General features: G+C 71.8%; 49 protein-coding genes and 2 pseudogenes. 24 read left to right on the top strand and 27 right to left on the bottom strand.

Going from position 1 to position 52,730, the window contains the following annotated elements; all coding sequences use genetic code 11:
* A pseudogene (locus AB0C19_RS26090) lies at positions 1-201 on the top strand (hypothetical protein); the annotation flags it as partial.
* 510 nt (positions 202-711) lie between these two features.
* Here AB0C19_RS26090 and AB0C19_RS26085 read toward each other — a convergent pair.
* The 3 genes from AB0C19_RS26085 to groES form a co-directional block, all read right to left on the bottom strand.
* Positions 712-2,433 (bottom strand): molybdopterin-dependent oxidoreductase, encoded by a 1,722-nt coding sequence (locus AB0C19_RS26085; protein WP_357189472.1) that lies wholly within the window; start codon positions 2,431-2,433, stop codon positions 712-714.
* A gap of 134 nt (positions 2,434-2,567) precedes the next feature.
* Positions 2,568-4,208: a chaperonin GroEL gene (gene groL, locus AB0C19_RS26080; RefSeq protein ID WP_210783328.1), complete on the bottom strand. Its 1,641-nt coding sequence runs from the start codon at positions 4,206-4,208 to the stop codon at positions 2,568-2,570.
* 70 nt (positions 4,209-4,278) lie between these two features.
* On the bottom strand, positions 4,279-4,593 hold the full coding sequence (gene groES / locus AB0C19_RS26075; RefSeq protein WP_030330046.1) for a co-chaperone GroES: 315 nt from the start codon (positions 4,591-4,593) through the stop codon (positions 4,279-4,281).
* A gap of 259 nt (positions 4,594-4,852) precedes the next feature.
* Between groES and AB0C19_RS26070 the strand changes: the two genes are divergently transcribed.
* From AB0C19_RS26070 to AB0C19_RS26035, 8 genes are all read left to right on the top strand, one after another.
* Entirely contained in the window at positions 4,853-6,049 is a 1,197-nt protein-coding gene (locus AB0C19_RS26070; RefSeq protein ID WP_357189470.1) for a methyltransferase domain-containing protein, read from the top strand.
* Positions 6,050-6,086: 37 nt separating this feature from the next.
* Complete coding sequence (gene ybaK, locus AB0C19_RS26065; RefSeq protein WP_357189468.1) at positions 6,087-6,566, top strand: Cys-tRNA(Pro) deacylase; 480 nt, start codon at positions 6,087-6,089, stop codon at positions 6,564-6,566.
* A gap of 179 nt (positions 6,567-6,745) precedes the next feature.
* Complete coding sequence (locus tag AB0C19_RS26060; RefSeq protein ID WP_357189466.1) at positions 6,746-7,831, top strand: substrate-binding domain-containing protein; 1,086 nt, start codon at positions 6,746-6,748, stop codon at positions 7,829-7,831.
* 114 nt (positions 7,832-7,945) lie between these two features.
* On the top strand, positions 7,946-8,764 hold the full coding sequence (locus AB0C19_RS26055; RefSeq protein ID WP_238679445.1) for an ATP-binding cassette domain-containing protein: 819 nt from the start codon (positions 7,946-7,948) through the stop codon (positions 8,762-8,764).
* Positions 8,761-10,023, top strand: a complete 1,263-nt coding sequence (locus AB0C19_RS26050; RefSeq protein ID WP_266304429.1) for an ABC transporter permease — start codon at positions 8,761-8,763, stop codon at positions 10,021-10,023. The genes AB0C19_RS26055 and AB0C19_RS26050 overlap by 4 nt, the downstream gene beginning before the upstream one ends.
* A gap of 22 nt (positions 10,024-10,045) precedes the next feature.
* On the top strand, positions 10,046-11,227 hold the full coding sequence (locus AB0C19_RS26045; protein WP_238687785.1) for an ROK family protein: 1,182 nt from the start codon (positions 10,046-10,048) through the stop codon (positions 11,225-11,227).
* A 19-nt stretch (positions 11,228-11,246) separates the two neighbouring features.
* Entirely contained in the window at positions 11,247-11,543 is a 297-nt protein-coding gene (locus AB0C19_RS26040; protein ID WP_357189463.1) for a DUF1707 domain-containing protein, read from the top strand.
* 125 nt (positions 11,544-11,668) lie between these two features.
* A complete protein-coding gene (locus tag AB0C19_RS26035; protein WP_357189461.1) occupies positions 11,669-12,409 on the top strand; it encodes a DUF4142 domain-containing protein in 741 nt (246 codons plus the stop codon).
* A 33-nt stretch (positions 12,410-12,442) separates the two neighbouring features.
* Here the strand turns inward: AB0C19_RS26035 and AB0C19_RS26030 are convergent, their stop codons facing one another.
* The 4 genes from AB0C19_RS26030 to tsaB are packed head-to-tail and all read right to left on the bottom strand — an operon-like array spanning position 12,443 to position 14,907.
* Positions 12,443-12,697, bottom strand: coding sequence for a hypothetical protein (locus AB0C19_RS26030; protein WP_124821702.1), 255 nt, complete (start codon positions 12,695-12,697; stop codon positions 12,443-12,445).
* A 14-nt stretch (positions 12,698-12,711) separates the two neighbouring features.
* Positions 12,712-13,758 (bottom strand): tRNA (adenosine(37)-N6)-threonylcarbamoyltransferase complex transferase subunit TsaD, encoded by a 1,047-nt coding sequence (gene tsaD / locus AB0C19_RS26025; protein ID WP_091402289.1) that lies wholly within the window; start codon positions 13,756-13,758, stop codon positions 12,712-12,714.
* Positions 13,751-14,233, bottom strand: a complete 483-nt coding sequence (gene rimI / locus AB0C19_RS26020) for a ribosomal protein S18-alanine N-acetyltransferase (protein ID WP_357189459.1) — start codon at positions 14,231-14,233, stop codon at positions 13,751-13,753. The genes tsaD and rimI overlap by 8 nt, the downstream gene beginning before the upstream one ends.
* On the bottom strand, positions 14,230-14,907 hold the full coding sequence (gene tsaB, locus AB0C19_RS26015; protein ID WP_357189457.1) for a tRNA (adenosine(37)-N6)-threonylcarbamoyltransferase complex dimerization subunit type 1 TsaB: 678 nt from the start codon (positions 14,905-14,907) through the stop codon (positions 14,230-14,232). Before tsaB ends, rimI begins: the two co-directional genes overlap by 4 nt.
* A 413-nt stretch (positions 14,908-15,320) precedes the next feature.
* Between tsaB and AB0C19_RS26010 the strand changes: the two are divergent.
* Both AB0C19_RS26010 and AB0C19_RS26005 read left to right on the top strand, forming a co-directional pair.
* Positions 15,321-15,455, top strand: a pseudogene (locus tag AB0C19_RS26010) (helix-turn-helix domain-containing protein); the annotation flags it as partial.
* A gap of 233 nt (positions 15,456-15,688) precedes the next feature.
* A complete protein-coding gene (locus tag AB0C19_RS26005; protein WP_357189480.1) occupies positions 15,689-16,024 on the top strand; it encodes a hypothetical protein in 336 nt (111 codons plus the stop codon).
* A gap of 43 nt (positions 16,025-16,067) precedes the next feature.
* On the opposite strand, the gene ung is transcribed toward AB0C19_RS26005, so the two are convergent.
* The 7 genes from ung to AB0C19_RS25970 form a co-directional block, all read right to left on the bottom strand.
* Entirely contained in the window at positions 16,068-16,769 is a 702-nt protein-coding gene (gene ung, locus AB0C19_RS26000) for a uracil-DNA glycosylase (RefSeq protein WP_357189455.1), read from the bottom strand.
* A 65-nt stretch (positions 16,770-16,834) separates the two neighbouring features.
* Complete coding sequence (gene tsaE / locus AB0C19_RS25995; RefSeq protein ID WP_238687793.1) at positions 16,835-17,317, bottom strand: tRNA (adenosine(37)-N6)-threonylcarbamoyltransferase complex ATPase subunit type 1 TsaE; 483 nt, start codon at positions 17,315-17,317, stop codon at positions 16,835-16,837.
* On the bottom strand, positions 17,314-18,417 hold the full coding sequence (locus tag AB0C19_RS25990; protein WP_357189452.1) for an alpha/beta hydrolase: 1,104 nt from the start codon (positions 18,415-18,417) through the stop codon (positions 17,314-17,316). Before AB0C19_RS25990 ends, tsaE begins: the two co-directional genes overlap by 4 nt.
* A gap of 55 nt (positions 18,418-18,472) precedes the next feature.
* Positions 18,473-19,591 carry an alanine racemase gene (gene alr, locus AB0C19_RS25985; RefSeq protein WP_357189450.1) on the bottom strand — a complete coding sequence of 373 codons (1,119 nt, stop codon included), beginning with the start codon at positions 19,589-19,591 and terminating at the stop codon, positions 18,473-18,475.
* A gap of 90 nt (positions 19,592-19,681) precedes the next feature.
* Complete coding sequence (locus AB0C19_RS25980; protein WP_357189448.1) at positions 19,682-21,151, bottom strand: NAD(P)H-hydrate dehydratase; 1,470 nt, start codon at positions 21,149-21,151, stop codon at positions 19,682-19,684.
* A 55-nt stretch (positions 21,152-21,206) separates the two neighbouring features.
* Positions 21,207-21,575, bottom strand: a complete 369-nt coding sequence (locus AB0C19_RS25975) for a holo-ACP synthase (RefSeq protein ID WP_357189446.1) — start codon at positions 21,573-21,575, stop codon at positions 21,207-21,209.
* A 32-nt stretch (positions 21,576-21,607) separates the two neighbouring features.
* Positions 21,608-21,751, bottom strand: coding sequence for a hypothetical protein (locus AB0C19_RS25970; RefSeq protein WP_357189444.1), 144 nt, complete (start codon positions 21,749-21,751; stop codon positions 21,608-21,610).
* On the opposite strand from AB0C19_RS25970, the gene AB0C19_RS25965 reads away from it, so the two are divergent.
* Together AB0C19_RS25965 and AB0C19_RS25960 are read left to right on the top strand one after the other, a co-directional pair.
* Positions 21,750-22,046, top strand: a complete 297-nt coding sequence (locus tag AB0C19_RS25965; protein WP_357189442.1) for a hypothetical protein — start codon at positions 21,750-21,752, stop codon at positions 22,044-22,046. The two genes, AB0C19_RS25970 and AB0C19_RS25965, sit on opposite strands and share 2 nt — an antisense overlap.
* Entirely contained in the window at positions 22,043-23,635 is a 1,593-nt protein-coding gene (locus AB0C19_RS25960; protein ID WP_357189440.1) for an alpha/beta hydrolase, read from the top strand. The genes AB0C19_RS25965 and AB0C19_RS25960 overlap by 4 nt, the downstream gene beginning before the upstream one ends.
* A 3-nt stretch (positions 23,636-23,638) precedes the next feature.
* Here AB0C19_RS25960 and glmS read toward each other — a convergent pair whose 3' ends face one another.
* Positions 23,639-25,552 carry a glutamine--fructose-6-phosphate transaminase (isomerizing) gene (gene glmS / locus AB0C19_RS25955; RefSeq protein ID WP_357189438.1) on the bottom strand — a complete coding sequence of 638 codons (1,914 nt, stop codon included), beginning with the start codon at positions 25,550-25,552 and terminating at the stop codon, positions 23,639-23,641.
* Positions 25,553-26,112: 560 nt separating this feature from the next.
* Between glmS and AB0C19_RS25950 the strand changes: the two genes are divergently transcribed.
* Both AB0C19_RS25950 and AB0C19_RS25945 read left to right on the top strand, forming a co-directional pair.
* Positions 26,113-26,757, top strand: coding sequence for an MmpS family transport accessory protein (locus AB0C19_RS25950; protein ID WP_357189436.1), 645 nt, complete (start codon positions 26,113-26,115; stop codon positions 26,755-26,757).
* A 79-nt stretch (positions 26,758-26,836) separates the two neighbouring features.
* Entirely contained in the window at positions 26,837-27,994 is a 1,158-nt protein-coding gene (locus AB0C19_RS25945; RefSeq protein WP_357189477.1) for a pyridoxal phosphate-dependent aminotransferase, read from the top strand.
* On the opposite strand, the gene AB0C19_RS25940 is transcribed toward AB0C19_RS25945, so the two are convergent.
* Positions 27,960-28,592: a PadR family transcriptional regulator gene (locus AB0C19_RS25940; RefSeq protein WP_357189434.1), complete on the bottom strand. Its 633-nt coding sequence runs from the start codon at positions 28,590-28,592 to the stop codon at positions 27,960-27,962. The two genes, AB0C19_RS25945 and AB0C19_RS25940, sit on opposite strands and share 35 nt — an antisense overlap.
* A 73-nt stretch (positions 28,593-28,665) precedes the next feature.
* On the opposite strand from AB0C19_RS25940, the gene AB0C19_RS25935 reads away from it, so the two are divergent.
* Together AB0C19_RS25935 and AB0C19_RS25930 are read left to right on the top strand one after the other, a co-directional pair.
* Complete coding sequence (locus AB0C19_RS25935; RefSeq protein ID WP_357189432.1) at positions 28,666-31,491, top strand: ABC transporter permease; 2,826 nt, start codon at positions 28,666-28,668, stop codon at positions 31,489-31,491.
* Between the two features lie 5 nt (positions 31,492-31,496).
* A complete protein-coding gene (locus AB0C19_RS25930; RefSeq protein WP_357189430.1) occupies positions 31,497-32,243 on the top strand; it encodes an ABC transporter ATP-binding protein in 747 nt (248 codons plus the stop codon).
* Between the two features lie 18 nt (positions 32,244-32,261).
* Here the strand turns inward: AB0C19_RS25930 and glmM are convergent, their stop codons facing one another.
* From glmM to AB0C19_RS25895, 7 genes are all read right to left on the bottom strand, one after another.
* Positions 32,262-33,617, bottom strand: a complete 1,356-nt coding sequence (gene glmM, locus AB0C19_RS25925; RefSeq protein ID WP_091402319.1) for a phosphoglucosamine mutase — start codon at positions 33,615-33,617, stop codon at positions 32,262-32,264.
* A 115-nt stretch (positions 33,618-33,732) separates the two neighbouring features.
* The gene (rpsI, locus tag AB0C19_RS25920; RefSeq protein WP_238687804.1) at positions 33,733-34,215 is read right to left on the bottom strand and encodes a 30S ribosomal protein S9; all 483 of its coding nucleotides are present in this window, start codon (positions 34,213-34,215) and stop codon (positions 33,733-33,735) included.
* Between the two features lie 20 nt (positions 34,216-34,235).
* On the bottom strand, positions 34,236-34,679 hold the full coding sequence (rplM, locus tag AB0C19_RS25915; RefSeq protein WP_053653864.1) for a 50S ribosomal protein L13: 444 nt from the start codon (positions 34,677-34,679) through the stop codon (positions 34,236-34,238).
* Between the two features lie 209 nt (positions 34,680-34,888).
* Positions 34,889-36,271 (bottom strand): nitrate/nitrite transporter, encoded by a 1,383-nt coding sequence (locus AB0C19_RS25910; protein ID WP_357189427.1) that lies wholly within the window; start codon positions 36,269-36,271, stop codon positions 34,889-34,891.
* Between the two features lie 164 nt (positions 36,272-36,435).
* Positions 36,436-36,729, bottom strand: a complete 294-nt coding sequence (locus tag AB0C19_RS25905; protein WP_091402325.1) for a hypothetical protein — start codon at positions 36,727-36,729, stop codon at positions 36,436-36,438.
* Entirely contained in the window at positions 36,719-36,976 is a 258-nt protein-coding gene (locus AB0C19_RS25900) for a DUF6364 family protein (protein ID WP_091403518.1), read from the bottom strand. The genes AB0C19_RS25905 and AB0C19_RS25900 overlap by 11 nt, the downstream gene beginning before the upstream one ends.
* A gap of 89 nt (positions 36,977-37,065) precedes the next feature.
* The gene (locus AB0C19_RS25895) at positions 37,066-37,761 is read right to left on the bottom strand and encodes a methyltransferase domain-containing protein (protein ID WP_357189425.1); all 696 of its coding nucleotides are present in this window, start codon (positions 37,759-37,761) and stop codon (positions 37,066-37,068) included.
* A gap of 469 nt (positions 37,762-38,230) precedes the next feature.
* Here AB0C19_RS25895 and AB0C19_RS25890 point away from each other — a divergent pair, with 469 nt between their 5' ends.
* The 6 genes from AB0C19_RS25890 to AB0C19_RS25865 all read left to right on the top strand — a co-directional run bounded on the left by AB0C19_RS25890 (position 38,231) and on the right by AB0C19_RS25865 (position 46,282).
* The gene (locus tag AB0C19_RS25890; RefSeq protein ID WP_357189423.1) at positions 38,231-38,476 is read left to right on the top strand and encodes a hypothetical protein; all 246 of its coding nucleotides are present in this window, start codon (positions 38,231-38,233) and stop codon (positions 38,474-38,476) included.
* A 229-nt stretch (positions 38,477-38,705) separates the two neighbouring features.
* Entirely contained in the window at positions 38,706-40,880 is a 2,175-nt protein-coding gene (locus AB0C19_RS25885; protein WP_357189421.1) for a molybdopterin oxidoreductase family protein, read from the top strand.
* The gene (locus AB0C19_RS25880; RefSeq protein WP_357189420.1) at positions 40,877-42,316 is read left to right on the top strand and encodes an FAD-dependent oxidoreductase; all 1,440 of its coding nucleotides are present in this window, start codon (positions 40,877-40,879) and stop codon (positions 42,314-42,316) included. Before AB0C19_RS25885 ends, AB0C19_RS25880 begins: the two co-directional genes overlap by 4 nt.
* Positions 42,313-44,850 carry a nitrite reductase large subunit NirB gene (gene nirB, locus AB0C19_RS25875; protein WP_357189418.1) on the top strand — a complete coding sequence of 846 codons (2,538 nt, stop codon included), beginning with the start codon at positions 42,313-42,315 and terminating at the stop codon, positions 44,848-44,850. The genes AB0C19_RS25880 and nirB overlap by 4 nt, the downstream gene beginning before the upstream one ends.
* Positions 44,847-45,194, top strand: a complete 348-nt coding sequence (nirD, locus tag AB0C19_RS25870; protein ID WP_357189416.1) for a nitrite reductase small subunit NirD — start codon at positions 44,847-44,849, stop codon at positions 45,192-45,194. The genes nirB and nirD overlap by 4 nt, the downstream gene beginning before the upstream one ends.
* Positions 45,194-46,282 carry a uroporphyrinogen-III synthase gene (locus AB0C19_RS25865; RefSeq protein WP_238667554.1) on the top strand — a complete coding sequence of 363 codons (1,089 nt, stop codon included), beginning with the start codon at positions 45,194-45,196 and terminating at the stop codon, positions 46,280-46,282. Before nirD ends, AB0C19_RS25865 begins: the two co-directional genes overlap by 1 nt.
* Before the next feature lie 44 nt (positions 46,283-46,326).
* On the opposite strand, the gene AB0C19_RS25860 is transcribed toward AB0C19_RS25865, so the two are convergent.
* From AB0C19_RS25860 to AB0C19_RS25845, 4 genes are all read right to left on the bottom strand, one after another.
* A complete protein-coding gene (locus AB0C19_RS25860; RefSeq protein ID WP_030329978.1) occupies positions 46,327-46,950 on the bottom strand; it encodes an ATP/GTP-binding protein in 624 nt (207 codons plus the stop codon).
* Positions 46,931-47,296, bottom strand: a complete 366-nt coding sequence (locus AB0C19_RS25855) for a DUF742 domain-containing protein (protein ID WP_007465174.1) — start codon at positions 47,294-47,296, stop codon at positions 46,931-46,933. Before AB0C19_RS25855 ends, AB0C19_RS25860 begins: the two co-directional genes overlap by 20 nt.
* A gap of 89 nt (positions 47,297-47,385) precedes the next feature.
* Positions 47,386-47,793, bottom strand: a complete 408-nt coding sequence (locus AB0C19_RS25850; protein WP_007465177.1) for a roadblock/LC7 domain-containing protein — start codon at positions 47,791-47,793, stop codon at positions 47,386-47,388.
* On the bottom strand, positions 47,790-50,933 hold the full coding sequence (locus AB0C19_RS25845; RefSeq protein WP_357189413.1) for a sensor histidine kinase: 3,144 nt from the start codon (positions 50,931-50,933) through the stop codon (positions 47,790-47,792). The genes AB0C19_RS25850 and AB0C19_RS25845 overlap by 4 nt, the downstream gene beginning before the upstream one ends.
* Positions 50,934-51,377: 444 nt before the next feature.
* On the opposite strand from AB0C19_RS25845, the gene AB0C19_RS25840 reads away from it, so the two are divergent.
* The gene (locus tag AB0C19_RS25840; RefSeq protein ID WP_357189411.1) at positions 51,378-52,556 is read left to right on the top strand and encodes an ABC transporter substrate-binding protein; all 1,179 of its coding nucleotides are present in this window, start codon (positions 51,378-51,380) and stop codon (positions 52,554-52,556) included.
* Positions 52,557-52,730 lie beyond the last annotated feature (174 nt).

Genomic DNA, 52,730 nt, shown 5'->3' with positions numbered 1-52,730 from the left:
GGTTGGGGTACCCCGGAGCAGATCACCGACCCCGCCTACTCCACCACCGCGTTCCTCAAGGGCCTCAAGCAGGTCGACGGGTGGCAGGACATGCCGCTGACCGACGCCGCGCAGACCGTACAGGTGTCGGCCTACCCGGACGCCTACGCCCAGTGGGAGCAGCAGGCCGCTGACCTCGTCGGCCAGCACTGGAACAGCTGACCCGCACCACAGCACCACAGCACCACCGCAAGGACCGCAGGACCGCAGGACCGCAGGACCGCAGGACCGCAGGACCGCAGGACCGCAGGACCGCAGGACCGACCGGTGGCCGGCACCCGCTACCCGGGGTGCCGGCCAGCGGCGTTTCCGGGCCCTGAGTCCGCAGATCTTGGACACTTTCCGTTCGGCGCGAACGGAAAGTGTCCAAGATCTGCATGCACGTCCTGGGGTACCACCGGTCAACCAGCCGACCCGCCGGCCCGCCGACCCGAAGGAGAGTCGCGGGAACCAGCACCGCAGGCGCGAACCAGCCCGCCGATCCGCTGAGCAGGTCGCGGACACAGCCCTACCGAACCGGCCGCTGAGCAGGCCGCGGACACAGCCCACCAGCACGCACGGCAGGCCGCACGGCAGGCCGCACGGCAGGCCGCCAGCACAGCACACGAACCCGCAGAGCACGTCGCGGACACACATCGCGGACCCAGCCGGGCGGCCACGCCATGGTGCGGATCAGCGGACGGTGACCGTGATCGTGTGCCAGCCGGTGGCGCCGTCCGGGACGACGTCCTGCGTACGTTCGGTTTGGGTCTCACCTGTCGCGTCGGTCGCGCGGACCTGGAGCCGGTGTTCGCCCGGTGTGGCGTCCCAGCGCCAGGACCACTGCACCCAGGTATCCACTGACACGGTCGGGGCCAGCGCGGCTTCCTGCCACGGGCCCTCATCGACGCGTACCTCGACTCGGCGGATGCCCCGGTGCTGCGCCCAGGCCACCCCGGCGACGGTTACCGGGCCGGCGGTCAGCCGGTTACGTCCCCGGGGCGTGTCGATCCGGGACTGGGTCTTGATCGGCCCCTGGGGGGACCAGCCGCGCGGCACCCAGTACGCGTCGAAGTCGGCGAAGCGGGTCAGCTCCAGTTCGGTCACCCATTTGCAGGCTGACACGTAGCCGTAGAGGCCCGGCACCACCACCCGGACCGGGAAGCCGTGCTCGACCGGCAGCGGCTCGCCGTTCATCCCGACGGCCAGCAGGGCGTCCCGTCCGTCGCGCAGCGCGGCGGTGGGGGTGCCGCAGGTCCAGCCGTCGACCGACCGGCCGACGACCTGATCGGCGTCGTCGTCCGGCTCGACCTCGTCCAGCAGTTCCCGCAGGGGTACGCCGAGCCACAGGGCGTTGCCGATCAGGTCCCCGCCCACCTCGTTGGAGACGCAGGCCAGCGTGACGTACCGCTCGACCAGCGGTCGGGCCAGCAGATCGGCGTAGCTGTAGGTGCGTTCCCTGCCGACCCGTCCGTGGATCCGCAGCCGCCAGGTGTCCGGGTCGACCTGGGGCACCACCAGCGCCGTGTCGATGCGGTAGAACCCGAAGTTCGGAGTGACGTACGGCGCGAGCTGCGTCAGTGAGAGGTCCGCGCCCGCCGGTACGGCAGGTGCGGGGGTAACCGGCGCGGGCAGGCGGATCGCGTCGCGGGCTGCGGACACGCCGCGCCGCCCCGCCAGCCAGCGCCCACCGAGGCCGGCCACCACGGCCGTGCCGAGCAGCACTCCGCTGCCGGTGAGGAATCGTCTCCGCGACTCGGGGTCCACTTCGGCAGGCCCGACCGGTTCGACAGCCGCCGTCGGTCCGGCCGGAGTCACCGGCACCGGCCCTGCCGGCGACACCGGCACCGACTCTCCGGGCGACGCCGGCCCAGCCGGCAACCCCGGACCAGCCTGCGAGCCGGGACCAGCGGACGACCCCGGACCAACAGGCGACACAGGACCGATCGGCGGGGTGGGTGGGGACCAGGACCAGGGGTCCAGTTCGAACGGTCCGCCGATGAACAGCCAGAGCACCAGGGCGCCGAGACCGGCGCCGATCAGGGACGGCAGCGCGTCGGCGAGGTCGGCGCCGGAGCGGGTCAACGCGGCGGCCACGCCGATGGCGCCGAACGCGGCAATGCCGGCCAGGCCGAGTGCCAGTCGACGGACAGCCAGTACGCCGAAGAGCGCGGCGAAGCCTCCCAGCAACACGGCAGTGCCGACCAGCAGCGCGATCTTGTCGGCGGTGCCGAAGAGGTCGATGGCGAGTTGCTTCAGTGACTCGGGGACGGCGTCGACGATGACCCCGCCGACCGCGACCAGTGGCGCCGACCGGGGACCGGTCAACACCGCGACCGGTTCGGCGATCCCGATCGCGACGGCGGCGGCGGTGATTCCGGCCAACGCGGCGTACCGCCGTGACGTGGTGCTCATCGGCCCAGTGTGCGCGATCATCTCGCCCGGTCGCCAACAACGTCAGCGTTCGGTAATGACCTACCAGCCCGCGAGAACGAGCCGGGGCGCACCGCCTCACGGCGGTACGCCCCGGAACGGGTGTCGCTACCGGATCAGAAGCCCGGGCCGTGCTGGTGGCCGTGACCGTGGCCGTGCCCGCCGCCGGCGGCCGGCTCGGCCTGCTCCGGCTTCTCCACCACGAGGCTCTCCGTGGTGAGCAGCAGACCGGCGATCGAGGCGGCGTTGGTGACCGCGTTGCGGGTCACCTTCACCGGGTCGATGATGCCGGCCTTGACCAGGTCGACGTACTCGCCCTTGGCCGCGTCGAGGCCGTTGCCCCACTTGAGGTCGGCGACCTTCTGCGTCACGACGTAGCCGTCGTGACCGGCGTTCTGGGCGATCCAGCGCAGCGGCTCGACGAGCGCCTTGCGCACTACCGAGACACCGACCTTCTCGTCACCGGTGAAGCCCAGGTCGTCGTCGAGCACCGAGAGGATCTGCACCAGGGCGGCGCCGCCGCCGGGCACGGTGCCCTCCTCGACCGCAGCCTTGGTCGCCGCGATGGCGTCCTCGATGCGGTGCTTGCGCTCCTTCATCTCGACCTCGGTCGCCGCGCCGGCCTTGATGACGGCGATGCCACCGGAGAGCTTCGCCAGCCGCTCGGCCAGCTTCTCCCGGTCCCAGTCGGAGTCGGAGGCCTCGATCTCCTTGCGGATCTGGGAGACCCGGTCGGCGACGTCGGCCTTCTGGCCACCGCCGTCGACGATCGTGGTGTTCTCCTTGTCGACCACGACGCGCCGGGCGGTGCCGAGCACCTCCAGGCCGACCTGGTCGAGCTTGTAGCCCAGCTCCGGGGCGACAAGCTCGGCGCCCGTGGAGATCGCGATGTCCTGGAGCATTGCCTTGCGCCGGTCACCGAAGCCCGGGGCCTTGACCGCGCAGACCTTGAGGGTCTTGCGCAGCGAGTTGACCACCAGGGTGGAGAGCGCCTGGCCGTCCACGTCCTCGGCGATGATCAGCAGGGGCTTGCTGTTCTGCAGGACCTTCTCCAGCAGCGGCAGCAGCTCCTCGATCGCCGAGATCTTCTGGGTGGTGACCAGGATGTACGCGTCCTCGAGGACGGACTCCTGACCCTCCAGGTCGGTGACGAAGTTCGGCGAGATGAAGCCCTTGTCGAACTGGAGACCCTCGGTCACGTCCAGTTCGGTGGTGAGCATCGAGCCTTCCTCGACGGTGATGACACCGTCGCGGCCGACGCGCTCCATCGCCTCGGCGATCAGATCGCCGATCGTGGAGTCCTGCGCGGAGATCGTCGCCACGTTCGCGATCGACTCCTTGCTGGTGACCTCGGCGGCACGGCCGAGCAGCGCCTCGGAGACCTTCATGGCCGCCGCGTCGATGCCCCGCTTGAGGCCGGCCGGGTTGGTCCCGGCGGTCACGTTGCGCAGACCCTCGCGAACCATCGCCTGGGCCAGCACTGTCGCGGTGGTGGTCCCGTCGCCGGCGACGTCGTTGGTCTTGGTCGCCACCTCCTTGACCAGCTGCGCGCCAAGGTTCTCGTACGGGTTGGTGAGCTCGATCTCCTTGGCGATGGTCACACCATCGTTGGTGATCGTCGGCGCACCGAATTTCTTGTCCAGGACGACGTTGCGCCCGCGCGGGCCGAGGGTGACCTTGACCGCGTCCGCGAGGGCGTTGACACCGTGCTCCAGCAGGTGCCGGGCGTCGTCCGAGAAGCTCAGGATCTTCGCCATTAATGTCCCTTCGAAGCGCCATTGCCCCGGCCCGGCGAGCCGGACCGGGGCAGTGGCACTGATCGGTTGCTTACTTCTCGATGACCGCGAGGACGTCGCGGGCGGAGAGCACCAGGTACTCCTCGCCGGCGTACTTGACCTCGGTGCCGCCGTACTTCGAGTAGAGGACGGTGTCGCCGACCTGCACGTCAACCGGAACCCGGTTGCCGTTGTCGTCGACGCGCCCCGGGCCCACAGCGAGGACAGTGCCCTCCTGCGGCTTCTCCTTGGCGGTGTCGGGGATCACGATGCCCGACGCCGTGGTGGTCTCAGCCTCGTTCGCCTGGACCACGATGCGGTCCTCGAGCGGCTTGATCGCAACCTTGGTCGCGGTAGTCACGGGCATACCCTCCTGGGGTACTGGTTTCGTTGCTGGCCAGCGGGGCTGACCAGCGTCAATCTGCCTCATGCCACCGGGCGGTGCCGTCGTCGCGGGTGCCGGTCCGCCTGGCGTGCGCACCCGGGTCGCGAGACCCGGAAGCTGGCACCCTCAGGGTGAGAGTGCTAATCGCAGGTTATTCCGTGGCTAGCACTCCGTCAAGGAGAGTGCCAGCGCGTCGCGCCCCGCCAGCCAGTATTTCCGGGTCGGCCGGGACAATGGCCGGGTGGATCTCGATCAGCTGGCGGCGCTGCGTACCCCTGAGGGGTCGGCCGCGCTCACGGCGGCGGCCGACCTGGCCGGCGGTGATCCACTGGTCGCGGCGTCGGCGCTGCGCGCGACCGGGGTGCCGCCGACGTTGGCCGCGGCGGCGCTGACCCAGGCCGAGCTGCGCCTCCGGGGGGTGGGCAAGTTCGGCTCGGCCGCCGCTGGGATGTTCCTCACCCGTCCCGGTCTGGAGCAGGCCACCCGCCGGGTGGTCGCCGACCGCCGGGCCGCCCGGTTGTACGCGGCCGGCGTGCGCACCCTGGCCGACCTCGGGTGCGGGCTCGGGGCCGACGCGCTGGCCGCCGCCCGGGCGGGCATCCGGGTGTACGGGGTGGAGGCCGACCCGGTGACCGCAACGATGGCCGCCGCCAACGCCGAGGCGGCCGGCCTGGGCGAGCTGTTCACTGTCGAGTGCGGCGACGCGACCGGGTTCGACGTGTCAGTGGTCGACGGGGTCTTCTGCGATCCGGCCCGCCGCACCACCGGCACCGGGCGGCGAATCTTCGACCCGCGCGCCTACTCGCCGCCGTGGGACTTCGTCACCGGGCTGGCCGAGCGGGTGCCGCGCACAGTGGTGAAGGTCGCGCCGGGCCTGGACCACGCGCTCATTCCGGCCGGCGCGGAGGCCGAATGGGTCGGCGTCGACGGCGACCTGGTCGAGGCCGCGCTCTGGTGCGGCGAGCTGGCGGAGGTGCCCCGCCGCGCCACCCTCTACCGTCAGCGGGGCACTGAGGTTCACCGCCACCAGCTCACCGGCTCGGGTGCCACCGAGGCACCGGTCGGGCCGCCGCGTCGCTACCTGTACGACCCGGACCCGGCGGTGGTGCGTGCGCACCTCGTGGCCGAGCTGGCCACCGAACTGGACGCCACACTGGGTGATCCGAGCATCGCCTACCTCTACGGCGACCAGCCGATCCGCACCCCGTACGCGCGCTGCCTGGAGATCACCGACGTGCTGCCGTTCTCGCTCAAGCGCCTGCGGGCGCTGCTGCGCGACCGCCGGGTGGGCCGGGTGGAGATCCTCAAGCGGGGTTCGGCGCTCACCCCGGAGCAGCTCCGGCGAGACCTGCGGCTGGCCGGTGACGCGGCGGCGAGTCTGGTGCTCACCCGGGTCGACGGCGCACCGACGGTGCTCGTCGGCCAGCCGGTCGCCTAGCGTCGCCTCGGCCAGCCGGTCGACTAGCCTCGTCGCTGTGGCGGGACAGGGCACGCCGGCGACGGCACTGTTGGTCAAGCGTGGCATCGCACATCGCACCCATCCGTATCGGGTGGCGCCGGACGCCCCGAACTACGGCGCGTTGGTGGCGGTGGCCCTCGGCGTGGCACCGGAGTGCGTGTTCAAGTCACTGGTGACCGCTGTCGACGGCGCGCTCACTGTGGCGGTCGTCCCGGTCACCGGCGAGCTGGATCTCAAGGCGCTCGCGGCGGCGGTCGGCGGCAAGCGGGCGGCGTTGGCCGACCGGGCGGTCGCCGAGCGGGCCACCGGTTACGTACGCGGTGGGATCAGCCCGCTCGGGCAGCGGCGACGGTTGCCCACGGTGCTGGACGAATCCGCGCTGGCTCTCCCGACGATCTACGTCTCGGCTGGTCGGCGTGGTCTGCAACTCGAACTGGCCGCGGCGGATCTGGTGGCGCTGACCGACGCCCGCACCGCGCCGTTGCAGACCCACTGACGACAGTCGTTACGTCGACTCCCCCGTGGGATACCCAGGGAGTAACAGTCGCGTTGCTGAATTGTTATCGCTCCCAACAAACTATGCACCTGCGCGGTCTTGTGGAGCCGGTGTGACGCGAAATACGTTGCCGGACACAACAAAACAACACCTCCCCCACCTCCGAAAGGACCCTGCACATGCGTAAGGGGATCCTCACCATCGCCGCCGTGGGCCTGCTCACGACCGGCGGCTTGACCGCCTGTGGCGACGACTCCGGCGACAAGGCCGCCTCCGCCAAGACCCCCAAGATCGGCGTGATCCTCCCGGACAGCAAGTCCTCGGCCCGCTGGGAAACGGCGGACCGTCGGTTCCTGGAGGAGGCGTTCAAGGCCGCCGGCGTCCAGTACGACATCCAGAACGCCCAGAACGACAAGACGGCCTTCCAGACCATCGCCGACCAGATGATCACCGGTGGCGTGACCGCCCTGATGATCGTCAACCTGGACTCCGGCACCGGCAAGGCCGTGCTCGACAAGGCCAAGTCGCAGGGTGTGGCCACCATCGACTACGACCGGCTCACCCTCGGCGGCTCCGCCCAGTACTACGTCAGCTTCGACAACGAGACCGTCGGCAAGCTCCAGGGCGAGGGTCTGACGAAGTGCCTGACCGAGAAGGGCGCCAAGAACCCCGTCGTGGCGTACCTGAACGGCTCCCCCACCGACAACAACGCCACCCTCTTCAAGGCCGGCTACGACTCGGTGCTCAAGCCGAAGTTCGACGCCAAGGAGTACGTCAAGGGCCCTGAGGACGCGGTGCCGGCGTGGGACAACGCGCAGGCCGCGACGATCTTCGAGCAGCAGCTCACCAAGGCCAACGGCAAGATCGACGGCGTGCTGGCCGCCAACGACGGTCTCGGCAACGCGGCCATCTCGATCCTGAAGAAGAACAAGCTCAACGGCAAGGTGCCGGTGACCGGGCAGGACGCCAGCACCGAGGGCCTGCAGAACATCCTCGCCGGTGACCAGTGCATGACCGTCTACAAGGCGGTCCGGGAAGAGGCCAAGGCCGCCTCCGACCTGGCCATCGCCCTCGCCAAGGGTGAAAAGAAGGGCACCGGCCAGACGGTCAAGGACGGCGACCGGGACGTCCCGTCGGTGCTGCTCACCCCGAAGGCCATCTACAAGGACAGCGTCAAGGACGTCATCGCCGACGGCTACGTGACCAAGGAAGAGGTCTGCACCGCGGCGTACACCAAGTTCTGCGCCGAAGCCGGCATCAGCTGACCGACGCCGCAGTACCCGCCGGAACGACCATCGCCGCCCGGCACGGGAGCACCCTCCCGTGCCGGGCGGCGCACGCCGGACGGGCCCCGACCCTCCCTTAAGAAGGAGACCCCCGTGTCCGCGACCCCCCTGCTGGAACTCCGCGGGATCGACAAGAGCTTCGGTCCCGTCCAGGTGCTCCGCGACGTCGCCCTGACCGTCCACCCGGGAGAAGTGACCGCACTGGTCGGCGACAACGGCGCCGGCAAGTCGACCCTGGTGAAGTGCATCAGCGGCATCCACCCCACCGACGCCGGGGAGTTCCTGTTCAACGGTGAACCGGTGCACATCGGCAGCCCGCGCGACGCCGCCACGCTCGGCATCGAGGTCGTCTACCAGGACCTCGCGCTCTGCGACAACCTGGACATCGTGCAGAACATGTTCCTCGGCCGGGAGAAGCGCAGCGGCATCGTCCTCGACGAGCCGACAATGGAACAGCTCGCCGCCGAAACCCTGGCGGGGCTCTCCATCCGCACCGTCACCTCACTTCGCCAGCACGTGTCCAGCCTCTCCGGCGGTCAACGCCAGACCGTGGCCATCGCCAAGGCCGTGCTGTGGAACAGCAAGCTCGTCATCCTGGACGAGCCGACCGCGGCGCTCGGCGTGGCACAGACCGCCCAGGTGCTCGAACTGGTCCGCCGCCTCGCCGACAACGGCCTGGCCGTGGTGCTCATCTCGCACAACATGAACGACGTCTTCGCCGTCTCCGACCGGATCGCCGCGCTGTACCTCGGCCAGATGGTCGCCCAGGTGAAGACCACCGACATCACCCACGCCCAGGTGGTCGAGCTGATCACCGCCGGGCGCTCGGGCGGGCTCGGCCTCGCCACCGACCCGGGCAGCAACGGCGACGGCCCGCAGGCGGCCGACTCGATCTCAGGAGGCGTCCGATGACCACCACCGCCGTGCGGAAGGACGGACCTGCCGCCGTCACACCGACGCCGACCATCGGAGGCCACTTCCGCAACTACCTCAGTCGGGTACGCGGTGGCGACGTCGGCGCACTACCAGCCGTACTCGGCCTGATCGTGCTCTGCACCGTCTTCGCGATCATGCGGCCGTCGTCGTTCCTGTCGGCCGGCAACTTCGCCAACCTCTTCACCCAGGGCGCGGCGGTCACGCTGATCGCGATGGGCCTGGTCTTCGTGCTGCTGCTCGGCGAGATCGACCTGTCCGCCGGCTTCGCCAGCGGCGTCTGCGCGGCGGTGCTGGCCAATGTGGTCACGGTGCTCGGCTACCCCTGGTGGGTCGCCGTGCTCGCCGCTGTCGCCACCGGTGTGGTCATCGGCAGCACGCTGGGCATGCTCGTCGCGAAGATCGGCATTCCGTCCTTCGTGGTCACCCTCGCCGGCTTCCTCGCCTTCCAGGGCGTCGTGCTGCTGCTCGTCAAGGACGGCACCAACATCGCCGTCCGCGACGACGTGCTGGTCGCCATCGCCAACCGCAACCTCGGCCCCACCTTGGGCTGGGCGCTGACCGCCGTCGCGGTCATCGGCTACGCGGCTGTGCAACTGCTGCGCCACCGCACCCGGGTGGCCCGCGGCCTGATCACCGACCCGCTCGCGGTGGTGGCGCTGCGGATCGGCGGGCTCGCCGTCATCCTCGGCACCGCCGTGTACGTGCTCAACCTGGAGCGCAGCCGCAACGTCCTGATCAGCTCACTCAAGGGTGTGCCGATCGTGGTGCCGATCATCGCGGTGCTGCTGATCATCTGGACCTTCGTGCTCCAACGCACCAGCTACGGCCGGCACATCTACGCAGTGGGCGGCAACCGGGAAGCGGCCCGCCGGGCCGGCATCGGCGTCGACCGGATCCGGATCTCCGTCTTCGTGATCTGCTCCTCCATGGCCGCCATCGGTGGCATCGTGGCGGCCAGCCGGGCCAACTCGGTCGACCCGAACACCGGGGGCAGTAACGTACTGCTCTACGCGGTCGGCGCGGCGGTGATCGGCGGCACCAGCCTCTTCGGTGGCAAGGGCCGCGTCCTCGACGCCGTCCTCGGCGGCGCGGTGGTCGCGGTCATCGAAAACGGAATGGGCCTGATGGGGTACACCTCGGGAGTCAAGTACGTGGTCACCGGCGTCGTGCTCCTGCTCGCGGCCAGCGTCGACGCGCTCTCCCGCCGCCGCGCGGCAGCCACCGGCACCCGCTGACCGCGCGGGAGGTAGCACCAGCATGCGCCCAGGACCGACCCAGGATGACGTCCGACGGCAGAACCTCGGGGCTCTGCTGAGGCACGTGCACGTCCACGGGGCGACCACGCGTGCCGAACTGACCACCACGCTGGGCCTCAACCGCAGCACCATCGGCGCGCTCACCGCCGACCTGTCCGCGGTGGGGCTGGTCAGCGAAGGGGCACCGAAGGAAACCGGCCGAGCCGGACGACCGTCACTGGTCGTCCGGCCCGAGTCGGCGCGGGTCTACGCGTACGCGTACTCGGTGGAGGTGGACCGGCTGCGCGCCGCCCGGATCGGGCTGGGTGGCGCGGTCCTGGACCGCCGGGATCTGGACCGGCCGCGCGGGCTGCTGGCCGCGGAGGCCGCACCGCTGCTGGCCGGCGCCGTCAAGGAGATGCAGCAACTGGTGCCGGCGGACGCGATCTGCGTCGGTGCCGGCGTCGCGGTCTGCGGCATGGTCCGCCGGGACGACGGCCTGGTCCGACTCGGCCCCACCACCGGTTGGGTGGACGAGCCGATCGGCGCGGCCCTCGCCGACGAGTTGGGCATCGACGTACCGATCACAGTGGGCAACGTGGCCGACGTCGCCGCGTTCGCCGAGCACGCACGCGGTGTGGCGGCAGGCTGCGACAACGTCCTCTACCTCTACGGCGACGTGGGCGTGGGTGCCGGCATCATCGCCGGTGGGCGCAGGCTGACCGGGCACGGTGGGTACGGCGGCGAGGTCGGCCACATGAAGGTGGTGCGCGACGGCAGGCCCTGTGAGTGCGGCTCCCGGGGGTGTTGGGAAACCGAGATCGGCGAGCGTGGCCTCCTGCGCGCCGCCGGACGCTCCGACGCCCGGGGCCGTGACGCGCTGCTGGCCGTCTTCGACGCGGCCGATCGCGGAGACGCCCGGGCCCAGACGGCGGTCCGCCAGGCCGGCGACTGGCTCGGCTTCGGGGTGGCCAACCTGGTGAACGTCTTCAACCCCGAGATGGTCATCTTCGGTGGGACGATGCGTGACCTCTACCTCGCGGCGGCGGCCCAGATCCGCAGCCGGCTCAACTCCAACGCGCTCGGCGCCTGTCTGGAGCACGTCCGGCTGCGTACGCCGAAACTGGGTACTGACGCGCCCCTGATCGGTGCCGCAGAGCTGGCCTTCGAACGGCTCCTCGCCGACCCCCTCGACGTGGGCTGATCCGCGTACGCTGTCCGGCGTGGATGTCGAGCTGCGCGCCTCCGACGACGACCGCAACCGGGTGGTCGCCGCGCTGCACCAGCACACCGCGGCGGGCCGGCTGACGCTCGACGAGTTCTCCGATCGCGCCGGTGCGGTGTGGACGGCGCGCACCCTCGGTGACCTGGCCGCGCTGACCCGCGATCTACCGGCCCTGCCCACCCCGGTCGTGGACGCCGGCCCGGTCGGGCGCGGGCGTCAGGAGTTGCTGATGGTCTTCGCCGCCGCGGCGATGACCCTGCTGCTGCTCGGCGGACTGCTCGCCGTCACCCGCTGATCCGTCTCGCTCCGCGATGAACTGATCGCGCGATCAGTCCGTACCAGTGGGCGGACGGGCAACCGGCAGGGTACGGCTGCCCGGTCCAGACGCGTTCCGGTCCGGACCGAGGAGGCACCACAGACATGGCACCGCTCAGATCCGCCCATCGCCGACTGGGCACCCGGACCCACCGAGCGGCGATGCTGCTCATCGCGGTCATCGCGGGGGTCGGTGTCCTGCCCGGCGTGGCCGTCGCCGCGCCCGCCGGTGGCCAGCAGCTCAACGCCGCCGACATGACACTGCTCAACGGGGTGCGGTTGGCGGGGCTGTGGGAGATGCCAGCCGGCCAGATGGCCGCCGAGAAGGGACAGTCGGCGAAGGTCCGGGAGATCGGCGCCGGCATCGCCAGCGAGCACCAGAAGCTCGACGAACTCGTGGTCGAGGCGGCCAACAAGTTGGGCGCGACGATCCCCAGCGATCCGACCGCCGAGCAGAAGGGCTGGCTGGCCGAGATGCAGAAGGCGTCCGGCGCCCGGTTCGACCAGATCTTCGTCACCCGGCTCCGGGTCGCCCACGGCAAGATCTTCCCGGTGATCGGCGCGGTCCGCGCCAGCACCCGGGACGCCACCGTCCGCAAGCTCTGCGAGGACGCCAACGGGTTCGTCCAGCACCACATGCAGATGCTGGAGAGCACCGGCCTGGTGCGCTGGCCGGAGCTGCCGCCGGCGGCGCTGCCCGCCCCGGGTGAGGACGGGCTCCTGGCCGCCGCCTCCGCCAACTCCGGCCCGCAGGTCGGAGTCAGCAGCACAGTCGTGTGGCTGGTCTTCCTCGCCGCGCTGGGCACTGGCGGAATCGCCACCTACCGGATGTTGCGCCGCAGCTGACCAGTCGGCCAGCGGCCTGGATGGTGGCTCGCGTCAGCGGTCTACCTGGGTGAAGTCCCAGGAGTGCGGGGCGCGGGCCACCAGCATGGCTGGCGGGTCCGGCAGCGGGCGAGGGTTGCTGCGCCACTTGGAGATCACCACCACGCGGTGGTCGGTGGAGGAGAAGACCTCGCTGGAGACGTGGAGCGGGTCGTGCTCCAACTCGGGCAGGGCGGTGTCGCACACCCAGGTGATCAGGTCGGCGACCCCGTACGCCTCGGCGCGCGCCTCCCACATCCGCACGATCATGTCCGCCGCCCCCGTCACACGCTGACCGTTGTCAACGGCAGTGCCGAATCGGCTGGCAGGTCCAGTCGACTCGGAGCGACCCCGGCGGCGACCAGGTGCGAACCGAGCGCGGCCACCATCGCGCCGTTGTCGGTGCACAGCTTCGGCCGGGGTACCCGGACCCGGATGCCGTACTTCTCGGCTCGCTGCTCGGCCATCGCCCGCAGCCGCGAGTTCGCCGCCACTCCCCCGCCGATGACCAGGGTCTCGATGCCCTGCGCCCGGCAGGCGGCGAGCGCCTTGCTGGTCAGGACGTCACAGACCGCCTCCTGGAAGGACGCGGCCACGTCGGCCACCGGAACCGGCTCACCGGCACGCTGACGGGCCTCGACCCACCGGGCCACCGCCGTCTTCAGGCCCGAGAACGAGAAGTCGTACCGGTGGGCGGCGAGATCCTTCGCGGCGGTCAGACCGCGGGGGAAGGCGATCGAGGCGGCATCGCCGGCCCGGGCCTCCCGGTCGATGGGCGGGCCGCCCGGGAACGGCAAGCCGAGCAGCCGGGCGACCTTGTCGAACGCTTCCCCGGCCGCGTCGTCGATGGTGGCGCCCAGCGGGGTGACACCCCGGGCCAGGTCGTCCACGAGCAGGAGGGACGAGTGGCCGCCGGACACCAGGAGCGCGATGGCGGGTTCGGGCAGCGGGCCGTGCTCGAGGGTGTCCACAGCGACGTGGGCGGCGAGGTGGTTGACGCCGTAGATGGGTTTCTCGGCGGCGACCGCGTACCCCTTGGCGGCGGCGACGCCGACCAGCAACGCACCGGCCAGCCCCGGCCCGGAGGTGACAGCGATCGCGTCGATGTCGGCCAGCGTGACGCCGGCCTCGGTCAGTGCCCGGTCCATGGTCGGCACGATGGCCTCCAGGTGTGCCCGGCTGGCCACCTCCGGCACCACACCCCCGAACCGGGCGTGCTCCTCGACGCTGGAGGCGAGCGCGTCGGCCAGCAGGGTGTGCCCCCGCACGATGCCGACACCGGTCTCGTCGCAGGAGGTCTCGATACCCAGGATCAGTGGTTCGTCAGCCATGGTCGTGTGGTCCGTCCCCGGTCGGCTCGGCGTCGCGCCGCATGACCAGCGCGTCGGTGTTGCTCGGTTGGTAGTAGCCGCGCCGCACCCCGATCGGCTCGAAACCGTACGTCGCGTAGAGCCGCTGAGCTGCGGCGTTGTCCACGGCGACCTCCAGCAGGGTGCTGCGGGCGTCGCGCCGGACCGCCTCGGCTAGCAACTCTTCCAGCAGGGCACGGCCTACGCCGCGCCGCTGGGCGTCCCGACGGACGGCGATGTTCTGCACCCACACCTCGTCCGGCGGAACGCCGGCGAGCCCGGCATAGCCGAGCACCGACCCGTCCGCGTCGACGGCGACCCGGTAGTGGTGCCCGTTGGCGAGCTCGCTCCAGAACATGGCGGGCGACCACTTCTCAGCGCCGAAGAGGTCCGCCTCGATCGGCAGCACGTAGTCGATGTGCCACCAGCGGAACGGTTCGAGCCGTACCGCCGTCATGGCAGGACCGGTTTGCGGCCGGTCGCCGCCACCGCGTCGGGGCGGCGCAGGTAGAGCGGGGTGAGCCGCTCACTGGACGCCCCCGCCCGGATCCGCTCGGCGGCGAGCAACGCCAGCACTGTCGCGTCCGGGTAGCGCGGCTCGACCCGAACGGGCAGGTCCAGGACCTCGGCGTACCGGTGCGCCCCGTCACCGACCGCGATCGTCGCGCCCAGTTCGCGGGCTCGCGCGGCGGCGACCGCCGGCGCGGACACCTCCGGCCCGACGATCCGCTGGCCGTCGCCGTCGTAGACGGCCCAGTAGAGCTCCTTGCGCCGGGCGTCGCTGGCGGCCAGGACCGGCGCGCCGGACGCCGCCGGGTAACCGATGGCGTCCAACGAACAGACGCCGTACGTGGGGATGCCGAGCACCTGACCCATCGTCGCGGCGGTGACCAGGCCGACCCGTAGCCCGGTGAACGGACCCGGGCCGAGCCCGGCGACGATGGCAGCCAGGTCACGCGGGCGCGCGTCAGCGTCGGCGAGGACCGCGTCCACCTGGGGCGCGAGCAGCTCACCGTGCGCGCGGGCGTCGACCGTGCACCGGTGCGCCCGCGACGCCACGCCGTCTGCCGAGACCTCCACCAGCGCCGCGGTGACCGCGGGGGTCGAGCTGTCCACCACGAGTACGAGCACGGTAAGCCAGCCTAGCCGCCCCGCCGCAGCCCTCAGTCACGCCCCGCCCGCACCACCGCCACCCGCGGCCGCCGCCCGCCCGACGCGGGGCTGCCACGCTGGTCCTCCCAGCCGGCTACCGCCGCAGCCACACTCCTGGCGACCCGGCCCCACCGCGTGACCCGGCCCGGCGCCCGACTTCACGCGTTAGCCGTCTCGCCGCCGGCCCGCGGGCGGCGACGGCCACTTCCTCTAATGAGCGTGATGTTTGTGAGTCATCGTGATGACTCACAGACATCACGCTCATTGGAATAAGGCCCGCCATCCGCCGCGGTGGCCATGCGCCGGGCGATTCTCGGGGGCGGATCGACGGCAAGTCGCCGATTTGCCGCAGAGGGATCGCAGACGCCTCGCCCTAGGTCGACCATGCCGGGATGTCATCTACTCGCCTCGTCACCCTTCTCGGCGCTGAGGTACGGCATCAACGACAGCTACGCGAGCTGAGCCAGCGTCAGTTGGCCGCACTCGCCGAGGTCGACCAGGCAGCGGTGGCCCGCTTCGAACGCGGTGAGCGAGCGCCTTCCGTCGCCGTGCTGGAGCGGTTGTTTGCAGCGATGGAGGTGCAGTTGGTCATCGGGGTCGAGCCGTTGGACGCGCACCTCGACGCCCGGATCGACGGCTTGGCCGCCCGGCCGATCGCCGAGCGAATCGACGGGCTGAGGTTGGATCGGCTGCTGGATCGGCTCACCGACTTCCCGCAGGTGTCACCGGATGCGCCGCGGCGCTGCTACAGGGCGCACCGGTGCCGGCCGACACGCTGGAGATCGCCCTGCGCTGGCAGGACGCCAAGCTGTTCACCCGCTGGCTGGAGACGAACTACGGCCAGCGGTGGAACGCCCGCTGGGGCGAGTTCGGCGGGGTGTGGTTGGAGCCCGAAGAGCCGGGCGAACACCTGTGGTCGACACGGTACGGGGAGATCAGGGCCACCATGTGCGACGAACTGCCCGAGACGATCGAGGTTCGCCACGGTGGGCGGAGTTACCAGGTGGTGCCGCTTGTCGAGCTGGAACTGAACGAGCCACGCGCCGCCGAGTTGCTGCGCCGCTACCGGGAACGGCAACTGGCCAGCGACGGCTGAGCCAGCGCCGGTCCACACCAGCAGCAGGACGTCGACGAGCGGCTCAGCCGGCGGTGCGCTCCCAATCGATCGTGGGCAGGCCGGCGTCGGCGAGTGCCTTGTTGGCGGCGCTGAACGGGCGGCTACCGAGGAAGCCGCGCGGGTTCATCGGGCTGGGGTGACCCGCCTCCAGCACCACGTGCTGCGGATTGGTGACCAGCGCGGCCTTCTTGCGGGCGTAGCCACCCCAGAGCAGGAAGACCACCCGCTCCGGTGCCGCGTCCAGTGCCCGGATGGTCGCGTCGGTGAACTCTTCCCAGCCGGCGTTGGCGTGCGAGCCCGGGGTGGCCTGCCGGACGGTCAGCACCGCGTTGAGCAGCAGCACCCCCTGGGCGGCCCACCCGTCGAGGTTGCCGCTGCGCGGCTTGGGGACGCCCACGTCCTCGCCCAGCTCCTTGAAGACGTTGCGCAACGACGGCGGCACCGTCACACCGTCGCGAACGCTGAAGCTCAACCCGTGTGCCTGCCCGGCCCGGTGGTAGGGATCCTGCCCGAGGATGAGCACCCGGGTGCCCTGCGGCGGGCAGAGCCGATATGCCGAGAACAGGTCCTCCGCCGGCGGGAAGACCGTCTGCGTCGCGTATTCCCGGGAGACGAACTCGCCCAGCGCGGCGGTGCGGGCCGGGTCGAGGTGCGGGGTGAGCACTGTGCGCCACTGCTCCGGCAGCAGGGCCAGCAGATCCAGGGCGGGAGCGTCGTCGGGCATCGGGAACCTCTCACAGCGCGGGTCGGTCCCCCGCACTCTAGGCATCGGGTACGACAGCCGCCGACCTAGCCCAGGTCGGCGAGCCGCCGGGCCCAGTCGCCGCCGATCGGGTCCAGCTCGACGATGCGGGTGTCGTCGTCGCGGCGGTCGATGCGAACCCGCAGGTGCGCGTCCACCAACTGCTCCACCAGGCCCTCGCCCCACTCCACCACTGTCACCGAGTCGTCCACCGACGCGTCGAGGTCCAGGTCGTCGATCTCGGCGCGTGGGTCGGTGGCGTCACCCAGCCGGTACGCGTCGGCGTGCACCAGCGCCACCCGGCCGCCCCGAGCCGGATCGGGGCGGTGCACCCGGGCGATCACGAAGGTCGGCGAGGTGATGTCCCCGAGGACACCGAGCCCGGCGCCGACGCCCTGGGTGAGTGCTGTCTTACCGGCGCCCAACGGGCCGGTCAACAGCACCAGGTCGCCGGCACGCAGCAGCCCGGCCAGTCGCCGGCCGAAGTCCCGAGTGTCTTCGACGGTCGGCAGCTTGACGACGTGACTCACCGTTCCTCCACGCTCTGCAATGACTCCAGGAACCGCGCCAGGGCGGCGTTGACCTCGTCCGCGTGCTCCAACATCACCACGTGGCCGCTGTCCTTGATCTTCACGAACTCGGCGTGCGGCAACCGGCGGACGATCTCCTCGGAGTGGGTCACCGGCGTGATCATGTCCTTGTCGCCGACCACCACCAGCACCGGAGTCGCCGCCAACGCCGCCAACGCCGGAAAGCGCGAGTGGGTGGCCAGGGTCCGCAGGTAGCGGGTCACCGTGTCGGCCGACGTCCGGGAGTTCATCGTCTCCACGTAGGACACCAGCGACGGGCTGGGCTTGCGGGTACCGAACCCGTACTTGCGGGTCAGTAACCAGGCCACGTTCGACGTCGACTTGCGGGCCTTGTCGATCACCGGCCCGCCGTACCGGGTGGCGTTGCTGACCATGTAGAGCACCGGGCCACCGACCCGACCGAGCAGCGCGGGCGCGACAAGCTTGGTCTCCGCGATGAGCCCGCCCGACGTGGCCATCAGAACGGTGCCCACCACCCGGTCACCGAACAGCTCCGGGAACAACTCGGCGAACGCCATGATGGTCATGCCGCCCATCGAGTGGCCGACAAGCACCAGCGGCCCGTCCGGGGCAGTCCGGTCGATCACCTGGCGCAGCGTCCGGCCGAGCACCGCGAGGTCGTACTCACCGGTCTCCAGCCGGCCGGACCGACCGTGACCGGGCTGGTCGTAGGCCACGACCCGGTAGTCTCCGCGGGCGGCGAGCATCTGGCGCTGGAAGTGGAACGTCCCCATGTCCAGACAGAAGCCGTGCACCAGCACCACCGTCGGGCGCCCCGGGACCGGCCGGGTCGGCTCGACCACCTCGACGTGGATGTCCGTGCCGTCCGGCAGCTCCAGGCGGAACGCCTCGTCGTACCGCTGCTTGTCGAACGTCTCGTGCGCGTAGCGGTCGGCCGGGTCGGCCTTGAGCCGGCGGACCAGGGTCCGCTCGGTCGCGACGCCAGCCGCCAGACCTGCCGCGGCCACCCCCACCGCCGCGCCGACGATCCCCGCGACCCGGCCCACGGCCGTGCGCGGACGCGGAACGCGGTAACTCACGGCGCCACCTTGATTCGCGACTGCGGGGCTCGCAACCCCGGCTCACTCCTCACGCTCATGGTTTCTCGCCGTCGTAGACCCGGGGCACCCGCGTGCCGCCGAACCGGGTGACGATCTCGTAGTTGATCGTGCCGACCGCCTCGGCCCAGTCATCCGCTGTCGGTTCGCCGTCGACGCCGCTGCCGAAGAGCGTCGCCACGTCGCCGTCGGCCACCGGGTCGTCGCCGCAGTCGAGCACGAACTGGTCCATGCAGACCCGTCCCGAGATCGTCCGGCGTACACCGCCGAGCTGCACCGGGCCGGTGTTGGACGCGTGCCGGGGAACCCCGTCGGCGTACCCGAGCGGCACCACGGCCAGGTTCGCGTCGGTCTCCGTGGTGTAGGCGTGCCCGTAGGAGATACCGGTGCCGGCGGGCACCCGCTTGGTGAGCATCACCCGGGCGCGGGCGGTCATCGCCGGCCGCAACCCGTACGTCTCGCCAGCCACCGGGGACAGCCCGTAGATGGCCAGGCCGGGGCGGACCAGGTCGAAGTGGGTGTCCGGGCGGGTGAGGGTGGCGGCCGAGTTGGCGAGGTGCCGCCAGCGCGGCCGCAGCCCGGCCCGCTCGACCATGGCCAGCCCCTCGTGGAAGACGGCCAGTTGACGGTCGGTGGTGGGGTGGCCGGGCGAGTCCGCGTACACGAAGTGGCTCCACACGCCGACCACCTCGACCAGGCCATCGGCCTGCGCCTTCGCGGCGGCGTCCAGCAGCGCGGGCCAGTCGGCGACTGTCGCGCCGCCCCGGGACAGCCCCGTATCGATCTTGAGGTGCAGGCGGGCGGGACGCCCGGCGAGGCGACTCGCCTCGATCATCTCGTCCAGTTGCGCGAGGCTGGCCGCGCCCAGGTCCACCCCGGCGGTGACCCCCTCGTGCAGCGGCAACCCAGGGGCGAGCAGCCAGGCCAGCACCGGAACTGTCACCCCGGCCCGCCGCAGGGTGAGCGCCTCGTCGAGAGTGCAGACACCGAGCCAGTCGGCGCCGGCGTCGAGCGCCGCGCGGGCGGCCGGAAGCATGCCGTGGCCGTACCCGTCGGCCTTCACCACTGCCATCAACTCGGCGGTGGTGCCGGAGCGGAGCCTGCTCACGTTCTCGCGGATGGCGTCAAGATCGACGCGTACCTCGGCCTGCCACATGCACCCAGCCTACTTTCCGCCGTGATCACCGCGGGCGGCGACGCACGTCCCGACGCGGCGATCCGGTCACCGCACCCGGAACCGCCCCGTTCAGCCCAGCCGGGCCAGCACCGGACGCAGCGCGGTCGCCACGTCGGGCGCGGTCACCGGCCCACCCCGGGCCGCCTCCCGCCCGGCGAGCCCGTGCAGGTACGCGGCCGAGGCGGCGGCCCGATCGGCGGGTACCCCGGCCGCCAGCAGCGAGCCGAGCAGCCCGGCCAACACGTCGCCGGTGCCGCCGGTTGCCAACGCCGGGGTGCCGGTCGGGTTGACGTACGCCCGACCGTCCGGCGTGCCGATCACAGTGCGGTCGCCCTTGAGCAGCACCACGGCGTTCATCCAGGCGGCCAGCCGCAGCGCGGCGCCGACCCGGTCGGCGCCCGGCTCCTCACCGCAGAGACGGGTGAACTCCCGGTCGTGCGGGGTGACCACGATGGGCGCGTCGCGACCCCGCAGCCGGTCGGCGAGCGAGCCGTCCACCAGTAGGGTCAGGGCGTCGGCGTCGAGCACCACCGGCACCGGGGCGGCCAGGACGGCGCGCAGCTCGGCCGCCGCGTCGGCACCGGTGCCCAGCCCGGAGCCGCAGACCCAGGCCTGCACCCGGCCCGCGTCGGCGACCCGCCCACTGGCGATCACCGACGGGTGCTGGTGCAGCACCTCGGCGCGGGCGCTGCCGGCGTAGCGGACCAGGCCGGTCGGCCCGGCCAGGGCGCCGCCCACGGAGAGCACCGCCGCACCGGGGTAGGTCGCCGAGCCGGTCGCCACCCCCACCACGCCCCTGGTGTACTTCTCCGACGCCGGGCCCAGCTGGGGCCACCAGTCGACCAGGTCGGACCACTCGGTGACCCGCAGCGCCGGGGTGCCGCGCAGCCACTGCCGCAGCCCGATGTCGACAAGCTCGACCTGCCCGGCCAGCGCGGCGGCCGGCCCGACCACCAGGGCGGGCTTCAGCGCGCCGAAGGCCACTGTCACGTCGGCGCGGACCGCTGTGGGCCGGCCGGACGCGGACAGCGGCACGTGGCCGGTGTCGACAGCGACCCCGCTGGGCACGTCGACCGCCAGCACCGTGGCCCGTTCCCCGTCGCGTCCGCGCAGCTCGCCGAGGCGCTGGACCACCTCGTCCGCGTTCGCCCGCAGCCCGCCGGTGCCACCGATGCCGACGATGCCGTCGAGGACCAGGTCGACCGGGCCGGCCGGATCCTGGACCAGCCGGCCACCAGCGGCTCGCAGCGCGGCCAGGCCGGCGGCGTGCGCCCGCCCGGGGGTGAGCAGCAGTGCGGCCACCTGGACACCGCGCCGGGCCAACCGCTCCCCCGCGTACAGCGCGTCGCCGCCGTTGTCACCGGAGCCGACCAGCAGCAGCACCCGGCCTCCGTAGACTCCGCCCCGCTCGGCGAGCAGGAGCGCGGCCCGGCGGGCCAGGCCGGCGGCGGCCCGCTGCATCAGCGTTCCCTCCGGCAGCGTGCCCATCAACCCCGCCTCGGCCGCCCGTACGTCGGCCACCCGCCACACCGCTCTCATGCCACCGTTTCCCATTCCGTTAGCGGGCGGACCTGACCGGCCCTCCCGGCCGACGTCATCGTTCCGCGACCACCATCGCCGACGCGATCCCGCCGTCGTGCGACAACGAGAGATGCCAGTGGTTGACGCCGCGTGCGTCGGCCACCGCCGCGACAGTGCCGGAGACAGCCAGCCAGGGGCGGCCATCCGGGTCGGGCACGATCTCGCAGTCGTGCCAGTTGAGCCCGGCCGGGGCGCCGAGCGCCTTGGCCACCGCCTCCTTGGCGGCGAACCGGGCGGCGAGCGACTCGGGCGGGCGCGGACTGCCGGAGCGGGTGTGCCGCTCGGCCTCGGTGAAGAGCCGGTCGGCGAGCAGCGGCGTCCGTGCCAGGGCCCGGGCGAACCGGTCGACCAGGACGACGTCGATGCCGACAGCGACGATCACCACACCACCCTACCGGCGGTCGAGGCCGCAGATTAGCCGTCGGGCTCGCGCTGGGCAACGCCTGTGGACACCCCGGGGTACGCCTCGACGTCGGCTGTCCACAGGGCACGGCGCGGCCTCCGGTACGTGCCTAGCGTCAGCGCGTCGATGCCGATCGTCCACGGGGGTGTGGTCATGACCGACGAGCCGTTCGCCGTCCAGCCGGAGGAATTGCGGGCGGTCGCCGTCCTGCTCGACGACGAGGCGCGCCGGTTGGCGTTGGGCCTCGCGGGGTTGCCCGGGCTGGTGGTGGCGGCGCCCGAGTGGCGGGCCGGCGCGGCGCTGGCCGGGTTGGAGGCGGCCGGGCACGCCTGGTTCTGTCGGCTGGGTGCCCGGGTCGCGGTGACCTCCGGCGGGGTCCGGGCAGCGGCCGAGGCGTACGAGACGGTGGACGACAGGGCCGCCGGCCGGTTCGCCTCCCTACCCCGGTGAGCAGCGTCGGCTACCGACAGCTGTGGGCTGTCGATCCCGGTGGGTGGCGGGCCGCCGGGGCGGCGTGGGCGGGGTTGGCCGGGCCACTCGATCGGCGCCTCGGCGGGCTGCGCACGGCAGGTGGGCGGTTGCGGGACGGTTGGTCGGGTGCGGCAGCGACGGCGGCGGACACTCGACTCAGCGGTCTGCGGGACGAGCTGGCCTCGATCGCACCCGCGCTGATCGAGGTCGACCAGGTGCTGGCCGAGTTGGCCGGTGGGCTGGCGGTGGCGAAGGCGCGACTCGCCCAGGCGGTCGCCCAGGCCGAGGCTGCCGGCCTGCTGGTGGACCGCTCGGGTGGGGTGCGTGTCGATCCCGCCCGGTTTCGGCCCAGCGAGCGGGCCGGGGTCGCGGCGGCGGGAGTGGCCGCGGCCCTGCGTGCCGCGCTCGACGGGGCAGCCGCCGCGGACCGCGTCGCCGCCGATCGGTTGGATGACCTGGCGAGGGCCGCCCGCACCGGTTGGGCGTCCCCGCCCCCGCCGGGCCGACCGGCCCTCGGTGCCGCGCCCGCGCTGGTCGGCGCCTGGTGGTCCGGGTTGACCCCGGCGCAGCGACGGTGGCTGATCGTTCGCGAGCCGGCAGTGGTCGGCCGGTTGGACGGGCTGCCGGTGGCCGCCCGCGACCAGGCCAACCGGCTACTGCTCGACGCCTGGCGTGCGGAGTTGCTGGCCGAGCGGCGACGGCTGCTGTCGCGGGTGCCGCCGGGGCCGCTCGCGGTGATCCGGTTGCGCGGGGTGACTGGACGGCTGGCCGGTCTGGACGCGCTGATCGGGCGGCTGACGGCCGGTGAGGTGCCGCGGGCGTACCTACTCGGGTTGGATCCGGCGGGTGAGGGCCGGGCGGTGGTGGCGCTCGGCGACCCGGACCACGCCGACCGGGTGCTGACCTACGTGCCGGGGATGACCGCCGGCCTGGACGACGCCTCCGGCGAGCTGGGCAGGGCGGCCCGGGTGCTGGAGCGGTGCGCCGCTCTCGCCCCGGATGAGCGCAGCGCGGCAGTGCTCTGGTTGGACTACGACGCTCCGGATCTGCTGACCGAGGCCGCCTCGGCGGGTCAGGCCCGGGACGCCGGCCCGGCGTTGCACCGCTTCCAGGAGGGGCTGCGCGTCAGCCACGACGGGCCGCCGGCCCGGCAGACGGTGCTCGGGCACAGCTACGGCTCGCTGGTGGTGGGTGTGGCCGCCCGGGAACACGGCCTGGCCGCCGACGCGCTGGTCTTCGTCGGCTCCCCCGGTGTCGGCGCGTCGCACGCCACCGAGCTGGGCGTGCCACCCGGGGAGGTCTGGGCGAGCAGCGCCTCCGACGACGTGATCCGGGCGGCCCGGTCACCGGAGGAGCTGGGCCGACGGGCCCTGCTGCGTACGGCCCCGCTGGCCGCCGTGCTGGGTTGGCCGGGCCAGACCGGGCACGAACTGTGGTTCGGGCACGACCCGTCGGATCCCGGGTTCGGCGGTCGGGTCTTCGGCAGTGGGCGAGGCGGGCACACCGGTTACTGGGACCCGGGCAATCCCGCGCTGGACGGGATGGCCCGGGTCGTGCTGGGCCGCTGAGGCTTACTCGACGGTGACCGACTTGGCCAGGTTGCGGGGCTGGTCCACGTCGTGCCCCCGGGCGGCGGCGATCTCGGCGGCGAGCACCTGCAACGGCACCGTGGTGACGAGCGGGGCCAGCAGGGTGGGCGTACGCGGCACGTAGATCAGGTGGTCGGCGTACCGGACGACTGCCTCGTCGCCCTCCTCCGCGATCACGATGGTCCGCGCGCCCCGAGCCCGGACCTCCTGGATGTTGGAGACGACCTTGTCGTGCAACATGCCCCGGCCCACCGGCGAGGGCACCACGCAGATGACCGGGGTGCCCTTGTCGATCAGGGCGATCGGGCCGTGCTTCAGCTCGCCGGCGGCGAAGCCCTCGGCGTGCATGTACGCCAACTCCTTGAGCTTCAGCGCGCCCTCCAGGGCCACCGGGTAGCCGACGTGCCGGCCGATGAACAGCACTGTCGGCTCGGACTTCAGCTCCCGGGCCAGCTCGCGGACGGGCTCGATCCGGTTGAGCAGCTCACGCAGCTTGCCGGGAATCTCCTGCAACTGAGCGACAACAGCGCCCACCTCGTCGGCGAACTTGATGCCGCGCACCTGGGCCAGGTGCAGGCCGATCAGGTAGCAGGCGACGACCTGGGTGAGGAACGCCTTGGTGGAGGCGACGGCGATCTCCGGCCCACCGTGGGTGTAGAGCACGGCGTCGGACTCGCGGGGGATGGTCGATCCGTTGGTGTTGCAGATCGCCAGCACCCGGGCCTTTTGCTCCTTGGCGTGGCGCAGCGCCATCAGGGTGTCCATAGTTTCGCCGGACTGCGAGATGACCACGATCAGCGTGGACCGGTCGAGCACCGGGTCGCGGTAGCGGAACTCGCTGGCCAGCTCCACCTCGCACGGGATCCGGGTCCAGTGCTCGATGGCGTACTTGGCGACCATGCCGGCGTGGTAAGCCGTGCCGCAGGCCACGATGAAGATCTTGTCGACGTCGCGCAGATCCTGGTCGCTGAGGCGGACCTCGTCGAGGGCGATCTCGCCGCTCTCGGTGAGCCGGCCCAGCAGCGTGTCGGCGATGGCCTGCGGCTGCTCCTCGATCTCCTTGAGCATGAACCAGTCGTAGCCGCCCTTCTCCGCGGCCGAGGAGTCCCAGTCGATGTGGAAGTCCTTGCCGGAGGCGGGCTGGCCATCGAAGTCGGTGATCTCGATGCTGTCGCCGGTGATCAGCACGATCTGGTCCTGGCCCAGCTCGACCGCTTCCCGGGTGTGCTCGATGAACGCGGCCACGTCGCTGGCCAGGTAGTTTTCCCCGTCGCCCCGGCCGACCACCAGCGGCGAGTTGCGCCGGGCGCCGACGACGGCACCGGGCACTGCGGCGTCCACCGCGAGCAGTGTGAACGCGCCCTCCAGTCGCTGGCAGACCACGCGCATGCCGGCGGCGAGCAGTTGCGGGCTGTCCGGCTGGCCGGCGGCGCGCAGGTCGGCCAGCGCGGCGGCGAGCAGGTGCGCGGCGCACTCGGTGTCGGTGTCGCTGGTGAACTGGACGCCGTCGGCCTCCAGCTCGGCGCGGAGCTTGGCGAAGTTCTCGATGATGCCGTTGTGGATCACCGCGACCCGCCCGTCGGGGGCGACGTGTGGGTGGGCGTTGCGGTCGGTCGGGCCGCCGTGGGTGGCCCACCGGGTGTGCCCGATGCCGGTGGTGCCGTCACCGATGCCGATCGGGCTGGCCGCGCAGGAGGTCGGGTCGTCGGCGGCCCGCTCGGACAGCACCTTCTCCAGGTTGGCCAGCTTGCCGGCCTTCTTCTCGGTCAGCAGCCGATCGTCACAGACGATCGCGACGCCTGCCGAGTCGTAGCCACGGTATTCCAGCCGCCGCAGCCCGTCGAGGACGATGCCGAGTGCGGGGCGCGCGCCCGCGTATCCCACGATTCCACACATGGCCCGCAGCCTAACCCAGTTTCACTCATGTTGGTTGCTCGAAAGTCGGGTTATCAATCACGGAATCTGAGCGATCAGTGCCTACGCGGCCGCAACGGGACGAGCGTCACAGGCCGCTCGCGCCCGCTCCGCAGCGCGGGGTTGCGACACGCCTTCGGGTGCGACAGTCTCTCGGCGGGTTTGGCGCTCCCGTCCACGGCCCGTTCGTCCCATACCCACTCCCGCCCGGAGCAGCCATGTCCGACGCGCCTCCGCCCGACCCGACTCCCTCATCCGCTCCGGACCCGGCCTCCCCCGTACCCCCGCCGGATCCGACGGCGCCGCCGTCCTCGGCTCCGTTTCCGGCCCCCGACCCGCTGGCGCCGGGTCAGCCGTGGGCACCGCAGGCCCCCTGGGCACCCGCCCCGCCGGCCGCGCCGTGGACGCCGTCTCCGCCCGCCACCCAGTGGACGCCACAACCGTCCGCGACGCCGTGGACGCCCGACCCGCAGACGCCTCCGTGGTCGCCCGACGCCTCAGGCCCGCCGTCGGCCGGATCGCCACCGCCAGCGGGGTGGCCCATGCCCGACCGGCAGCCGTCGGCCGCTGGCTGGCCGCCGCCCGGCTATCCGCCGCCGTACGCCTACCCCGGGTATCCGCAGGTTCCCGGCAAGCCGGCCACGAGCAGCGGGCGGATTATCGGGATCGTCGTCGCGGCCGTCGTGGCACTCGTCCTACTCGTGTGTGGCTGCCTCTGCGTGGGTGGCCTGTGGCTCGGCTCGACCAACCCGGACCCGACCGCCGAGGAGCCATGGGTCGTCCCCGACGACGACGGCTGGACGGAGCCCACCACTGGGCCGATCATCCCGGAGCGACCAACAGCGCCGCAGCCGCCCACCGCGTCTCCCACCCCCAGCAAGAAACCGATCACCCGACCGACCTCAGGACCGGCACCCGTGACAGTGGTCTACGAGGTCACCGGCTCGGGTACGGCGGACATCGCGTACTACGACGCCGAGAGCGATCTGATGCACGTCGACGGCCAGAAGCTGCCCTGGCGTACCACCATTCGCACCAACGGCAAGACCAGGGTGATGGTGGAGGCCAGATGGGCCGACGATGAGGGCGAGAGACCACTCGACTGCACAGTCACCGTCACCGGCGTCGGCAAGCCGGTCGTCGACAAGACCCGGGGGTACTGGTCGACCAGTTGTCGGCCCCAGTGAGGCTGGGGTTCAGGCGGTGGGTGCCCGTAGGCTGGCGCAGGTGACGACGAGCACCGATGTCGACCCGCTGGTGGCCCGGATGCGGCCGTTCGGCACGACGATCTTCGCCGAGATGTCCGCACTCGCCGTACGGACCGGCGCGGTCAACCTCGGGCAGGGGTTTCCCGACACCGACGGTCCGCCGGAGATGCTGGCCGCCGCCGCCGAGGCGCTGCGCAACGGGCAGAACCAGTACCCGCCCGGCCCGGGGATCCCCGCCCTGCGCGCGGCCGTCGCGGCGCATCAGCGGCGGTTCTACGACCTGGGGTACGACCCGGACAGCGAGATCGTGATCACGGCGGGCGCTACCGAGGCGGTCGCGGCGAGCATCCTCGCTCTCTGCGAACCGGGCGACGAGGTGGTCTGCTTCGAGCCGTACTACGACTCGTACGCCGCCTCGATCGCGTTGGCCGGCGCGGTCCGCCGGCCGGTGACGCTGCGCCCCTCGGCCGACGGCCGGTACGCCTTCGACCCGGCGGCGCTGCGTGCGGCGTTCGGCCCGCGCACCCGGCTGGTGCTGCTGAACTCGCCGCACAATCCGACCGGCAAGGTCTTCACCCCGGCCGAGTTGGCGCAGGTCGCCGAGTTGTGCCAGGAGTTCGGCGCGTACGCGGTCACCGACGAGGTGTACGAGCACCTGGTCTTCACCGACGCGGCGAGCCCGCACGTGCCGCTGGCCAGCCTGCCCGGCATGTGGGAGCGGACTCTGCGCATCTCGTCGGCCGGCAAGACGTTCTCCTGCACGGGGTGGAAGGTCGGCTGGGCGAGCGGCCCGGCGGCGCTGGTCTCGGCGGTGCTCCGGGTGAAGCAGTTCCTCACCTATGTCAACGCCGCGCCGCTGCAACCGGCGGTGGCCGTGGCGCTGGCCCTGCCGGGCGACTACTACACCGGCTTCCGGGACAGTCTCCAGCAGCGGCGTGACCAGCTCGTCGGTGGTCTGACCGACGCCGGGTTCGAGGTGCTCGACTCGGAGGGGACGTACTTCGTGACCGCCGACATCACCGCCCTCGGCGGCCGGGACGGGGTGGAGTTCTGCCGCTCGTTGCCGGAGCGCTGCGGTGTGGTGGCGGTGCCCACCCAGGTCTTCTACGACGACGTCGACGCGGGCCGGCGGCTGGTCAGGTTCGCCTTCTGCAAGCGCCCGGAGGTGCTGACCGAGGCGGTCAGCCGGCTGCACGCTCTGGGCCTGGGCCGCTGACCCGCCCGGAGCCGGTCGATCCCGGGTCGGTCGCCGACTGATCCGCTGTCGACGTCGCGAGTCGGGTGAGCAGTTGGCCCTCGTCACCGAGCAGCACCGACTCGGCGTCGTCCACGAACGACAGGTCCGCCGTCACGTGCCGGCTGGCCGCGGTGAGCAGCAACCCGACCACCGGGTCCTCGGCGGCCCTCCGTAGGCCGTCCAGATTGCGCAGCTCGCGCAGCAGGTGCCCACGCTGGTTGCTCAGCACCGCGCGAACCGTGGTCGCGGAGCCGGACCGGGCGGCGGCGGTGACCTTGAGGAAGAAGTCGTCCCGGAATCCGCCGCTGCGCGGGCTCGGCTCGGCCAGCCACCGTGCCAACTCCGCGCGGCCGGCCGGGGTGATCTCGTAGACCACCCGGTCCGGCTTGATCGGCTGCGGCTGCCGTTCGGCGACGACCAGCTCGTCCCGGGAGAGCCGATCGAGGATCTGGTACAGGTGGCCGATGTTCAGCGGCCCCCACTGCGGGCCGACGGCTGCCTCGAACGCGCCCTTGAGCTGGTAGCCGTGGCTGGGGCCACCAGCGAGCAGGGCGAGAACAGCGTGCTGGATCGCCATGTCACCTCCGGTACGGGTCTTGCATTGTCACAATGTATCGCGCAGAGTGGGGGACAGCACACGGGGAGGCGCGATGCTCGGCTTCATCTGGAGACAGCTGCGCGGCCGTGCGGGACGGTCGGTGGCGCTGCTGGTCGGCGTGCTGGTGGCTACCACCGGCTTCGTGGTCCTGACCGGCGCCACCACCACCTCCCACCTGGACGTCACCGGCACCGTCGAGCGCAACACCCAGGTCGCCTACGAGATCCTGGTCCGCCCGAAGGGGACCCGCACCCCGCTGGAGGCCGAGCGCGGGCTCGTCCGCCCCAACTATCTCTCCGGGCTCTTCGGGGGCATCACCACCGAGCAGTACGAGCAGGTGACCGCGGTCCCCGGCATCGAGGTGGCGGCCCCGATCGCGATGCTCGGCTATTCCACCACGCTGCTGCCGACGCCGATCGACCTCACCGACGCCGTCGACCGCTCGCTGGAGCAGCAGGTCATCCGGGTCGACCCGACTTTCCACGCCGAACGCGGTCTCTCCAGCGCACCGGGCAAACCCCGGTACGTGTACGTGACCACAAAGCCGTTGATCTACCCCCGGATCAACAGGGGAATCGACGGTGACACGGTGCCGTACTCCGATGGGCGGTCCTACTCCTGGTCGGACACCTGCGGGCCGACCCCCCGCGAGGTACAGCCGGACGGGCGCAGCCTGCCCATCTGCGATCCCGGATACGCGTTGCTCGGCAACCCGGGCACCTACTCCGAGCGCGAGGACTGGTCCCTGCACGCCGTCCAACTGCTGCCCGATGGCCGGTTCCAAGCCGACTCCTACATCCTCGCGACCGACCGGGACGGCTCCGCTACACCCACCGACCGGCTGGTGATGGCGTACGACCTGACCGTGCCGTTCCTCCTGGCCGCTGTGGACCCGGCGGCCGAGGACCAACTCGTCGGACTCGACGACGCAGTGGTCACCGGTCGAGCCGTTCGCACCGACGACACTGTCGCCGTCAACCGCCGGGGCTCAGGGGACAACCACGAGGTCCCGGTCCTCGTCACCAACCGACCCTTCATCGACGAGTCGCTGGCGGCCAGGTTCACCCGGCTCGCGATCAGCCCCGCCGGGGTGGAGGCGATCGACTTGGAGGAGACGTTGAGCCGCCCTGGAGGGACTCCCGCCGGGTCCGGTCGGCACGACCTCAGCGCCGGGCACCAGGCGATGCTCACCGAGGAGCTTTCCCTGGGCGGGTGCTGCCACGGTCAACTTCAGACGGTCGTGCAGTCGGCCGAGGTGCAGTACGACCCGCTACCAGACGGCAGCCTGCGGGCCCGCCAGCAACCACCCGGCAACCCCGAGGTGTACGGCAAGTTGGAGGCGATCAACCCGCTGCCCCGACCCTGGCTCGCCGACGACACCGGTTCCCGATCGATACGGGCGCTGCCGCTACCCGTGGGCGCGAACAGCGCCAATCGTTTCTGGCGGGCCGTCGGTGTCTTCGACCCGGACCGGCTGGCCGGGTTCAGTGATCTCGGCCAACTGCCGCTGGAGACCTACCAGGCGCCGACGGCACAGGGTGCCGACGGCCGCAGCCGGGCGGCGCTGGGTGGTCAACCGCTGGCGCCCAGCGGCAATCCCGCCGGCTACCTGTCCGCGCCGCCGCTGCTCCTCACCAACCTCGGCAGCGTGCCGAAGATCCTGGAGGGTGGCGGCGGGCCACAGGCCAAGGCTCCGATCAGCGCTGTCCGGGTACGGGTGGCCGACGTGGGCGGCTACAGCGAGCGATCGGCCGAGCGGGTCCGACTGGTCGCCGAGCAGATCGCGGCACGTACCGGGTTGGACGTCGACATCACCCTCGGCTCGTCGGGGGCGCCGCAGACAGTGGAGCTGCCCGCCGGCTCGTTCGGCCGGCCGATGCTGCGGCTGACCGAGAACTGGTCCGCGCTTGGTGTGGCCTCGGTCATCACCCAGGCGGTGGACCGTAAGAGCCTGGTGCTCTTCGTACTGGTGCTGGTGGTGTGCGTGCTGTTCCTCGGCAACGCGGTCAGCGCCGCCGTCCGGGACCGACGCTCCGAGCTGGCGGTTCTCTCCTGTCTCGGTTGGCCGGTCCGCCGCATCGCGGCGCTGATCCTGGGCGAGGTGGCCCTGCTGGGGCTCATCGCGGGGTTGCTGTCGCTGACCCTCGCGGTTCCGCTCGGAATCGCACTCGGCATCGACGTCGACTGGCGGCGATCCGCCCTGGCCGTACCCATCGCCCTGCTGCTCGCGGTGGCCGCGGGCCTGGTGCCGGCACTGCGGGCCGCGCGCACCCACCCGGCCGCCGCCCTCCGGCCGATCGTCGCTCCCGCCGGCTGGGTACGCCGGCCACGCACCCTCTTCGGGTTGGCGCTGGTGAATCTGGCCCGTACCCCCGGGCGCACGTTCCTCGGCGCCGGCGCGCTGGCCATCGGGGTGGCCGCGCTGACGCTTGTCACCGCCGCCGCGTGGGCGTTCCGGGGCACGATCGTCGGCAGCCTGCTCGGTGACGTGGTCTCGCTGAGCGTGCGCGGCGCGGACACCGTGGCCGCCGCGGCGACCGTGCTGCTCGGTGCCGCCGCGGTGGCGGACGTGCTCTACCTGAACATCCGCGACCGGGCCGCCGAGTTGGCGACCCTGCGGGCGATCGGCTGGACCGACGCCGAACTCGGCCGGCTGGTCGGCTACGAGGGGCTGACGCTGGGGCTCGTCGGTTCGACGACCGGCGCGGCGGTCGGCCTGGCCAGCGCGGGTTGGCTGATCGGCGCCCTTCCCGGCGCGCTGCTCCTGGTGGCCGTGCTGGTCGCGCTGGCGGGCGCGTTGGTCAGCGCCGTCGCCGCGCTGGTGCCCGCCGCCCTGTTGCCGCGCCTACGACCCGCCCGACTTCTGGCAGAGGAGTAACAGTCATGAGCGATCAGATCGGCAGCGCGATCTCGGTCGACCACCTGACACGACGATTCGGCACCGGGGCGGACCAGCTGACAGCTGTCGACGACGTGTCCCTGACCGTCGCGGCTGGCACCGTGGTGGCGTTGACCGGGCCGAGCGGGTCGGGCAAGTCGACGCTGCTGCATCTCATCGGCGCGATCGAGCAGGCCGACGAGGGCAAAGTGACAGTCGACGACGTGGTGGTCAGCGACCTGCGTCGGGCCGCACTGGCCCGCTATCGGCAACGGGTCGGCTTCGTGTTCCAGCGCTACCACCTGCTGCCCGCACTCACCGTGCTAGACAACGTGATCGCGCCGGTCCTCCCTCGCCGGGGCCGGGCCGATCACGCGACCCGAGCCCGCGAGTTGCTCGACGCGGTCGGCCTGGCCGGGCGCGAACGCGCCCTGCCCGCGCAGCTCTCCGGTGGCCAGCAGCAACGGGTCGCCATCGCCCGCGCCCTGATGGGGGCGCCGGGCCTGCTGCTGGCCGACGAGCCCACCGGCAACCTCGACTCCACCACCGGCGGGCAGATCCTCGACCTACTGCTCGACCTCCGTGAACGGCACGGCATGACCATCCTGCTCGCCACACACGAACAGGCCATCGCTGCCCGCTGCGACCGACTGGTCCGACTGACCGACGGACGCGTCACCGAGGACCTCGACCTCACCGACGGCGAGGACCCCGCCGACACGTACGAGCGGGCGGCTCGACTGCGGTTGTGACGCCGCCCCGAGGAGGTCTCAGGCGACCGGGCTCGCGGTGCGGACCAGCTCGGCGATCCGCTCGGCGACCTCACGGGCGGTCGCCTCGGTGGCCGCTTCGACCATCACCCGGACCAGCGGTTCGGTGCCCGACGGGCGCAGTAGCACCCGGCCGGTCTCCCCCAACTCCGCCTCGGCCCGCTCGACCTCGGCGCGTACTGCGGGTGCGGCGGCGCCGACGGTCCGGTCGCCGACCGGCACGTTGATCAGCACCTGGGGCAGCTTGGTGACCACCGAGGCCAACTCGGCGAGGGACTGGCCGGTGGCCGCCATCCGAGCCATCAGGTGCAGGCCGGTGAGCACCCCGTCGCCGGTGGTGGCGTGCGCGGGCATCACGATGTGGCCGCTCTGCTCACCGCCGAGCGCCAGCCCGGAGGCGCGCAGCTCCTCCAGCACGTACCGGTCGCCGACCTTGGTCTCGATCAGGCGGATGCCCTGCGCGGACATCGCGAGTCGAAGCCCGAGGTTGCTCATCACGGTGGCAACCAGGGTGTCCTGGGTGAGCGTGCCGGCGTCCCGCATGGCCAGCGCGAGGATCGCCATGACCTGGTCGCCGTCCACCTCGTCGCCGTCGGCGGTGACCGCCAGGCAGCGGTCGGCGTCGCCGTCGTGGGCGATGCCCAGGTGGGCGCCGTGCTCGACCACTGCGGCGCGCAGCGCCTCGATGTGGTTGGAGCCACAGTCGTCGTTGATGTTCAGCCCGTCGGGCTCCGCGTGGATGGCGATGACCTCCGCGCCGGCCTCCCGGTAGGCGACGGGGGCGACCTCGGCGGCGGCGCCGTTGGCGCAGTCGACCACTACCTTGATCCCGTCGAGCCGGTGCGGAACGGTGCCCACCAGGTGCTGGACGTAGTGATCGGCACCGTCGAGCAGGTCGTGCACCCGGCCGACGCCGGCACCGATCGGCCGGTCCCAGGCAGTGGTGGCGTTCGTCTCGACGGCCGCCTCGATCTGCATCTCGATCTCGTCGGGCAACTTGTGCCCACCGGCGGCGAAGAGCTTGATGCCGTTGTCCGGCATCGGGTTGTGCGACGCGGAGAGCATCACACCCAGGTCGGCCTTGGCCTCCGCGGTGAGGAACGCCACCGCCGGCGTGGGCAGCACGCCGACCCGAACCACGTTGGCGCCGGCACTGGTCAGCCCGGCGACCACGGCGGCCTCCAGCATCTCGCCGCTGGCGCGGGTGTCGCGACCGACGACGGCGAGCGGCGGATGACTGCGGTCCGTCTCGGCGAGTGTGTGCGCGGCGGCCACCGCGAGCGCCAGCGCCAATTCCGGGGTGAGATCCGCGTTTGCCCGCCCGCGTACGCCGTCCGTGCCGAACAACCGACCCATACCCGCCAACCTCCGAAAGAGCACTGCCAGTGAGGAGAAAGCGGAACGGCCGACCCGCCTCCCCGAGGGGGAGGCGGACCGGCCGTCCGTCAGAAGTACAACGCGCTGGAAAAGATCAGCGCTTCGAGTACTGAGGAGCCTTACGGGCCTTCTTGAGGCCGTACTTCTTGCTCTCCTTGACCCGGGCGTCACGGGTGAGGAAGCCGGCCTTCTTCAGGGCCGGGCGGTCGTCCGGCTCGTTGATGATCAGCGCACGGGCGATGCCCAGCCGGAGCGCACCGGCCTGGCCGGTGGTGCCGCCGCCACGCAGGTTGGCGATGACGTCGAACTGCTCGGGCTTCTCGGCGGTGACCAGCGGGTCCTTGATGAGCTGCTGGTGCACCTTGCTCGGGAAGTACGCCTCGAGGTCCTGGCCGTTGCAGGTGATCTTGCCGGTGCCCGGGACGAGGCGAACCCGGACAATGGCCTCCTTGCGGCGGCCCACGGTCTGGATCGGCCGGTCACCACGAGGCGCGCGGGCAACGGGCGCCGGCGCCTCGGTGGCCTCGGGGGCCTCCGTGGCTTCCGGGGCGACCTCGGTCTCGATGATGTCGGTCATGCTGCTTCCTTCGCCCGCGCTCACTGCGCGATCTGCTTGATCTCGAACGGCACCGGCTGCTGCGCGAGGTGCGGGTGCTCGGCACCGGCGTAGACCTTCAGCTTCTTGATGAGCTGACGGCCGAGCTTGTTGTGCGGGAGCATCCCCTTCACAGCCAGCTCGATGGCCCGCTCGGGACGCTTGGTCAGCAGCTCGTCGTAACCGATCTGCTTCAGACCACCCGGGTAACCGGAGTGGCGGTAAGCGACCTTGGTCTGGCGCTTGTTGCCGGTCAACGCAACCTTGCCCGCGTTCACGATGACGACAAAGTCGCCCGTGTCGACGTGCGGCGCGAAAGTCGGCTTGTGCTTACCACGCAGCAACGTGGCGGCGTGGGTGGCCAGGCGGCCCAGCACGACATCAGAGGCGTCGATGACGTGCCACTGACGCTCGATCTCACCCGGCTTCGGGCTGTACGTACGCACAGGTCTACCTTGTCTCGTCGTCGGTCTGGGGTCGCGCGCCGAGGTGACCAGATCTAGCAGGCCGGACCAGCGCGCACGAACGACCAAGCGTACCTGAAGGGGCACGCCTCTGGATGTCGTACAACAGCAGGCAACGATACCCGGCGCCCCGTCCGCAGGTCAAAACGGGGGTGGGGTCCCGCGCGGCGACGCGCCGAGGGTGTCTCAGCTCACACGTTGGCGAGTCGACCGGCCCTCGGACGGCGGTAGACCACCCAGGTGACCGCGAAACACAACGCGTACCAGCCGATGAACGCCAGGTAGGCGGCGTCGGCGTTGCCCGAGCTGAGGAACGACTGGCGGAAGGCGATGTTGACCAGCACCCCGCCGAAGGCGCCGATCGCACCGGCGATGCCGATCAACGCGCCGGTCATCCGTCGCGCCCACCGCGCGGCGGCCTCCGGATCACGCTGACCGGTGGCCACCGCGTCCGCCGACCGGGCTCGGAAGATCGCCGGGATCATCTTGTACGTGGAGCCGTTTCCGACGCCGGAGAAGACGAAGAGGGCGAGGAACCCCGCGAGGTAGAGCCCGAACGAGCGCTCCCGGGCCGCGTACAGCACTGTGCTCGCGCCGGCCGCCATCGCCACGAAGTTCCAGAAGGTCACCCGTGCCCCGCCCAGCCGGTCGGCGAGGTGCCCGCCCAGCGGCCGGATCAGCGAGCCGACCAGCGGACCCAGGAAGGTCAACCAGGCGGCGTCGACCGGGGTGGGGAACCGCTCGGCGAACTGGAGCTGGAGCACCTGGCCGAAGGCGAAACCGAAGCCGATGAACGAGCCGAAGGTGCCGATGTAGAGCAGCGACATCACCCAGGTGTGCGGATCGCGGGCCGCCTCCCGCAACGCGCCCGGCTCGTTGCGCGCCCCCGGCACGGTGTCCAACCAGCGGGCCGCGGCCAGCGCGGCCAACACGATCAGCGGCAGGTAGACCGCCGGCACCAACCGGGGGTACGCGGCCCCCGCGGTGGCGAGGACCGCCAGGCCGACAAGCTGCACGGCCGGTACGCCCAGATTGCCGCCACCGGCGTTGAGCCCGAGCGCCCGTCCCTTGAGCCGCTGTGGGTAGAACAGGTTGATGTTCGCCATCGAGGAGGCGAAGTTGCCGCCGCCGACCCCGGTGAGGCAGGCGAGCACCATCAGGGTGGTGTAGGACACCCCGGGTTCCAGCAGTACCGTCATCGGGACCGCGGGCACCAGCAACAGCAGCGCGCTGATGATCGTCCAGCGTCGTCCACCGAAGCGGGCCACCGCCAGCGTGTACGGCAGCCGCAGCACCGCGCCCAGGGCGGCCGGCACGGCGGTGAGCAGGAACTTCCCGGCCGGATCGATGCCGTACGCGGGGCCGAGGAAGAGCACTGTGACCGACCAGAGACTCCACACCGAGAAACCGACGTGCTCCGCGAAGATCGAGACCCAGAGGTTGCGTCGGGCGATCGGCGCGCCGGTGGCCTGCCAGAAGTCCGGGTCCTCGGGGCGCCAGTCGCGCAGCGGTTGCCGGCGACCGGTGACGGCAGGCGGCTCGGCGGTGACTACGGTGCTGGTGAGCGTGCTCACGGCGGCTCCTCCTCGTCGATGTGACGAGGGGAAACGCTAGGAACACCCGGTTACCTGGCAGTGCCCGTCGCGGGTCGGGCCGGAAACGGCTGCCGCACCACGGGCCGGCGGCGATGGTGAGCACGCCACCGGGGCGGCACTATCGGAGCTTCCTTCGCGCGCGATCAGAGCTGCTGGAGGATGCGCAGCGCGCGGCCCACCCGGAGCATGGTGTCGGTGTCGGCGACGTCCACGCACGCGGTGAACCACTTCTTCATGGGCGAGGAGATCCGGTCGGGCATCACCACGTACCGGCCCATCGACACGGCGAGCGGCGAGTCCCGCAGGAGCGACTCCTCGACCACCTCGACCACTATCACGATGGGCACGTCGGTGGAGTTGTAGACGTCCGAGCTGATCACGAGGCCGAGGCGTTCTCGGGCGCCCTCGATGCGCCAGATCTCACCCCTACGCAGCACGCGGCCGTCCGCCGGAGAACAGGTCGTTGACCATGCCCACCTCGCGGGCGTCGGCGAGCGCGGCAGACTCAAGATCCAGGCTGGCGCGGCCCACGGCGGCGGCGTGGGCGGTGAAGACCTCGCGCAGCGCCTTCTCCCGGGCGGCCTGGTCCATCCACGCGGAGAGCGACAGCCCCTCACGCTTGGCGAACCGCCGCGCCTCCTCGATCGTCTCGTCCGTGAACGAGAGAGTCACCTTGGCAGTCATGCCGAGCAGATTACCCAGCGGTGTGACCAACAGTCATCCCTCCGCTCGGCGGCTCGCCCCCGGGCGGCGAAACGCACATTCCGTCGGGCCTACCCGGCCCGGCCGCCGAACACCGCGAAGCGCCACTCCTTGAAGTAGCAGTCGACGTCGGCAAGGCCCGCCTCGGCGAGCCACCGGCACTGGTCGGCCACCGTGGCCGGGCGGTCGTGGCGCATCCGCTCCTGGGAAGCCGCGATCTCGTCGGGGGACGCGCCCAGTTCGGTGATCCGCTCCAGCCACACCTCGTCGTAGCGCCGGTCCAGCTCCGGGGTCGGGCCGGCGACCTGCTCGGCGTTGACGAACACCCCGCCCGGTACCAGCGCGGCGGCGGCCCGCCGGTAGAGCGCGCGCTTGCCGGCGTCGTCCAGGTGGTGGATCGCCAGCGCGCTGACCACCGCGTCGTACCGGCCCGGCGGCAGTTCGTCGGCGAGATCGGCGTGGACCGTCCGGTGCGGCACGGACCGCGCGTCCAACTGGTCGGTGGCGCGGGCGAGCATCGCCGGCGCTCCGTCCACCAGGGTCAGCCGGACTCCGGGCACCGCGGCGGACAGAAGCAGCGAGAGCAGGCCGGTGCCGGCGCCCAGATCCAACACCTCCGGGGTACGCCCGGCAGCGAGCGCGGCCCGCAACGGCGGCGCTGCCACCTGGACGGCGGTGCCGTAGAAGGCGTCGAAGCACGGGATCAGCCGCCTGCGCGCCTCGTCGTAGGTGCCGGCAACCGCGTCGAAAACGTCCGTCACACTCATCGCAGCCTCCCACTTATTGAGAAAACTTTCCCACATTATAAGCCAGCGAACAGCGCTGATGTCGTCAAAGATTCAGCTCCAAAGCCCCCCGGTGCGACTCAAGGGCCAGTGGTCATCGAGACCGCCGCCGATCTTGCACTTCCGGTCGTCGTTTCGTCGCACTCATCCTTTATGCCGCCACAGAAAATGCAAGATCGCCGCAGGAGAGGGCGGTGCGCGGGAAGCGCGGGGGGAGAGGCTTCGGGGGGTGCTTCCCGGGGGATCAGACGGCGCGGCCGGTAGATCTCACGGAACGCGGCTAACGCGTTCGTGGCGGGGCCGCCTTCGACCTGCTCAGATCTTGGACAGTTTCCGTTACGTCAGAACGGAAACTGTCCAAGATCTCGACTGACGAGCACTGACGGACCAGCCGTCCGATCGGAGACCCGAGCCGAAGCCCACACCGCGAAAGCCGCACACGGGCGACGTCTTGCACCTGACCCGCCCCGCGAGTGTGCAGTTCCTGCGCCCGATCTTCGTCCACGTGATTCGCGTTCTCGACTGCCCGACGTACGACGGGTGGCTGTGGATCGACGGTCACGAGCTGGCCGCGAATGGCGATGCGGTCGCCCGCCGGTCCCTGTTCGTGATGCCCGCGGGCCTGATCTGGCCGAACACGCCCGCCCGGCGGCCCGTTTCCCAACCACCCGCGTTCCCGTCAAGCGCAGTCCGGTGAGAGTCGGGTGACCCGCCGCCCTCACACCACGCCGACCTGCGCTGACCTGCTCTGACCGCTCCCCGCGGGATGAGGTCCGCTATGGCCGCGCTGGGCGGGCGTCCGTCCGAGGCGGCCGCCGTCACCCACCCGTCACACCCGCTGCTCCTGTGCGGTGTGAGCCCCACTTGACAGGACCGAAACAGAAGGGACCCGGACCGGAAACCGCTCGGCGGCACGCTTTCCCGACATGACAGACGGTGCACGGTCGGCGACTCCGCCTGGGCTGACGCCCCGGGAAGTGGCGACGCACTGCCCGTACTGCGCACTGCAGTGCGGGATGACGCTGCGCGCGGACGACGCCGGTGTGACGGTCCACCCGCGCCAGTTCCCCACCAACCGGGGCGGGCTCTGCCAGAAGGGTTGGACCGCTGCCGAACTGCTCGACCACCCGGAACGGCTGACCACTCCGCTGGTGCGCGACCCGGCCACCGGTGAACTGCACCCGGCGAGCTGGGACACCGCGCTCGACCGGGTGGTCGCCGGCATCCGCGCCGTTCAGGGCGACGCCGGCCGGGACGCGGTCGCCGTCTTCGGCGGTGGTGGCCTGACCAACGAGAAGGCGTACGCGTTGGGGAAGTTCGCCCGGATCGGGCTGCGCACCAGGCACATCGACTACAACGGACGGTTCTGCATGTCCTCGGCGGCAGCCGCCGGGATGCGCGCCTTCGGCATCGACCGTGGGCTGCCGTTCCCCCTCGCCGACCTGGGCCGGGCCGACACCCTGCTGCTGGTCGGGGCGAACCCGGCGGAGACCATGCCGCCGCTGGTGCGCTGGCTCACCGAGCAGCGCCGGGGCGGCGGGAAACTGATCGTCATCGACCCCCGGGTCACCGCCACCGCCCGCCAGGCCGACCTGCACCTGCAACCGCTGCCCGGCACCGACCTCGCGGTGGCAAACGCGCTGCTGCACATCGCCCTCACCGAGGGTTGGGTCGACCGGGCCTACGTGGCTGACCGCACCACCGGATTCGACGCGGTCCGCCGAGGCGTCGCCGCCTGGTGGCCGGCCCGCGCGGAACAGCTCTCCGGCGTGCCGGTGGCCGACCTGGAGGCGACCGCCCGAGCGCTGGGCACCGGTGGTCGCGTGATCATCCTGACCGCGCGCGGCGCCGAGCAGCACGCCAAGGGGGTGGACACCGTCACCGCGTACGTCAATCTCGCTCTGGCCCTCGGTCTGCCCGGCCGCGACGGTTCGGGGTACGGCTGCCTCACCGGCCAGGGCAACGGCCAGGGCGGGCGGGAGCACGGGCAGAAGGCCGACCAGTTGCCCGGCTACCGGCGGATCGACGACCCGGCGGCCCGGGAGCACGTGGCAGGGGTCTGGGGCGTGCCGGCCGACGAACTGCCCGGCCCGGGAGTCCCCGCCTACAAGCTGCTCGATTCGCTCGGCACCCCGGGTGGCCCGCGCGCGTTGCTGGTGTTCGGGTCGAACCCGGTGGTCTCGGCACCCCGGGCGGCCCGGATCGAGGGCCGACTGCGCGACCTCGACCTGCTGGTCGTCGCGGACCTCCTGCTCTCCGAGACGGCCGCGCTGGCCGACATCGTGCTGCCGACCGCGCAGTGGGCCGAGGAGGACGGCACCATGACCAACCTGGAAGGTCGGGTGCTGCGCCGACGCGCGCTACGACCGCCCCCGCCGGGCGTCCGGACCGACCTCGCCATCATCTCCGACCTGGCGACACGGCTGGCCGAGGCGGAATCGCCGGACGCCAACCCGGCCGACGCCGACCCGGCCAGTGTGCGACCGGCCGCCGTCGCGGCGGCTCGGTTCCCGGCCGACCCGGCCGCCGTCTTCGCCGAGCTGCGCCGCGCCTCCGCCGGTGGGGCCGCCGACTACGCCGGCATCAGCTGGGACCGGATCGACGCCGACGACGGGGTCTACTGGCCCTGCCCGACCGAGGACGGGCCGGACACGCCCCGACTCTTCGCCGACCGGTTCGCCACACCGGACGGCCGGGCGCGCTTCCACAGCGTCGACCATCGGCCGGCCGCCGAGGAGGTCTGCGACACGTACCCGCTGCATTTCACGACCGGTCGGGTGCTGGCGCAGTACCAGTCGGGCACCCAGACCCGACGGGTGGCCGCGCTACGCCGCGCCGCCCCGGAGGCGTTCGTCGAACTGCACCCCGACCTGGCCGCCCGGCTGGACATCGACGACGGCGACCCGGTGCGGGTCACCTCGCGCCGAGGTGAGTTCTCCGCTCCGGCCCGCCTCAGCGCCGGGATCCGACCCGACACCGTGTTCGCCCCGTTCCACTACGCGGGGGCGGGACGCGCCAACTCGGTGACGAACGACGCGGTCGACCCGATCTCCGGGATGCCCGAGTTCAAGATCTGCGCGGTACGGGTGGAGAAGGCATGACCGCCCGGGTGGTCATCGTCGGCAACGGGATGGCGGGCGCCCGCCTCGCCGGTGAGCTGCACGCCCGGGAGGGAGACCGGAAGGTCACAGTGCTCGGGGCGGAGCCGCACCGCGCGTACAACCGGATCCTGCTCTCCACCCTGCTGACCGGCCGGATCGACGAGCCGGACGTGGAGCTGACCGAAGCCGCCGGGCACGGCGTCGACCTGCGCAGCGGCGTACCCGTGACCGCCGTCGACAGGTCCGCCCGGGAGGTCCGCACCGACGACGGCGAACGGATCGGATACGACCACCTGGTGCTCGCCACCGGCGCCCGTGCGGTGGTGCCGCCACTGCCCGGCCTCGACCCGACGAACCTGCCGGAGCGCGTGATCCCCTTCCGGACCCTGGACGACTGCCGCCGGATCCTCGCAGCGGCGGACGGCGCCCGCAGCGCGCTGGTGCTCGGCGGCGGGTTGCTCGGCCTGGAAGCCGCCCGAGGGCTGGCCACCCGGGGGCTGGCCACCACTGTGGTGCACCCGAGAGAGCACCTGATGGAACGGCAACTGGACCCGACCGCCGGCGCGGTGCTCGCGGGCACGCTCGCCGGTTTCGGCGTCAGCGTCCAACTGGGGGTGTCGGCGACAGGCGTGGCAGCGGACGCCAGCGGTGTCCGCCTCGACCTGGCCGACGGCCGGTCGCTCCGCGCCGACCTGCTGGTGCTCTCCTGCGGCGTACGCCCGGACACCGCCCTCGCGCAGGCCGCCGGCCTGACCGTGCGGCGCGGCGTGGTGGTGGACGACCGGCTGCGCACCAGCGACCGGTCCATCTCGGCGATCGGCGACTGCGCCGAGCACGACGGCGTGCTCACCGGGCTGGTCGCGCCCGCCTGGGCCCAGGCCCAGGTGCTCGCTGACGTGCTGACCGGGACGGACCCCCTGGCCCGCTACCGGCCCCGCCCGGTGGTGACCCGGCTGAAGGCCGCCGGGATCGACCTGGCCTCGATGGGTGACGCGGCCAGTGGCGGGCCGGACGAGGAGTTGACCTTCGCCGACCCGACCCGGGGCACCTACGCCCGGCTGCGGATCCGGGACGAGCGGCTGATCGGCGCGATCCTGCTCGGCGACAACCCGGCCGTCGGCACTGTGATTCAACTCTTCGACCGTGGTCAGCCGGTGCCGAGTGACCGCCGGGCGCTGCTGCTCGGCAGGGCACTCGGCGCGGCCGGCGCTACCCCGGCCGCCTCACCGGCGCTGATGCCGGACGCGGCCACGGTCTGTCAGTGCAACACGGTGAGCAAGGGCGCACTGGTCAGAAGCTGGCGCTCCGGCGCCCGGACTGTCGATGCGGTGGTGGCCGCGACGCGGGCCGGCACCGGATGCGGCGGATGCCGGGACGCGGTGAGCGGCATCGTCGACTGGCTGAGCCAGGCGGAATCGGTGGAGGTGACGCGATGAGCGGCGGCGAACTGGTCGTCATCGGCAACGGCATGGTCGGGCAGCGTTTCGTGGACGCGCTGCGCGCCCGTGACCCACAGGGCACCTGGCGGGTGACGGTGCTGGCCGAGGAGGTGCGCCCGGCGTACGACAGGGTGCGGCTCTCGGCGTACTTCGACGGGGTCGGTGAGAGCGAACTCAACCTGCACACCCCGCACGACGGGGTGCGGCTGCGACTCGGCGAGCCGGCAACCGCCGTCGACCGGGACCGACAGGTGGTTACCACCGCCGTCGGCGAATACCGCTACGACGCGCTGGTGCTCGCCACCGGGTCGTACGCGTTCGTGCCACCGGTGGCCGGCACGGAGCTGCCCGGGGTCTTCGTGTACCGGACCCTGGACGACCTGGCGGCGATCCGGGCGTACGCGCGGGGCCGGCGGGTCGGCGCGGTGATCGGTGGTGGGCTGCTCGGTCTGGAGGCCGCCAATGCCCTGCGACTGCTCGGCCTGAGCACCGACGTGGTCGAGTTCGCGCCCCGGCTGATGCCGGTGCAGGTGGACCAGGCCGGCGGCGCGATGCTCCGCCGCTACGTCGACGAGTTGGGCGTACGGACCCATCTCGGGGTGGCGACCACAGCGATCCGTCAGGGCCCGGACGGCGGCGTCGCGGCCCTGGAACTCTCCGACGGCACCGCCCTCGACGCCGAGCTGGTGGTGGTGGCCGCCGGCATCCGGCCCCGGGACCAGTTGGCCCGGGACGCCGGTCTGCCGCTGGGCCCGCGCGGCGGGGTGCTCGTCGACGCGACCTGCCGCACCGCCGACGAGCGGATCTGGGCCGTCGGAGAGTGCGCGGCGGTCGACGGCACCTGTCACGGTCTGGTCGCGCCGGGGTACGCGACGGCCGAGGTGGTGGCCGACCGGCTGGTCGGCGGCGCGGCGACCTTCCCGGGCGCGGACACCGCCACCAAACTCAAGCTGCTCGGCGTCGACGTGGCCTCGTTCGGCGACGCCCACGGCACGACCGAGGGCTGCCTGGACGTCACGTTCACCGACCCGGCCACCCGCGTCTACGCGAAGCTGGTTCTCTCCGACGACGCGCACACCCTGCTCGGCGGGGTGCTGGTGGGTGACGCCAGCGCGTACCCGACGTTGCGGGCCAGTGTGGGCGGCCCGCTGCCGGCCGCGCCGCTGGCGCTGCTCGCCCCCGACGGCGGCGGCGCGGACGCCGGGGCGCTGCCCGCCGCCGCTCAGGTCTGCTCCTGCAACGCGGTGACCCGGGGCGACGTGGACGCCGCCATCGCCGACGGTTGCGCCGACGTGCCGGCGTTGAAGGCGTGCACCCGGGCCGGCACGAGCTGCGGCTCCTGCGTGCCGATGCTGAAGCAGCTCCTGGACGCGGCCGGGGTGGCGCAGTCCAGCGCGCTCTGCGAGCACTTCGACGTCAGCAGGCGGGAGCTGTTCGAGATCGTCCGTGTCCGCGGCATCCGCACCTTCTCCCGGCTGGTCGCCGAGCACGGTCGGGGCCGTGGCTGCGACATCTGCAAGCCGGTGGTCGCGTCGATTCTCGCCTCGCTGGGCAGCGGGCACGTGCTCGACGGTGAGCAGGCGTCGTTGCAGGACACCAACGACCACTTCCTGGCCAACCTGCAACGCGACGGCAGCTACTCGGTGGTGCCCCGGATCCCGGGCGGCGAGATCACCCCGGAGAAGCTGATCGTGATCGGCGAGGTCGCCCGGGACTTCCAGCTCTACACGAAGATCACCGGTGGGCAGCGCATCGACCTGTTCGGGGCGCGGGTGGAGCAGCTTCCGCAGATCTGGCGGCGGCTGGTCGACGCCGGCTTCGAGTCCGGGCACGCGTACGGCAAGGCGCTGCGCACTGTGAAGTCGTGCGTGGGCGAGACCTGGTGCCGGTACGGGGTGCAGGACTCGGTGGGGCTGGCCGTCGCGCTGGAGCTGCGCTATCGCGGGTTGCGTGCTCCGCACAAGCTCAAGTCGGCGGTCTCCGGATGCGCGCGGGAGTGCGCGGAGGCGCGCAGCAAGGACTTCGGCATCATCGCCACCGAGACCGGCTGGAATCTCTACGTCGGCGGCAACGGTGGTTTCCGGCCCCGGCACGCCGACCTGTTCGCCACTGATTTGTCGACAGAAACTCTGATTCGACTAATCGACAGATTCTTAATGTATTACATCCGCACCGCCGACCGGCTGCAACGCACTGCCGGCTGGATCGAAGCGATGGACGGTGGCCTGGACCGCCTGCGCTCGGTGATCGTGGACGACTCGTTGGGGCTCTGTGACGACCTCGACGCGGCCATGGCCCAGCACGTGTCGTCGTACTCCGACGAGTGGCGCGACGTCCTGGACGACCCGGATCGGCTGCGCCGCTACACCTCCTTCGTCAACGCTCCCGACGTGCCGGACCCGTCGATCACCTTCACCCGGGAACGCGGCCAGCCGGTCCCCGTACGCGACCAGTCCCCGACCGGATCCGAGCCGACGAACGGTCACCGTCGGCAACCGGTCACCCTCGGCCTACCGGAGGTACGGCGATGACTCAGACCCTCGCGCTGACCTGGACCACCGTCTGCCTGCTCGACCGGTTGGAACCGGACCGGGGCGTCGCCGCCCTGGTCGACGGGGTGCAGATCGCGCTCTTCCGGACCGCCGACGAGCTGTTCGCGATCGACAACCGCGACCCGGTCTCCGGGGCGTACGTGCTGTCCCGGGGCATCGTCGGCAGCCGTGGCGGAGTACCGACTGTCGCGTCACCGCTGCACAAGCAGGTGTACGACCTGCGCAGCGGGCACTGCCTCGACCTGCCCGGGGTGGCTGTGGCCCGCCACGACGCACGTTGCCGCAACGGGCTGGTCGAGGTGCGGCTGCGACAGGAGGGTTGATGCGGGAAGAACTGGCGGGCTTCACCATCGGGGTGACCGCCGACCGGCGGCGCGACGAGTTGGCCGCGCTGCTCGAACGACGGGGCGCCCGGGTGGTGCTCGCCCCGGCGCTGCGGATCGTGCCGCTGTCCGACGACACCGAGCTGCGCGAGGCGACCCGCGCCTGCCTCGACCAGCCGCCGGACATCCTGATGGCCAACACCGGCATCGGCATGCGCGGCTGGTTGGAGGCGGCCGAGGGCTGGGGGCTGGCCGAGCCGCTGCGCTCCGTGCTGGCCAGCTCGTACGTGGTGGCGCGCGGCCCGAAGGCACGCGGCGCGATCCGGGCGGCCGGGCTACACGACCAGTGGTCGCCCGCCTCGGAGAGCTGCGACGAGGTGGTCGACCACCTGCGCCGGCGCGGCGTGGCCGGGCAGGTCATCGCCATGCAGTTGCACGGCGAGCGGCAGCCCGAGTGCACGCTCGCGCTGGAGGCGGCGGGCGCCACTGTCATCGAGGTGCCGGTCTACCGCTGGGCGCCGCCGACCGATCCGGCGCCGCTGCACCGGCTGATCGACCTGATCGCCGGTCGGCTGGTGGACGCGGTGACGTTCACCTCGGCACCGGCTGCCGAGGCGTTGCTACGGGCCGCTGGCGACCGCACCGACGCGGTGCTGTCCGCGTTGCGCAGCGACGTGCTGGCCAGCTGCGTCGGGGCGGTGACCGCCGAGCCGCTGTTGCGGCACGGGGTGCCGGTGAGCGCGCCCGGTCGGGCCCGGTTGGGCGCGCTGGTGCGGACCATCGTCGACGAGCTGCCCCGCCGGACCGTGACGTTCAAGGCCGGCGGGCACCTGCTCACGTTGCGCGGGCACGCCGCGGTGATCGACGGCGAATTGCGGCCACTCGCGCCCGCGCCGATGGCGGTGCTGCGGGCGCTGGCCCAGACCCCGGGTCGGGTGCTGTCCCGCACGGCGTTGCTGAGGACGCTGCCCCGGGGCGCGGACGAGCACGCAGTGGAGATGGCAGTCGCCCGGCTACGGGCCGGCCTGCGCGCGCCCCGCGTGGTGCAGACCGTTGTGAAGCGCGGCTATCGGCTCCGGGTCGACTGAACGCGTCACGGCCGGCCGTCGCGAGCCGGCCGTGACGCGACGTTTCAGCCGACCGGCGTCGGGAAGCCCCGCCCGTGCTCGGACTGGAGCCGGAGCATGGCGTGCTCGACAACTGTCACCAGCACCTGCTTGACCGAGTCCCGTTGCCGGGCGTCGGTCATCACCAGCGGCACCTGCGGCGAGATGGCCAGCGCCTCGCGGACCTCCTCGGCCTCGTACTGCGGTGCGCCGTCGAACTTGTTCAGCGCCACCACGTACGGCAGGTTGCGGTTCTCGAAGTAGTCCAGCGGGGCGAAGGCGTCGGTGATCCGGCGGGTGTCCACCAGCACGGCGGCGCCCACCGCCCCACGGATGATCTCGTCCCACATGAACCAGAACCGAGTCTGACCCGGTGTACCGAAGAGGTACAGGATCAGGTCCTGAGCCATGGTGATCCGGCCGAAGTCCATGGCGACCGTGGTGGTCTCCTTGCCCGGCACCTTGGACGGATCGTCGATGCCGACACCCGCCGCGGTCATCAACGCCTCGGTGGTCAGCGGTGTGATCTCGGAGATCGCCCCGACCAGTGTCGTCTTACCGACGCCGAAGCCGCCCGCGACGACGATCTTCGCGGAGACGATTCCCCGGCCCGGCCGCCCCCCTGCGGGGTCATAGCCTGCGAAGTCCACTTAGCACCCTTCCAAGCAGTTCCATCCGCTCCTCGAACCCCTCGGCGGGAGCAGCAGTGTGTAACGTCAGCAGGCTCTCGGCCACCATGTCGGCGACCAACACCCGGGCGACGCCCAGCGGCATCCGGGTATACGCGGCGATCTCCGCCAGCGACTGTGCTCGGCCCTCACAGACCGTGGCGATTCGGTGCTTGTCGTGCCCGGCGAAGCGGGACTCGGCGACCTGGGTGGGAGAGGCGGTCAGGACGGCCTCGAGAGCGATGTCCTGCCGGGGCTCGGTACGACCACGGGTGACCGCGTACGGACGCACCAGCGCGCCACGCGGGTCAGCGCGTCGTTGGTCCATTCCCGATCACCTCCTCGTCCTCTGCTGAGCCGGACTGTGCCGCCTCTCGTCCCTGGTCCGGCGCTCGGAATGAGCGCCGTCTTCCGGTGCTAAGAGCGCACCGCGTCGCGCGGCAGCGGCACCAGCGCGGCACCCACCCGCTCGACCAGCAGCGCCATCTCGTAGCCCACCTGGCCCACGTCGCAGCTGCGCGCGGCCAGCACGGCCATCGAGGAGCCGTCGCTGATCGACATCAGGAAGAGATACCCGCTGTCCATCTCGATGACTGTCTGCAACACCCCGCCCGCGCTGAACATCCGGGCCGCGCCCTCGGTCAGGCTCACCACCCCGGAGGTGATCGCGGCGAGCTGGTCCGCCCGGTCCCCCGGCAGATCCCGGGAGGACGCGAGCAGCAGCCCGTCTGCGGACACCGCCACCACGTGGGCGATGCCCGCCACGCTGTCGGCGAAGTTGGTGAGCAGCCAACCCATGTCCTGCATGGCAGCTGGCCTGTTCATCGGCTCTCCTTGGTCGAGGTGCTGTTCAGGTCCGTTCCGGCCGTCCGACCGCGCTGCACACCGCGGTGGTAGGCCGACAGCAGACCACGTACTTCATCCGGGGTCCGCCGGCTGCGGTCCCGGCCGCTCTTCGGCTCGATGCCACCCGGCACGAGCTGTTGCTGCGGCACCCGCTTGGGCAACCCGGAGCGGGTGGTCCCGGCGGGAGCCGGCTCGGCAGCCCGGCTGGCCCGGGACCAGCCTTCGTCCGCCGCCGTACGCCAGGCCGCCGGGTCGGGGGCGGGTGCTGCGGCCGGAGCCGTCCGGGCGGCCGGAGGCGGGGCGTACGTCGGCGGCGCCGACGGCCGTGCCCCGAAACCGTCCATGGTGGCACCGAGTCCGTCGGCGCCCGGAGTGGCAGTGCCGTCGGTGCCGGAGCTGCCCGGGGTACGGGTCGGCAGTTTCGGTCGGGCCGGCGACGCGGCCGGCACGGACCCGGCGCTCGGCTGGCCGCCGTTGCCGGTGCGCAGGCCGGCGTCGGCCGCTGCGGTGGTGGCGGGCGCGGGCGGCTCGTCGAAGTTGGGCCGGGTGAAGATCGCGGTGGCGTCGTCGCCGTGCGACCGGAACCAGACCGCTTCCATCTCCCGGAAGATCGGAGCCTCGGCCGGGAAGTCGGGCCGGGTGCTGACCGGTGCGGCGGGCACCGGCGGAACGGCCGGCGGTGCCACCGCGCCCGGCCCGGCGACCGGTCCGACCGGGAGGCCCTGGGTGCCGCGCCCACCAGCGGTGTCCGGGGCGTCCGGGGTTGAGCCGCGTCGGGGCAGCGGGTCGACGGTCGGGTAGGCCACTGTCGGGCTGCCCAGCGAGGCGCCCGCACCGTTGCTGTAGGCAGGCCGGGCCGGCGGGAGCGGGGCGGCGGGTGCCGGGGCGGGGGCGGCGGGTGCCGGTGGCATCGTCGAGCGCGGGCCGGTGTAGCCACCCGCCTGCACGGCCGGGGTGGTGTCCCGCGAGTCCAGTGGCGACTGCCACTGGGTGGGTGCCGGCGGACTGGTCCGCCACTGGTCGGGCAACGTCGCCGCCGTCGTCGCGGCACCGGCGAACTGCTCGGCGTGGCCGGCCGGGGTGAGCGGCGCCTGCTCCACGGCCATCGGCTGACGCGGCCGGGTGAGCACCTGCTCGCGGCCCCGGTTACTGGGCAGCACCACGGTGGCGGCGGGCAACGTCACCTGGGCGACGGTGCCGCCCTCGACGTTGCGGCGCAACTCCACCCGGATGCCGTAGCGGGAGGCGAGTCGGCTCACCACGGCCAGACCCATCAGTCGGAACGCGGCGACGTCCACGCTCGGCGGGGCGGCCAGCCGTCGGTTGAGCGAGTCGAGCTGGTCGTCGGTGAGGCCGAGCCCGCGGTCCTCGATCTGGATCAGCACGTAGTCGCGGATCCGCCGACCGTCGGCGACCACCGTGGTGTTCGGCGGTGAGAACCGGGTGGCGTTGTCGAGCAGCTCGGCGACGAGACGTACCACGTCGTTGACGGCGTGCGCGGCCACCTCGATGTCGGTGTCGACAGTGCCGAACTCGATGCGGTTGTAGAGCTCCACCTCGGACTGGGCGGCGCGCAGCACGTCCACGACCAGCGCGTTGTCGTGACGCGGTGCGGCGGAGTCGGCGCCGGCCAGGACCAGCAGGTTCTCGTCGTTGCGGCGCATTCGAGTGGCCAGGTGGTCGAGTTCGAAGAGCTGCGCGAGCCGCTTCGGGTCCTCCTCGCCGCGCTCGATCGCGTCCAGCTCGCCGATCATCCGGTCGACCAGGGTCTGACTACGGCGGGCCAGGTTGAGGAACATCGCAGAGACACTGGTACGCAGTGCCGCCTGCTCGGCGGCGACCCGCACCGCCTCCCGGTGTACGACGTTGAAGGCCAGCGCCACCTGACCGACCTCGTCGCGGGTGTTGAGCTGGATGGGGTCCCGGACCTGGCGGACGATCTCGTCCACCCCGCCGTCACCCACGCTGCCCATGTTCTGCAGCCGCTGCACGGCGTCGGGCAGGTCGTGGTTGGCCACCGAGAGAGCGCCCTCGCGCAGTCGGCGCAGCGAGTGGTTGAGCGAGCGGGCCAGCACCACTGCCAGCGACACGGCGATGATCAGGGTCAGCAGCACCAGGATCGACTCGACAACTGCCTGCCGGATGACGTCCGAGCGGGCCTGGTCGGCCTGCTGGAGCAGTCGGTCCTGCAGTTGGATCTCGGCCCAGCGCATCAGGTCGTTCACGGCGCCGATCGCCGCGGTGGCGTCCTGCGCGGTGACCAGCGGGCGCTGTCCGACCGAGCGGGTGATGTCGGTGGCCACCCGGTCGGCCAGGCCGACCGCGTCGCCGGAGACGGTGCTGTCGACCAGGGCGCGCTGCACCGGGTCGGCGGCCAGCGAGAAGGCGACCAGGGCCTCCTGCTGACCGGTCAACGTTGCCACGAAGGAGGAGAACTGCTCCGAGTCGAGCTGGCCGGCCGTCAGCGCGGTGAAGGCGACTGCCTCTTCCTCGGCGACGGAAGCCTTGGCGCGGGCGAAGGCGGCGACCGCGCGGCGGCTGTCCGCCAGGCTCTCGTCGCCGGGCAGCTGGGCCAGGCCGTCACCGTAGGAGACCAGGTCGGTGAGGATGACTCCGTAGCGGAGCACTGCCTCGGCGACCGCCATCTGCCGGCGGTCCAGCACCTCCTGACGGGTGCTGTCCAGGGTGGCCAGGTGGTCGTCGATGGCGGCCAGCCGGTCTCGCAGGGCTGCCGGCACGTCGCCGATCCGGCCCCGCTCGGCGCGGTACTCGTCCACACGCTGCTGTGTCTGGCGGACCCGCAGGTTGTACGCGTCGGCCGGCTGCTGCGGAGCGGCGAGGTAGGCGGCCGCTGCCATCCGTTCGGACTGGAGGTCCTGGGTGAGGGCGGTGACGTCGACGGAGAGGGCCGTCAGTGACCGGGCCCGCGTGGCGTCGAACGCGCCCTCGCCGACGGAGATCAGCCGGACCGTGGCCAGCGCGATCACCGCCGCCACCGGGACGACCAGAATCAACGCCAACTTGGACCGGATCCGGGCGTCACGCAGTCTCGGCATGCGTCGGCGCGCAGGCCGACCGCTATCGCCGAGCGCGGGCAGGGTCGTCGGTCCGGTGCTCACGACATCGCCTCCGTCGTTTCTTCCCCGCCTGAGCCGCCGAGCCATGCCGTAAGCGGAGGGGACCACGCGCGGCACGGCCGCGATTTCATCAGAGATGATCGTGTTTGGGAAGCCGCAGTGAGGTAGGAAACGGTCGGACGGAGCGCATCCCGTGATCCGGGCAACTGATACCTTCATTTCCGCAAGCCCCTGAACAGGGCATGTAACTCCAGAGTGGTCACGCGTGTATGCAAAGTGAGCTTTTGCAAACATTGCGTTACCCCAGCATGTGGGATGGCCGTCCCGAAAGTGCTGCCGGGGTCCGCGCTTGACCACAGCGCCGGCCATTGGCAAGGTTTTGCAGGCTTCGCGCACACCGTACGGCAGAGGAGATCCCGTCCTCCACTGAGGACGGATTAGCGGCGGTGACCGGGCAGCGCCCGCGCCCGCACCTGGAGGACTGAGTTGAGCCCCATCCGCTCCGCGACCATCGCGGCGCTCGCATCGGCCGTAGTGGCCACCACGCTCACCGGCTGCCAGTTTGGCGAGGCGGAGAAGGACACGAGTCCGATCGTGATCGCCGCCGATCTCGAACTCTCCGGCGCCGCAGCCACGGTTGGCCGGACATACCAGCGCGCCCTCAAACTCAAGGTCGATCAGTTGAACGCCTCCGGAGCACTGAACGGCCGGAAGATCGACCTGAAGGTGAAGGACAACCGTTCCGACTCGGCCGAGTCACTTCGCAACATCGTCGACTTCAGCAGCGATTCGAAGGTCAGCGCCATCATCATGGGCGGCTGCAACGAATGCGCTGTCGGAGCTGTCGGGACCATCAACGAGAAGCGGATTCCCACCATTGCGCTAGCCGCTTCCGGCGCGATCGCCGCGCCAGCCGCTGAACGGCGCTACGTGTTCAAGCTCGGCCCTAACGCCGCGGACAGCGCCGCCGCACTGACCACCGAACTGCGCCGCAACAACATCCGTAAGGTGGGGATGCTGGTCAGCGACGACGACTACGGCCAGGAGGGCGCGACCGCGCTCAAGAGCGAGCTGGACAAGGCCAAGATCACGCTCCGACAGCAACGTATCAAGACCACCGACACCGACGTCAGCCAGCAGGTCCAGCAGCTCGCGTCGGGCAAGCCGGACGCGATGGTCTTCTGGACCCCGCCGGAGCAGGCGACACTGGCCGCCACCAGCGTCCAGCAGACCATCTTCCGTGGGTCGATCTACTTCGACGCGGCAGCGGCCGGGGACCTCTTCCTCGGCGCGGCGGCCAAGGCCACGGAGAAGGCCACCCTGATCTTCACGCAGACCATGGTGATCGATGACGTGATCGCTACCACGCCGGCCAAGGCGGCGCGGCGGCAATGGTTCCAGGACTACACGGCCCGCTTCGGTGGCTACAACGGGTCCTCGTCGTTCGCCGCGGACGCCGTCCAGCTGATCGCCGACGCCGAACTGCGCGCCGGCGGTGAGATCGGGAAGGTGGACCGCAACGGCATCCGGGACGTGCTGGAGACGTCCCAGATGGACGGCCTCTCCGGCCCGATCCGCATGACGCCGGACAACCACAGCGGCCTGATGCCGCAGGCGCTCACCACGCTGGTCGCCCGCAATGGTCGTTGGCGGTTGGCGGGGTAACGCTGGGGCCTTTCATCTGGCGGGCTTCCCCGGCCCTTCGTCGAGTGCCGGGTGGGGTGTGGCCGACCGTGCCCGGCTCCGGGCGCCGCCGCGCTCGACGCGGTGATCGGCAACGTCTTCCGCTACACCCCGCAGGGCACGGCGTTCGAGGTGGCGGTGTCCCGGCGCGACGGT

This window comes from Micromonospora sp. NPDC048842 (assembly GCF_040649935.1).
Lineage (GTDB): Bacteria > Actinomycetota > Actinomycetes > Mycobacteriales > Micromonosporaceae > Micromonospora > Micromonospora hortensis.
Note: the sequence above shows the minus strand (reverse complement) of the source record. Positions and strands in the feature narration are given on the sequence as shown.

Excerpts from the sequence above, each read along its gene's own strand:
- AB0C19_RS26085 (WP_357189472.1), bottom strand. The coding sequence starts at position 2,433 with ATGAGCACCACGTCACGGCGGTACGCCGCGTTGGCCGGAATCACCGCC.
- groL (WP_210783328.1), bottom strand. The coding sequence starts at position 4,208 with ATGGCGAAGATCCTGAGCTTCTCGGACGACGCCCGGCACCTGCTGGAG.
- groES (WP_030330046.1), bottom strand. The coding sequence starts at position 4,593 with ATGCCCGTGACTACCGCGACCAAGGTTGCGATCAAGCCGCTCGAGGAC.
- AB0C19_RS26060 (WP_357189466.1), top strand. The coding sequence starts at position 6,746 with ATGCGTAAGGGGATCCTCACCATCGCCGCCGTGGGCCTGCTCACGACC.
- AB0C19_RS26050 (WP_266304429.1), top strand. The coding sequence starts at position 8,761 with ATGACCACCACCGCCGTGCGGAAGGACGGACCTGCCGCCGTCACACCG.
- AB0C19_RS26045 (WP_238687785.1), top strand. The coding sequence starts at position 10,046 with ATGCGCCCAGGACCGACCCAGGATGACGTCCGACGGCAGAACCTCGGG.
- AB0C19_RS26035 (WP_357189461.1), top strand. The coding sequence starts at position 11,669 with ATGGCACCGCTCAGATCCGCCCATCGCCGACTGGGCACCCGGACCCAC.
- AB0C19_RS26030 (WP_124821702.1), bottom strand. The coding sequence starts at position 12,697 with ATGATCGTGCGGATGTGGGAGGCGCGCGCCGAGGCGTACGGGGTCGCC.
- tsaD (WP_091402289.1), bottom strand. The coding sequence starts at position 13,758 with ATGGCTGACGAACCACTGATCCTGGGTATCGAGACCTCCTGCGACGAG.
- rimI (WP_357189459.1), bottom strand. The coding sequence starts at position 14,233 with ATGACGGCGGTACGGCTCGAACCGTTCCGCTGGTGGCACATCGACTAC.
- ung (WP_357189455.1), bottom strand. The coding sequence starts at position 16,769 with ATGCCCGACGACGCTCCCGCCCTGGATCTGCTGGCCCTGCTGCCGGAG.
- alr (WP_357189450.1), bottom strand. The coding sequence starts at position 19,591 with ATGTGGCAGGCCGAGGTACGCGTCGATCTTGACGCCATCCGCGAGAAC.
- AB0C19_RS25980 (WP_357189448.1), bottom strand. The coding sequence starts at position 21,151 with ATGAGAGCGGTGTGGCGGGTGGCCGACGTACGGGCGGCCGAGGCGGGG.
- AB0C19_RS25965 (WP_357189442.1), top strand. The coding sequence starts at position 21,750 with ATGACCGACGAGCCGTTCGCCGTCCAGCCGGAGGAATTGCGGGCGGTC.
- AB0C19_RS25970 (WP_357189444.1), bottom strand. The coding sequence starts at position 21,751 with ATGACCACACCCCCGTGGACGATCGGCATCGACGCGCTGACGCTAGGC.
- glmS (WP_357189438.1), bottom strand. The coding sequence starts at position 25,552 with ATGTGTGGAATCGTGGGATACGCGGGCGCGCGCCCCGCACTCGGCATC.
- AB0C19_RS25950 (WP_357189436.1), top strand. The coding sequence starts at position 26,113 with ATGCCCGACCGGCAGCCGTCGGCCGCTGGCTGGCCGCCGCCCGGCTAT.
- AB0C19_RS25945 (WP_357189477.1), top strand. The coding sequence starts at position 26,837 with ATGCGGCCGTTCGGCACGACGATCTTCGCCGAGATGTCCGCACTCGCC.
- AB0C19_RS25940 (WP_357189434.1), bottom strand. The coding sequence starts at position 28,592 with ATGGCGATCCAGCACGCTGTTCTCGCCCTGCTCGCTGGTGGCCCCAGC.
- AB0C19_RS25935 (WP_357189432.1), top strand. The coding sequence starts at position 28,666 with ATGCTCGGCTTCATCTGGAGACAGCTGCGCGGCCGTGCGGGACGGTCG.
- AB0C19_RS25930 (WP_357189430.1), top strand. The coding sequence starts at position 31,497 with ATGAGCGATCAGATCGGCAGCGCGATCTCGGTCGACCACCTGACACGA.
- glmM (WP_091402319.1), bottom strand. The coding sequence starts at position 33,617 with ATGGGTCGGTTGTTCGGCACGGACGGCGTACGCGGGCGGGCAAACGCG.
- rpsI (WP_238687804.1), bottom strand. The coding sequence starts at position 34,215 with ATGACCGACATCATCGAGACCGAGGTCGCCCCGGAAGCCACGGAGGCC.
- AB0C19_RS25900 (WP_091403518.1), bottom strand. The coding sequence starts at position 36,976 with ATGACTGCCAAGGTGACTCTCTCGTTCACGGACGAGACGATCGAGGAG.
- AB0C19_RS25895 (WP_357189425.1), bottom strand. The coding sequence starts at position 37,761 with ATGAGTGTGACGGACGTTTTCGACGCGGTTGCCGGCACCTACGACGAG.
- AB0C19_RS25885 (WP_357189421.1), top strand. The coding sequence starts at position 38,706 with ATGACAGACGGTGCACGGTCGGCGACTCCGCCTGGGCTGACGCCCCGG.
- AB0C19_RS25880 (WP_357189420.1), top strand. The coding sequence starts at position 40,877 with ATGACCGCCCGGGTGGTCATCGTCGGCAACGGGATGGCGGGCGCCCGC.
- nirB (WP_357189418.1), top strand. The coding sequence starts at position 42,313 with ATGAGCGGCGGCGAACTGGTCGTCATCGGCAACGGCATGGTCGGGCAG.
- nirD (WP_357189416.1), top strand. The coding sequence starts at position 44,847 with ATGACTCAGACCCTCGCGCTGACCTGGACCACCGTCTGCCTGCTCGAC.
- AB0C19_RS25865 (WP_238667554.1), top strand. The coding sequence starts at position 45,194 with ATGCGGGAAGAACTGGCGGGCTTCACCATCGGGGTGACCGCCGACCGG.
- AB0C19_RS25855 (WP_007465174.1), bottom strand. The coding sequence starts at position 47,296 with ATGGACCAACGACGCGCTGACCCGCGTGGCGCGCTGGTGCGTCCGTAC.
- AB0C19_RS25850 (WP_007465177.1), bottom strand. The coding sequence starts at position 47,793 with ATGAACAGGCCAGCTGCCATGCAGGACATGGGTTGGCTGCTCACCAAC.